This window comes from Planobispora rosea, from assembly GCF_014648175.1.
GTDB lineage: Bacteria > Actinomycetota > Actinomycetes > Streptosporangiales > Streptosporangiaceae > Planobispora > Planobispora rosea.
The window spans coordinates 1-54,813 of sequence record NZ_BMQP01000026.1; the positions used below are offsets into that span (position 1 = coordinate 1).

The window sequence follows — 54,813 nt, forward strand, 5'->3', positions numbered from 1 at the left end:
ACCAACACCTGGCTGCGGAGGGCGTAGGCACACGACCCTTCCCGGCCCTACACGCGTTCCCCCAGGTCAACCTTCAATTCCGGGCTCACGTGTGACTACCAACTGCGGAACCCGGGTGAGAGCGTGGTGGGAGTGCTGGAGAGGCGGGACGCCCGGGGTGAGCGTGCCGTTGCCGCACCTGCCTGAAGGAGGCCATCAGGGTCGTCACGCCTAGCCGGGGCGACGCTGACGACGCATCCGGCGCGGCAGGTATCTGCCTGGGCGCCCGACCGAGGTCTACCACGGCAGGGGGCGCTTGTGGAGGCAGGCCGCTGCGCGGTCGCCTCCGGCGAGCCTCCACAAGCGCCCCCTGCCGTGGTCTGAGGCCCTCGGGACGCCCCGGCATCGGCTCTGCGCCACGGCGTCCCGATCGCAGCCGTGGGCCGAGATCCGCCTGAAGCTGACGCACGGATGCTCCCCGAGGTGGATCGATCCGGGAGGCATCCTGGTCCCGATGTAAGCCGACAGGAAGCTCTTGCGGTGTTTTGGCTGCTCAGTGCAGTCTCTTTTGGAGCCGGTCCCTGGCGCACCTTAATTTAGCCCTGGGGGTAATAAAGTCTCGACATTCATTACCCCCAGGGCTAATATTGGGTCATCGGAACAACCACACTCCGGAGGCCGCAGTGCTCGACGCGCTCACCCATACCGACTACGACGTCATCGCCGCCTACCTGGCAAAGACCGCTCCCCGGGCCCGCCTCCTGGAGGAGATCACCGCCTACCTGGATGCGGACTATCACACCGTCTGGCTGTCGGGAGAGAGCCTCTGGCATGCCTGGCGCGAGCCCGGCGAAGAACTGTGGCACCTCGATCAGGAAAGCGCTGCCGCCGCGCTGGCGTGGCTGCGCCAGCAGTTGGACGGTCAGGGGGTCTTCGACCGGCTGGCCGACCCGGCCCGCTACGCCGAATCGATCGAGGCCCGCCTGCTGGACCCCGACGAGGCGGCCATGGCCGAGTTCTACGACGTGGAACTGGCCGCGCTGGGCGCCGGAACCACGGAGAGTGCCTCGCCGCGCGAGGTCGACCAGATGATCCAATCCAAGATTGCGCGAGCCCGGGCGGAGGTGGCCCGGCTGGCCAGCCTGCGCGCCCACCACGTGCGAGCCGCCTTTCAGGGCGACGGCGCCCGCGGATGGAAGGCAAACGCTGCTCGGGGCCTGGCGATCACGCCGGTGTCGCTCGGCGACATCCTGGCCGATGACGAGGCCCGCGCCGCACGCCGGCGCAAGGTCGCCGCGACCGCTGATGCGACGGCGAACCCGGCGGATCTCACCTGAGCCAGGGGTGCCGCTGGCCGTTGTCCATCAGTAGTCAGTAGAAGGACCTCATCACCCCTTCGAGGGGATGCCCGCCCCGCTTCGGGATGGGCTCGCCAACCGATACCCCCAAGGAGGGGACCATGTACAGCTTCGCCGTTCTCGACCCCCGCCCCCACGCCCAGCACGCCAATACCGCCACCCTCGCCGGGCCGGTGCTCGGCGTGGAGGTCACCGTTCCCGCACTTGCCCAGGCGTGCAGCCTGGGCAACATCGACCCGCAGCACTTGGGCGCCGACGCCGCCACGGCGGCGATCGAGGCCGCCCTCGCCTGGCCGCTCCCGCCCGCCGGCGCCACGCTGGCCACCGTGCGGGCCGACGCCGACGCCCTGGGCGCGATGGCCGTCCTGCTGCTGCGCGCAAACGGCTCCCCGCTGCTGGCCGGGGCCATCGAGCGGATCCAGATCATCGCGGAGGCGGACAAGGAGGCGGCCGGGCCTTGGCCTGGCCCGCGCCCGGCCCCGACCCCCGAAGACCTCCTCGGCCCGGCCACACCGGTCATGCACTTGGCCGCGGACCACACCCGCCCCCTGAAGGAGCGGGTGGAGCTGATCGCCGAGTGGATCGGGCACGGAAAAGACGCTGCGGCCGAGGCGATCCTGGCCGGCTACCAGGAGCGGGCGCTGGCCGAGGCCCGCGAGGCGTTGGAGTCGCTGACCGTGCAGGCCGGTCCTGTCGCGGTTGTCACCGGCTCGCACCGGCTGGCCATGGGGCTGGGTTACCGGTACGCGCCGGTCGTGGTGGCCTGCAACCCCGCATTCCGGTTCGCCGGAGGCGAGCCGCACCGCAAGCACACCGTGGCCCGCTGGAACAGCGTCACCATCGTGGAGCTGGAATGGGCCGCCATGGTGGAGGAGCTGAACGCCGCGGACCCGGCCGCTACCGATACCGCCCGCTGGGGCGGCTCCACCAGCATCGTCGGCTCCCCCATGGGCATCGCCTCGGGCCTGTCGGCAGAGCAGGTGGCCGCCATCGTGCGGGAGCACGTGCGCAGCGGCCTGCTGGACATGTGCCGCGAACTGGTGCGCTACATGGATCACTACGACGTACTGCAGCAGCGCGGCGAGTCCTACGACGCTGCGGATGCCGCGACCGTCCGGGCGCAGCACCAGTGGGCCCGCGCCGCCCTCGCCGAACTGGACGGGGAGCACTCCTGATCCATACCGGCCCGCCCACCCTGAGGCGGGCCACACCCCACAGCTTCACTCCACCGTCAAGGAGTTGAAATGAACAGCATCGCCGCTATCTACGGCTCGGCCGCCAACCCCGCCACGGCGGAGAAGGCTCGGGACATCGACGTGGCCTACACCGGGCCGCGGGAGCCGGTTGAGGCCCTGGTCACCGCCTGGGCCGCCGAGCACGGGCTAGCTCACCTGCCCATCGACTGGCATCCCGCCCGGCTGCAGCAGGGCGTCATCATCCTGCCCGCCCCGTGCGGGATCCGGGGCCACGCCATCCCGCTCACGCCGCACACGGACGTGGCGTGGAATGCGGTCTACGGGCTGGCCTCGACGGTCCGCGCCTACGGCAACGGCGACCTGGCCGCCCACCTGGAGCAGACGGTCCGCCTCACCGTCATCCCCAGACCCGACAGCCGGGACGAGGATGAGTACGTGGAGGGCCTGACCGCGCTGCGCAGCGCAGTGGCCAAGACCCTCGCCCCGGAGCGCACCGCCGCGCTCCTGGCCCAGGAGTACGGGCTGCTGCTGGCCCGGCTGCTGGCCCAGGACCCCCGCCCCACCCCGCAGGGCCTGGAGTACCTTCAGTACCGCTCCCCGTGGGCGGCCGACGGAGCCGTGCTCGTGCTGCTCCGCAGGAGGGAGCAGGGCACGCTGCTCCGCCGGGGCACGCAAGGGACGGCGACGCTGGAGTACGAGCGCCTGGCCGAGCAGGAGGTGGAGGCCCTGCTGTACCCCGCATGATGCTGAAGGGACGCGACGCCCCTGCCCGAGAGGGCGGGGGCGTTATCGCGCTCGGTCTGTCTCCCCGGCACGCATCTCGACGCGCCCCACGGTCCGGCCGTACCGCCTGAGGGTGTCACCGGCGGACGATCGCCGATCCGAGCTCGAACCGGCTCGCGTCCCGCCGGGTGACGTTGACCTCAACGACTCTTCCCGCTACCGGGCCCGTGGTCGCCGTCGTCGTCCGGGTGACGCACAAGACGGGCACGCCAGGCGCCAGGCTGAGCAGGCGCACCTCATCCGGGGAGGCGGCATGGGAGGAGACACCGAGGCGCCACTGCAGCGGTCCCCACCCCAGATCGCGTTCCATCCGGTCGTAGATGCCCCCCGGCCCGGTATCGGCCGCGGCCAGCACGGTGCCGGCCGCGAGGTCGGCAGGCAGGTAGGAGGTGGCCACCTGCATGACCTCACGCGTTTCGGGATCGCCCATGACGCGGTCGCGGATCACGACTGGGGCCCCGGGCTGCACGTCCAGGACCTGGGCGAGGTCCGGCGGGCACGGCTCCTCGGTGACCGCCGGCGTCTCCAGCGCTCGCCACGGCTGGGTGGCGGTGCCGAAGTAGTAGCCCCGCTCGTCGCGGCCCACGGTGAAGTCGAGCGTGATCGGTTGCCGGGCCAGGCGCCGCTGAACCTTGGTTCCTCCGCGGCGGACCGGCTGCAGGAGGCCTTCGGCGGTGAGCGCGGCCACGGCCTGGCGGACGGGGGTCCGGGAGCAGGTGAACTCCACCTGCAGGTCCTTTTCCTTGGGGATCGTGTCGCCGGGCCGGTAGTGCCCGGTCCGGATGCGCTCACGCAGGACGGCGGCGATCTCCTCCCAGCGGGCCATGGCGTCCACCCCCTTTCGGTCCTCCATTACATCACTACCTATTGACGAACGCTCGTCTCCCCTTTGACACTCTGAATAGGTCATTACCTATTCGGATCGATATCGGTGAGGACAACCGATCGTGACGACAGCCGACGCACTACTACCGTGTCGCGCACGCGGCCCGCCAGCGCGCCGCAGTCCCACCGACCACTTCGCATCTGGGAGAAACCGCTGTGACACCGACGACCTGGACCATGCTGGAGCACCCCGGCTGGGAGCTGGGCCCCGCACCGGCCCGCGCCCTGCGCACCCCCACCGGCACCTGGCTCATCCACACCCGCCCGGCCTACACCGCCACGCTGATCACCGGCACCGGCCCCGCCCCCCACCGGGACGTCCACGATCCGGCCGCCCTGGACGCTCTCGCCCTGCCCGCCGGGCTGCACGCCGCGCTGCGGCGGCTCGGCCGCATCCAGCGGCTGCGCACCGCCGACCTGTGGGAGGCCCTGGCCACCGCGATCATCCGGCAGGTCATCCGCGCTGGTCAGGCCCGCACCATGCACCACGCTTTGCGCACCGCAGCCGGCCAGCGCGCGGGAACCTGCGCGCTGATGCCCACCCCCGAGCAGGTCCTGGCCCTGAGCGATGCCGCCTTCGCCGCGCTCGGGATGGCGTTCAAGCGGCGGCCGCTGCGCGCCGCGGCCGAGGCCTACCTGCTCCACCGTGACGAGTGGGCGGAACTGCCCGCCGACGTGCTGGTCAAGGCCCTGCAGGCGGTACCGCGCATCGGCCCGTGGACCGCCGGCGCCGCCGTCGCCGACCACACCGGCGATTTTTCCCTCTACCCCCACGCCGACCTGGCGGTGCGCACCTGGGCGGCCAAGGCCGACCCCGCCACCGCCTGGCCCGCCGACGAGGGCGCCTTCGCCGCGCTCTGGCGCGCCCTGGCCGGCCCCCACCTATCCACCCTGACCGTGCTCACACTCGCCTGGGGAGACCACCATGCCCATCACCGGCCCGACCCCGCTGATCAAGGGAGTACCGCCCACCACTGAGCACCACCGCACCCCGCAGCTCGACCTGCTGCTCGTCAACGCCCCTTTGCGTGACTACGCCCTGCGGCCCCGCGTCAACGACTACACCCTGCCGGTGCTCGGGATGGGCTACATCGCCACCTACGCCGCCGCCCAGGGCTTCACCGTCGGGGTCCTGGACGCCGAGGCCGCGGGCCTGCCGGTCGCCGACACCCTCGCCGCCGTCAACGCCGCCGCCCCGCGCTGGGCCGGATTCAACCTCCTGGCCCCCACCTATGAGATCAGCGCCGCCATCGCCGCCGGCCTCGATGACGGCATCCGCCTCATGGTCGGCGGCCACCACGCCAAGGCCATGCCCACGCGGATCCTCACCGACCCGCGCCTGGCCCGCGCCACCCTGATCCTCGGCGAGGCCGAGACCCGCGTGGCCGCCCTGCTGGCCGACCACCGCACCCGCGCGGATCTGCCCGGCGTCATGTGGATCGACCCTATCCTGAACACCCCGGTCACCGGCGGCCGCCCCGGCACCGGCCACCACCTGGCCCCCGACATCGACGCACTGCCGTTCGTCGACCGCACCTACCTCGCCCAGGACCCCTACCTCGCCGACGACGGCCGCATCGAGGCCAACATGGTCGGCGCCCGTGGGTGCCCGTACGACTGCAGCTTCTGCGGGGCGGCGGTCTCGGCGAACCCCGATGTGAGCATCCGGGTCCGAACACCGGCCAACATCCTGGCCGAGATGCACCAGCTGCGCGACGAGCGCGGGGTGACGGCCTTCCGCTTCGTCGACGACCTGTTCCTCGGCGCCCGCCGCGTCATCACCTCGATGATGGACGCCTTCGCCGCCGAACGCGTCGGCGACTGGGCGGTGTGGGACGCCACCGGCCGCATCAACGTCTTGCACCGGGTCCCGGACGCGACGCTGGACCTGCTGGCCGCCTGCGGGCTGCGCGAGGTCGCCCTGGGCATCGAATCGGGTTCTGAGCGGATGCTCGAATACATCGACAAGCGCATCACCCGCGACATGATCACCTCGGTGGTGGAGCGGCTCACCGCCCGCGGCATCCGCGTCAAGGGCTACTTCATCCTCGGCTTCCCCGGAGAGACCCGCGCCGAGCTGGCCCAGACCGTCGACCTCATTCACCGGCTGTGGGAGTCGACCGACGCCTGTCCTGGAGCGTTCCGCGCCTCGGTGTTCCAGTTCCGGCCCTACCCCGGCACCCCGGAATGGGACCGGCTCATGGCCAGTGGCCGCTACACCGCCGAGCAGCTGCTCGCCTACGCGCCCGTCGACCTCGGCAGCACCGAAGAGGCGCTGCGCGGCCGCGATGAGTTCAACTTCTCCTCCGGCCTGCAGTTCGGCGAGGCCAGCGAGACCGAGATCCACCGGCACCTGGCGGAGCTGGCCCGCGCCCAGCACGCCCGAAGGAGCATGTGATGCCCGGTTTGTTCGTGACCCTCGACGGCCCCGGCGGCGCCGGCAAGTCCACCCTCACCCGGCTGCTCGGCGAGCGGCTGGCGGCCGCCGGCCACCCCGTACACATCACCCGCCAGCCGTCCGACGGCCCGCTCGGCACCCTCGCCCGCCACCAGACGGCCACCTACTCCGGCACCGCGCTGGCCTGCCTGGTCGCCGCCGACCGCTACCACCACCTGGACACCGAGATCGGCCCCGCGCTGACCACGGGCGCGGTGGTGGTGTGCGACCGGTACGTAGCCGCCTCCTACGTGCTGCAGACCCGTGACGGCGTCCCGCTGGACTACCTGCGCCACCTCAACGCCCGCGCCACCCGGCCCGACCTGGCCGTGCTGGTCACCGCCGACCCAAGGCTGCTGGAGGAGCGGCTCACCACGCGGGGCGCGCACTCGCGCTTCGAGCACACCGGATCCAGCGCCATCGAGGCCCGGCTGTACGAGGAGACGGCCGCCGTCCTCATCGAGGACGGCTTCCCGCCGTACCACCGGATCGACACCGGCACGGTCGCCCCCGAGGTTGCAGCAGCGGCCATCATCGACCGCATCAGTCGGCTATCGTCACGCGGGTAACACCGGCACCACCCGGAGGCCCCGTCATGGCAGCAGAGCGGTACCAGGTCACCGTCGACGTCCACGTCATCCTGGAACGCGACGAGCAGATCCTGCTGTGCCTGCGCCAGAACACCGGCTACCGAGACGGCTGGTACTGCCTGCCGTCGGGCCACCTGGAGGCCGACGAGACGATCGTGGACTGCGCCATCCGCGAGGCCCGCGAAGAGGTCGGCATCACCCTCGACCCGACGATGCTGCGGCCGGCCACGGTCGTGCACCACCTGTCGCCCGAAGGGCGGCCGCGGCTCGGGGTGTTTTTTGCCGCCTCAGTCTGGGAGGGCGAGCCGGTCAACGCTGAGCCGCACAAGTGCGGCCGGATCGACTGGGTGCCGGTCGACCGGCTGCCGGACACCACCGTGCCCTACACGGTTGCGGGCATCGCCCTGTACCGCGACGGGGTGGGCATCGGCCTGCACGGCTGGCCTGAGTTCGCTGCGGCGCGGTAACCACCACATTCCATCGCAGCGCCCCTGTCTTGAGCGAGGCTACGGCGTCGCGTGGTGAGTGTCAGACCGGATGCGACGAAACAGTCTGCGCGTCGCTGGAGCCCACCGAGCACGTGATAGACCGCACGCGATGAGAGCTCCATGCCACAACGGCAGCCGGTCAGCGATCTCCTGAATCTCGGCCTCCATCATGATGCGTTGTCGCCCTCCGATCACACCTCACCGGCCTACCTCCGTGTCGCGGCCGCCAGTCTGGCTGACACCCGCACGGGGGCCGTGGCCCAGTGCGGCTCGAGCCTCGGTGGTGCGCACACCGCACGCCTGCGTGATGTCGGCCCAGCAGACGCCGGCGGCGCGCAAGGTCTGCACCGCCTGGCGCAAGGCCGTTTCGTAGCCCAGGCGTGCCGCGGCGAGCGCGTCGAGTTCAGCCGACTGCGGACATACCTGCACGGGCGGTGCCGCGGGGGCGCCGAGACGCAGCGCCAGCGCCTGTTGCGCGCTGGCCTGAAGCTCCCGCAGCGTCCGGCCGTGCACGACAATGCCGCGGGCGTCGGCGCGGGTGATCCAGCGCCGTTCCAGGCGCACGGCCGTCACGACGACGGCACCCTCGTCTGGCGCGAGCTTGGCGGCCCGCTCGGTGCCGGTCATGTGATTGTCTTCAGCAGAGTGATCACCTCGTCGGCCACCGCGGCGGGCAGAGCTCCGCGGGGCAGCACGATCTGCCAGCCGGCGGCCTCGTACAGGACGTGGGTCTCACTCTCCCGTACCGTCGTGAGCTCGATCCCGCGCTGGGCGGCAGCTGCGGTCACGCGTTCCCATCCCGGCACCTGCCGCTCGCATAGGTACGCGGTCACCAGCTGCGTCTCACGCCACTCCTCCAGTGGCACGATCACCGGGTGGGCCTGCTGACGCGACCACACCCACTGGTCGATTGGATTGCTGCGGCCGTGGTTGGTGCGCGCCGCCCGCCGGTTGAACACCTGATACCCGCTGTATTTGGGCTGGCAGAGCATCCGGCGGATGCGTTGCCCGGCCCACCGCACCTGCCCGTCGGCCAGCGGATGCCGCTCCAGGTCGGCGGCCAGAATCCGGGCGATCTCGCCGTCGCTCAGCCGGTCGACGCGGCGCAGCTGGAACGCCAGCTGCACGGTGGCGGCGCGGCGCGCATCCGGATGCAGCGCCAGACGCATTTTGGGGCGGCCGCCCCCGAAGCGGTTGGCGGCCATCGGGGCATCCGGATCGACCACGGCGATGTAGCCGTAGCAGGGCGGACCGTGCCGGTAGCCGGCGGCGGCGTGCTGGTGCTGACCGCGCCGGGACATCTCCCCCAGCTCGTAACGGTAGATCTCGGCACGCACCTGTTCGGAGCGGCGCAGCCCCAACCGCCCGGTGGTCATGCCGCCGCGCGGTTCATTGGCACACTCCAGTGCCACACCGCGGGAGGCCAGGTGGTTCTCAACTTGCAGGCTGGGCAGCATGTCACGGGCGACGCGACTGATGCGCTCACACACCACCCGGTCAATCTGGCCGAGCTCGGCCCACTCCAGTAGCTCGCGCAGCCCGCCGTCGCGCGGCACGGGCACGCCCAGGCGCGCATAGTCGGCCGCCGAGCCCTGGCTGCGCTCCTCCAGGCCGAGCATGCCCGACTCCACATCCCAAAAATGTGCGGTGAAGGCCTCTCCCGGTGCCAGCAGCGCAGAGGCCTCGGCGAGCTGTCCGGTGATCGATGAGCGCGGATCTTGATTGTCTTTGGTGGAGCAGCGGCCGAGAAACGCGGTCCTAGCCGGGCGCGTGCGGGCGGCGGCGTGGTAGCCGGGCAGGTCGCTGAGGTCAATCGGGGGCTCGAACATGACCCGTCCTTGGTCACAGGGGACACCGAACGCGAGCCACCGTTTCGATGATGGCTCTACCCCACGGATGTGGGGAGCATCCCCGCAGATGCGGGGCCGACCGGCGGCCCAGGCAACGACCGCGGTACTTGCGGACATCCCTCCCCGCAGGCGGGAAGGGGCCGCGCGAAACGAGCCCTACGGTGCCATGCGCGCTGTCGCGCGGCAAGCGCCGCCGACACCTGGTACCCCCGATGCCACAGGACGGCCCCCATCGCCTTAAAGGTACCCTTTAAAAAATCTTAAAGTTGTACTTGTAATAAGTTGAAAGGAGTGGTTTCCTGTGGATATGCGCGTCATCGAATCCTCATGGCAGTACACCGCCACCGACCTCGGGCAGTTGACCCCCGAGCATCAGGAGAAAATCCTCGAAGCTCTCGAAGCGAGCGCCACCCTGCGCTCCTCGACCGCCCGCGATGAGCATGGCCAGGCCATGCGCACCATCACGCTGGTGGAATACACCAGCCCGCTCGGCATCCCCCGCCGCGCCGTCGTCCACCACGCGATGGAAGGCTCCGAGATCGTCGACTTCGACGACGACGCCGAAGCCGAGGCGCACTACGAGACCGAGGTGCGCGCCATCGCCACCGCCGCCGGGGAACCGGCCTGGGATGAGTGCGACGTTGCGGGCCTGGCCCTGATCCCCTACACCTGGACCCGCTTCACCCGCAGCCCAGAGGGCGAATGGCAGCTCGCCGAGCGCGGGTGCGGACGGCTGGGCGAGGAAATCGACGACCGCTGGGCCCGCGTGAACACCGTGGCCGAGGCCGCCGATGTCCTGCTGGATGTGGCCGCCGACCGGCAGGGCCGCGACAACGTCGACGCCGCCTTGTGCGCGGCGATCGGCAGCCCCGCGCCGGAGGCGGCCGACGCGGTCCGCATCGAGGTCACCGGCGATGACGGGCACGGCGAGCACACCACCGTCGTGCAGCGAAAGGTGCCGCTGCACACCCCCACCGACCAGGAGATCGCCGACTTCCGCCAGATGATGCAGCGCATCGACGACGCCCAGCGGCGCGAGGCCGAGGAGGAGTTCTATGCCTACTCCGACTGACTCGGCCGACGCGATCTCGGCGATCGGCGATCCGGCCCGCCGCGCCCGCGCCGCCAAGGCCGCCGCCGAGGACGCCGCCCGCCTGTACGGCGAGCTGTATCGGGACGCGGTGCGGGCATTGGTCGCCGCGCACGGCGGCAACCGCTCCCGCGCGGCTCGGGAGCTGGGCCTCTCCCCGCAGCGGGTCTCGCAGATCCTGGGCGAGGATGAAGCACCGCCCCCCGCAGCCGGCGTCGTCTACGGTGAGCCCGCCCTGTACTTCGGGGACGGCGCAGACGCCGAAGAGGCCGCCGAGGACGCCCTGCGCGACTGGGCCCTGGCCCACACCGAGCTGATCGACCGGCGCGATGTGCTGGTACGCGGTGCCTGGATGGCCGGGCTGCCGGCGCGGCAGATCCGCGAGCTGACCGACCTGCCGCTGGAGACCATCGAGCGTTTGTGCGCCGGCGACATCGTCGTGGCGGTGGAGGTGGGCTGGCAGACGTGGGAGGCCGCCGTCGAGCACTTCGCCGACCTGGCCGCCGCCGCCACCGACCCGATGGCCACCCACGCCTACCGCAGCACCGGCCGCGCGCTGGCCGGCGCGATCGGCATGGTCATCGACGACTCCGGTCGCGCCCCCGCGGCCGATCCGGACTGGGCGGACCTCAGCCCGGAGGACAAGATCGAACGGATGATGACCACCCCGGTCGCCGGGGACATCCCGGAGATCTCTGCCGAGCACAGGCTGTTGTCCTGGGATGCCTGGGTCGCGCTGTATTGCGTGCAGCTTGAGCGCGGCGCCGCCGAGGCCACCGATTCGCTGGCCGAGGCGATGCGCCACTGCGCCGCGATTTTGCGCCACATCCGCACCCACGGGGCCCTGCCGGAGCCCGGCACCGTGTGATCCCCGATGTCCATCTGATCAAGGGAGGCATGATGGGTGAACTCACCGTCGATGACCTGTACGCGCTGGCGATCAAGTGGGGTGAGAACGAAGAGCAGGCCCGCGCGCACCTGGGGTGCATAAACGCCCCGGGCTGGACAGTGCCCTACCGGCTGCATCCGGCCTACAACAGCTTCGGCTTCGGCTTCGCCCTGCTGGGCCGCGCCAGCCGCACCTGCCCGACCCTGGAACCAGAGCGGGCGCAGATCGCCGCGCTGCGGCTGGCCATGGCGATCGGCCGCAACGCACTGGGCCGCGCCAGCTGGGCGGACGGATATGTGGGCACGCCGCTGCTGGCCGCCCGCCTGACCGCCCAGGCGATGCACGCCGTTTTGCGCACCAACTTCGGCGAGCACGCGCCCTTCCTGGGAGACCTGGAGGACTACATCGCCTCATTGTGGCCGGCCCCGGATCGGGCATGCCGCCCGCGGAATGTGCATCTAGCGCTGGCGCTGGACCGGCAGCTGCGGTCCCTCGACACCTACGAGCAGATGCCGGGCCTGGCTGAGCTGGTCAAGGCGGGGATGAATTCCGACAGCAAGCCGTACTCGATTGCGGTGGGGCATCTGCTGCGCCGGGTGCTGGGGGATTTTTCGTCCGCGCGCTGCCAGCTGGACGGGCCGGTGCTGGAAGACCTGCTGAAGGCAGCCGAACAGGCAGCTTCATCGGCGGGCGCTTGATTCCGCCGGTGAGGAGTCCGGTGCCGGGGTGCACAATCCGCTCGGTCTGGATCTGCACGACTCCGCGCACCTTGCGAAGCTCACCGCCAGTATGAGCGCCTAGGGCTGGAACGGCGCTCCCGTCGTCGCCCGCACCGACTGGGCGCAGGCCATCACCGGCTCCCACCGCATCGCCGCCGCCCGCGGTGGACATCTTTGACCTGACGCAGGGCGCCGGGGCCGATTTGGAAGAGCTGATCAACGCGTACGGCACGCTTGAAGACGCCCTTCCCGCATACTGCGCCCAGGTGCCCCCACCTGAGCCAGGCATACGGTCTCGACATCGAGTAGCCCTTTGCGCACCCGCCGAGCTCGCCCGATCAGGATGAGGAGCACCACGACGGCATCGGTCCCCGACCAGAGCCCGCTTGCGAAGCGGCTGGCCGTGGGCACCAGCGAAGTGCAGATCGGTGCCGAATGCTACGGTCTCCGCGCTGACAGGCTTCTGTAATTGGAATCCGAGTAGCGTTGATCAGTCACACCCCCTCGCATTCCATCCCAACTGCATTCCATCCCACCCGAAGGAGAACCTGATGCCCCTCGCCTACACCACCCACCAGCCGTTGGAGATCCCCGCTGACGCATACAACGACGACGACATCGCCACGATTGTTGTCCAAGGCGCTCGCTACGGCGGCCAATGGATGCTGACTGCCGTCTGGTTTCGCAGTAACGGGTCCAGCGACCTGATCGGAAAAATCCAGACTGTCCCCTCTACCGACCCTGACCTGGTAGTCAATACCGCTTTCGTCTGGGTGAACGACGCGTGCATGACCTCGGGCGTGAAGTTGGCGCACTACGAGAACAGGAACAACGCCTACGGCCCTGAGGAGGCTCCGTACCGCGCCGCTGCGGTATTCCTCATCGACCGGCGAACTGAGAGCTGACGGTAGTGCGTCCCGCAGATGCCGGTAACACCTGCGGGACCTTCCGACAGCATAACCACGAGCGTGATCTGGGCTCGCGCACCTGCGAGTGCCGCTGACCGCCGGAAGGACCAAGTTCACGATCTACGCCAGTGACCGTCAGGTCGATAGTGAATCACGTACGCGCCTACCAGGAGGCCGACGGGTCGGTTCAGCCGGGCGGCCACGTCGCGGACTGGACCTTCGCGACCAAGAGGATAGTCGCCGGTCGGCTGCTCGACGTCGTCCTTCTCGTCGGTCCTGAATACCATCCCCGCTGGCAGGAGATCCGCGATGCATGGGAGGCGACCGATGCGTGGGAGCGGGCACGTTCCAACCCCGACCGGCCCGGCCACCTGACACCGGAGACGCACCGGTAGCGACCCGACTGCCACAAAGGGCTGCTGCGGGAGATCGCGACTGAGGAGGCCCCGGCCGACAACCGCACCTGGGATGCCGCCAGCACGCTGACCGCTCCTGCACGGACACAGCGCCCTGATCGGGTCAGGCGCCGTTGACCTTCAGCGCGCTGTACCAGTCGCCCACAATCCGTGCGCGTTGATCACCGGCGGGTGGCAGCACCGCGCAAAACCATCCCGCGCTGATCAGGTGCGCCTGCTGTGAAAAGGCGCGGCCGCCAGCCAGCGTGGCTGCCTGGGCGCGGCCGAACTCCAGCGGCGGCGCCCCGGAATCGACAGCGGTGAAAATCTGCTGCTCGCGCAGCGCGTACCACACCAGCGCACCACCATCGGCGGTGCGCAGCGCGTAGATGGGCCCCCAGGGCCGGGAGGTGATGCGCAGCCTCCAGCGGCCGGCCAGCGCGCGGCGCTCGGCGCGTACGGCGGCGGCCGCCTGGCTGGTGTAGGGGCCCGGGGCGATCAGGCGGCGGGCGCGAGCGTCGCTGTCGGCGCTGGACAGGGAGGCGGCATGGGCGCGCGCCAGCGCCGACGGGCTGACCGGCAGGCCGGTGGCGTGCGCGGGCACCGCTTGCGCCTCCCCCTGCCCGGTGGTGGCCAGACGGGGCAGCACCTGATCAGCAGGGGTGGCTGAGCCGGCCACCACACGCCAGCCCCCGACCTGTTCGCCCTCGGCGCTCTCGGCGAATATCAGATGGACGACGTCGTCGCGGTCGGCGTAGCGCACCTCGGCGGCGAACCAGCGCGGCTGGCCGCTCGGCAGCCGCGGGATGATCATGCGTGTGGAGACGACGCGGGCCGGCGGCGCAGGCGGCTGCCCCCGCAGCCGGCGCAGGCGTTCCTGGGCGCGGCTGAGCTCCAGCGCCAGACCGGCCTCGGCGTGCTGCAGCCCGGCGCCGTCGGCGGCGCGGGCGCGCGCCAGCTGCCGCCGGTACTGCTCGTGGATGCGGCGGGCCTGGGCCACGGTGAGTGCCGGTGCCGGTGCCGGTGCCGGTGTCGGTTCCAGCGTCCGGGTGCTGGGCACCGGAGCGGGTGAGGACACGGCGGCGGGAGGAGCCGCCGCCGGTGGCGTGCTCATGCCGCAGCCGCCGGCCAGCAGCAGGAGCGCCGTACCGGCGAGGAGGCGGCTGCGGCCCCGGGTGCGTGGCATGGCTGCCGGGCAGCCGGCCGATGCTGAGAGCGCCGGGGACGGAGACGGGGCGGAAGGCTCGGCGGTGGACATGGTCATGAGGTGCTCCCTGGTGAGCGAGCGGCGCAGCCGGCCGGCGGCGCATCGAGCGCGGCCGTCAGGTAACGGGTCTGGCCGATGGCCAGCGTCCACAGGTCCTCAGGCGCCTGGCCGCTGCGGGCCCAGGCGGCGCGGGTCTCGGTCAGCGGCGCCAGCAGCGGCTCGCTGCCAAGGACGAAGGTGCCCCAGTGGATGGGCACCAGGGCCCGGGCGCCGACATCAAGCACGGCCTGCACGGCCTCGGCCGGATCGACGTGGCCGCTGCGCTGAAACCAGCGCGGGGCGTAGGAGCCGGTGGGCATCAGCGCCACGTCGATGCCGGGAAAGCGCTGCCCGATCTCGGTGAAGCATGGCCCGTAGGCGGTGTCACCGGCGAAGTAGATCCGCGTTCCGGTGGCCGGATCGGTGATGACCCAGCCGCACCACAGGCTGCGCCACAGCCCCCAGGGGGTGCGGCCGCTCCAGTGGTGGGCGGGCACGCAGGTGATCTGCAGGCCGCCGAGCTGAAGGTGCTGCCACCAGTCCAGCTCGGCCGCCGCGGCCAGGCCGCGGCGGCGCAGCCAGGTACCCATGCCGGCCGGGGCGAGGATCGGTGTGCCGGGCGGCAGGCGGCGCAACGTTTCCGGGTCGGTGTGGTCGCTGTGGTCGTGGCTGAGCAGCACCGCGTCGATCGGCGGCAGATGGTGCCAGGCGATGCCGGGCGGGGTCAGCCGGGGCCGTACCCCGAAGATCTTGTGTGTCCAGACCGGGTCGCACAAGATCGTGCGCTCGCCGAGCTGGATGATGACGCTGGAGTGCCCGGCCCAGGTGATGGCCGCCTGGTGCGGCGGCGGCACCGGCAGCGGCCCGGATCGGGCGGCGATGGGGATGCGGTCGGCGTCGCTGAGGTCGCGCAGGGTGTAGCCGCCCTGCAGCTGCACCCGGACCAGGTCGGCCAGGCTGGGCAGGTCATGGGTGCGGCGGGAGTGAAACGAGCGCGGCCAGCGCCGCGGCGCCGTCGAGGCGAGCGGCGCGGCCGGGGCGCGCGGCTCAGATGCTCGCATGGCGGTTGGGGCGGCGCGCGGTGAGCACCCGGGCGGGCGGCAGGTTGCGCCAGATCGTTGGGGAGACGGTGATCTCATCGAACTGCTCGGTCAGCAGGCGCCGGAAGACCCGCGCCGAGGGCGCCAGCCCGGCCGGGTGCGCGGCGATGGTCGACAGCGCCGCATCCGGCCGCAAGAGCGCGGTGACCTCGGCGAGGATCTGCGCCTGGGTGCCGCGCGGCAACAGGCTCCAGGGCAGCGCGCTGACCACCGCATCCACACGTTGGAGACCGCGCTCGGCCAGCAGGGCGCGCAGCTGAGCGGCATCGCCGCAGATGACCTCCAGATGCGGGCGGCTGGTGCGCAGGTGCTCAGCCAGAGGGGGATCGATCTCGACGGCCACCTGGCGGCTGCCAGAGACGAGCCGCTGGCTGATGGCGTCGCTGACCACTCCGGTGCCCGCGCCCAGCTCGACGACGACCGCGGGCCGGGTGCGGGGCACGATCTGGGCCAGCAGCCGGGCCAGCGGGGCGCGGGTGGGGGCGATGGCGCCGATCGTGGCCGGGCGGCGCAGCGCGGCGGAGATGAATGCGCCCAGGTCCCCGGGACGAGACACCGGGGATACCGGAGCCGGCGGGGCCGGATGGGAGGCGGTGGGACTCAGGGCCATGGTGGTGCTCCTTCAAAAAGAGGTGGTGCAGCCGCGCGGGCGGAAACGGGGGGCCGTGCTCTCCCCCCGCAGCATGGGAGAGCACGGCCGTCGAAGGAGCCGCCGAGCGGGCTCCTTCGAGTCATGGGCGTCCGCTGGCGCCGGCGAGCTCGGCGGCGGACACGGGCGGGGGATAGCGGTGCAGGAAGGCCTGGCACAGATCGTTCAGGTGCACCAGGGCGGGGCGCAGGCCGCCGTCGTGCGGGTGCGGCGGCACAGCGGCGGCGAAGACCGGTGCGGCCAGCGGCACCGGGGCCGGGGCCGGGGCGGGTCCTGCCGCCCGGCCGGACGGGCGCGCGTGCGAGCGCCGGTGGCGTCCGGCGTGCAGGGAGCCGATGGCCACGGCGAAGACGCCGGCGCCGGCCAGCGTGCCGGCGGCCAGCGCGGCAAAGGCGCCGCTGCCCAGCGCGCTGTGGGCGGCGATGCCCACGGCCGGCCCGAGCAGGTAGCCGCCGTCGCCCAGGGCGCCGAAGAGGCCGAAGGCCCGCCCGGAGGAGTCGCTGTAGCGGGCCAGGCCGTCGCGCGCCACCAGGTAGGCCAGCGCCTGGATCACCGTGAAGGTGATCATGGAGGGGATCGAGACGAGCAGATGGGCGGGTTCGGCCAGGCCCAGCAGCGGCAGCGCCATCGCCGCCAGCGCGGCCACGCCCCAGCTGGGAGTGCGGTAGCGCGCGGGCAGGCGGCCCAGCACCGGGGTGGCGATCACGAACGCGACCAGACCGGCGGTCAGCACCCCGGAGGCCAGGGCCGGGGAGTGAGCGGTGGTGCTCAGCGGCACTAGCGGCTCGATGGCCGCCCAGGAGGCGTTGACCAGCAGGTCGAACCCCCCGAAGACCAGCACCGGGGTCCAGTACGGCCAGCGGCCTTTGCGATCGGCGCTTGCTGCTGCGGCGGCGGCTGCGGCTGGTGGCGTGGCGGCGGCCGCCGGGGCCGGGGCCGGCAGGCGCAGCCAGATCAGTGCGGCTGTCACCCCGACCACTCCCAGGACGATCGCGCCGGCCAGCACGTGCCGATAGCCGGCGAAGGCACTGATGGCACCGGCGATCGGCGGCCCGGCGGCCATCGCGGCGGTCGCCCCGGCGGCGAACCAGGAAAACAACTGCGCCTCGGGCACGCCCGAGCGCCCGGCCAGCAGGCTGGCGATGCGGTAGGCCGCCGGGGTGGCGGCCCCGGTCCCGGCGCCCCAGAGCGCGCGGGCGGCGATCGCCGCATACGGATCATGGGTGAACAGCAGCGCCGCCACTCCGGCGGTGGAGATCGCCATCGAGACCGGCAGCACGGCATAGGGGCCCCAGCGGTCGACGGCGCGGCCGCCGACCGGCTGCAGGGCGATCTTCGCCAGCGGGTCGATCATCAGGAAGGTCGCCAGCAGCGCCGGAGACAGATGCCAGTCGGCGGCCAGCTCCGGCAGGAAAACGATCAGTGCGGTGTGGGTGGCGTTCGGGCAGGCGATGGCGAGGATCAGCACGCTCAGGCGCCCGCCGTAGCCGGGCCGTAGCGGTGCGGCGGGGCGGTTCATGCCGCCTGCTCGGCCGCGATGAAGGCGCGCAGGCCCTGATCCATCGCCGCCAGCAGCTGGCGGCGGCGTGCGTCCGGGCGCGGCAGGTACACCAGCGTGTGCAGCGGGCGGCTGCTCAGGCCGAGCCGGCGCTTGTAGCTGTAGTTGCCGCGGCCGGCATCCAGGACGCGCATGCCCGAGCGGGCGGCGTGCACGATCGATTCGGCCATCAAAAACGCATACGTGTGCAAGGCCGGCAGGCGGGCGTAGTGCAGTCCCGCGGTCCACAGATACAAGGTGCCGCCGTAGGCGAAGCAGAAGAAGCCGCCCGCCAGGCCGTGCTCATGCTGGGCCAGCAGCAGCCGGGCGCCGGGCACCTCGGCCAGCGCCCGAAACAGATCGTCGCCGTAGGTGTTGCAGCCGTGCGCCAGCGCGGCCTCGATGGCCAGGTGCGTGAAGTCCTCCAGGGCGAAATCCATGTCGCGGCCGTGCAGCAGGTGGGCGCGCACGCCGGCCTCGCGCGCGCGTTTCCACTGACGCACCAGGTCACGGGCGATGCGGCGGGCGGGAATCAGCCGATACAGCACCTGACGCAGGTAGGCCTCCTCCGCCGCCTCGCCAGTGGCTCCCGCAGCGGCGCCCGCGCCGGCGGCCGGGGCGGAGGAGAGGATCGGCAGCGGCGCGTGGTGGGTCAGATCACACAAGATCGCCGCATCGGCCGGGCGCACCTGCTGCCAGCGCGCGGCCTCGGCCGCGCCCAGATTAGGGATGACCAAGGCCTGGGCGTCCCAGGCGCGCATCAGCTCCCGCCCGCCGTCGACGGCGGCCGCCAGCTGCGCGGCCGTGGCCCCCACGCCCAGGCCGCCGTATTCGGCATACATGCTCGGCCCGTAGATCACCGGGCCGTCCCAGACGGGGGCCATGCCCAGGGGCTGTTCGTAGGAGGTCCAAAACGGTGAGCCGTCGATCAGATAGAACGACAGCAGCCGCTCCGGGGCGCCGGAGGGGGCGCTCAGCAGCAGGTGGCGGTGGGCCAGCACCGGCTCGGTGCGCAGGCGCTCCCAGGCCGACGCCCAGGCCGGGGTCTGGTGGATGTGCTCGGGCAGCGGCAGCGCGGCCGGGGCGTCGGCGGCGTGCTCCAGCCAGCGGCCGAAGGCCGCCGCGGTGGTGCGCAGACGGACGTCAGCGGGAACGGAGAGCATGAGCATGATCTTTCTGGCTGCGGAAAAAGGCCCGGATTCCTCCGGGGGAGGGGCGCGGGGGTCTTACTGATCGGTGCTGGGAAACTGGCCGGTGGCGGCGAGGGCGCTCAGCCGGGCGTGCTCATACGGCAACAGGTGCGAGCCCATCTGGGCCAGCAGCAGCTGGGCGTGGCGCTGGTTGTGGGATCGGGTATGGGCGGGGCTCCAGCCGCTCGGCGGGCGCAGCAGCAGGCTCCACAGCCACACCGGGCGGCCGCCGCGCCGCAGTTTCTGCTCCGTGCCGCCCAGCCCCAGATCGATCTCGTCGATGCCGTGGGCGTAGGCGTGCCGCAGCGGGGCGCGGATCATGAGGTTGAAGTACTCCCCGCTGGTGCAGCGTGCGTAGTCCAGGCCGACGGCGCGCACCGCCAGGGTGGAGCGGTGCCGCAGCGCCAGGTGGTAGCCGATCGCCGCATTGTCGTGCCAGCAGGTGAACACCCGCGCGGCCGCAGCCAGGTCGGCGCGGTAGCGCTCGAGCTCTTCGGTCAGCTCCGCCAGCGGCGCGTGGCTGCCGTGGTGGGCCTCGGTCAGTTGCTGCAGGCGCGCCCAGGTGGGGATCATCGGCGCGCTCAGTCCGGTGAGCGTGATGCGCCGCCCGGCCGCAGCCAGGCCGCTTTCCTCGATGCGGGCCAAGCGGCGCTTGCGGCTGGGCAGGTGCGCGTAGTAGTCCTCGGCGCTGGTGCCGGCCAGCAGCAGCCGGGTGCGCGCCCCGGTCAGCACCAGCGGCGCCTCCGGCATCAGCGTCTGCAGCCGGCCGGCGACGTCCTCATCCAGGTGCACGGTCGCCACCGTGCCCTCGGCGTGTGCGGCGGCGTGCGCGGCGGCGCGCAGCCAGTCGGCCTCGTGCCCGGGCCGGCAGATCGGGGCCGTCTCATAGCCGGCCGTGCTGCCCAGCAGCGTGATCGGCCCCCACGCCGAGGCGGGCAGGCCGGCATCGGCCAGCAGACGGCGGGGGTCCAGCAGGGCGCGGGCCGGGCCGGTGGGGTAGTGGTAGACCGGCACCACCGCGGCCAGCTGCCCGGCCGCCGCCCGGGTCCGGTGGGCCAGCACCGCGCCGGTGCGGGCGGCGCCCATCAGGGGGGCGTTGGCCAGATGCCAGGCGCGCGTGGCATACAGGGCCGGGCCGCTGTCGCCCAGCAGGTGATCCCAGGCCGGGGCCTGCTCCAACGGCGCCGTGGCCACGGCCAGGACCTCGGCGTCGGTTCCGCGCGCGCGGGCCGGCATGGCGCGCTCGACGGCAGCGGCGCTCATGCGGGCACCTGCGCGGCGGTCATCTCGACCCTCAGCCCGGCGCGCAGGCGCGCCAGCAGCTGCGCGCACTGGTCGGGAGCGCGCCCGGTGACGATCATTCGGGCCAGCCGCGGCGGCAGCTGACCGGCCGCATAACCGATCTCCTGGCCTTCGGTGACGTCCCAGCCCAGATGCTGCACCCCGGTCATGCCGGCCAGCCGGTCGGCCACGGCCAGGCGGGTGATGCGGCCCGGGGCCAGGGCGTGGACGTAGCCTGCGGCCGCGCACCGGGCCTGCACCTCAGGCAGGTGAGCGCCCTGCCCGCGAGCGATGGCGGCGGCCTCGGCCACCAGATCCAGTCCCGTCGCCAGGCGCACCAGCTGCCGTTCGTCTCCGGGGCCCAGCCCGGCGGCCAGCCCGGCCAGCACCGGCCGGCCATGGGCATCCAGACGCACCTGCAAACGCGTGATGCCATCGCCCACGCCCACGGCGGTCAAGGCCTGCTCGGCCAGGTGTACCAGGGCCGGTGCGGTGCGCAGCTCATCGCCGGCATCGACCATCTGGCTGCACACCAGCGCGCGCGGGGCATAAGCCAGCTCGGCGCGCACCAGGGCCAGTATCTGGTGCTGGCCGTGCTGGCTGGCGCAGATGGCGGTCAGCACCTGCTCGGCGGCACCGGCCTCGACCACGACCGCTTCGGCGGCGGCCTGCACAGCCAGCACCACATCCACCGGCTCGTCGGCGCGCCAGGCTCCGCCGCCGTGACCGGGGCGGATGGTGACCGGATAGCCCAGGCGCGCGGCCGCCGCCAGCGCCTGCTCCAGGTCCTCGGCGACCTGGGCGCGCACCAGCGCACAGCCGCGCCCGGCCAGCAGCGCCCGGATGCGCCCAAGGTCGCTGGCGGCCGCCGCGGCCGCCATCCGGCCATAACTGGGCCGGTGCAGCTGCTCGGCGACCTCGGCGGTCAGGCCCACCAGGCGCTCGTCCCAGGTGAGCGCCCCGGCCACCGGCCGAGACTGGGCGCGCAGGACGCGCAGCACCTGAAAGGCGCTCAGGTGCGGGACCTGGCCGCCGCCGCTCAGGTACAGCCGCTGCCAGGTCAACGGCTCAGCCGGTGTGCCGTCGCGCTCGGCCAGGTGGTCGACGGCCAGCACCGGGCCGGTCGCGGCCAAGGCGGCCAGCAGCGGCTCGATGCGGGCGCGCGGGCCGCGCAGGCCGCCCAGCAGCAGCACCGGCGCAGCCTCCCTAGCCACGACGGCCTCCGGGCGGCGGGAAGCAGAAACCGGGCCGAGCTGGTTGGGGCCGAGCCGGTCCAGGAATCGAAAGTTCATCAATGCCTCGCTGCGGGGCCCAGTCCGCCCTGCAATGGGATTACTGGGCATGTGACTGGATGAAGTGAATGAAGTCAGAAAGTAAGCAAAAGGCGGGTGTCGCGCTATGGGGTCGTTGTGACGTCTGTGTAGTTGTAATGCATTTGTAATCTACTGGCGGCAATGAGGGCGCCCCTGCAGTGCTGGCCGCCGGTGTGGGGCGGCGCTCGGCGCATCAGTTCTCTCATGCGACAGGGGAGGCCTTTGAGCCTTAGTGCGACCTTTGTCGTTGTTGATGGCTGCTTCTCTGCCCTCTCTTGGTTACAAAACGGACACGATCACCGTTGTGCACACCAGCCCCATGGAGGAGATCGCGTCTGCCTGGCTACATTTTTCAGCCGCATTTACCTGCAGTTCTGGCGTTAGTCAGGTGATGAAGGAGCATGGATGCCCCCTCGCCCCCGGGGACGACCCCCCTACGCGGCCGACACTCCCCCGCCCGCCCCGCCGACCGCCTCCGGGCCGCCGGGCACCGCCCGCACCCCCCCTACGGTCCCGGCTGATCGCCCCGCCCGACGGCGAGCCGCGCACAGCGCCCCCGCCCGCGGACATCGCCTGGCCCGCACCATGGCGATGACCGCAGCCTGCACGCTGGCCTGCACCCTGATCATGCTCGTGGTACGGGAGAGCCTGGCCCAGCGGCCACAGCCGCCCACCCGGGCCAGCGTCCATAGCGCCGCGACCTACGTCGTGACCGAGGACGCGCCCAGCGAGGACCCCGTGCTGTTCGCCAGCCCTCCGCCGCTGCCCAGCCCTCCCCCCAGCGTCTTACCGCCGCCGGTCTCACCGGCGGTCCCGCCGCTGTCGGCAGCGCCGCCCCGCCGGCCCCGGGCGCCCACGACCGACACGCCCGCTCCCCGGCCGACGGCCGCCCACCCCACCCCGAAAACGATCCTTGATGGGAATCCGGCACCCCCACGCGGCCAGCGCCCGACCCGCCCGGCCGACCCGCCCTCACCCGACCCGCGCAGCACGATCTTGCCCACCGCGGCTCCGCGCTCCGTCCTGTCGTCCGTTCCCTCCGCCGATCCCCCGCCGGCAGCCCAGCTGAACGTCGCAGCCTCCCGCCTGACGCTGAACCCGGCCCGGCCCGCAACGCTGACGCTGACCGCCACCGGCGGCGAGCTGCGCTGGCAGACCGCCACCGACGCCGCACCACACCTGCGCCTCAGCCCGCCCAGCGGCACACTGCAGCCCGGCCAGCAGACGAGCATCACCGTGCAGCACGACGGCCCGGCCCCGCCGCGCACGACCGGCTCCTGCGTGCCGCGCCGCCTCGGCACGCTGACCCTCACCTGGTCAGCCGCGGCATCGAGCACCGGCAGCGGCAGCGCCCGCGTCGAGCTGTCCCTCAACCCGTGCGACCTCTGAACATGGAGCACACATGATCCAATGGATTCACCGACGCCGGGGATGGCTCATCCCCGCCGTCTTCGCCGCTGCCCTGGCCATCGGCTTGGTCTCGGGCAACGCGATCGCGGCCCCCGCCGCCCCGGTCGACCACTGCGCCCAGAGCTATCTGCCGGGATCCTCCGACTACAAAGCCTGCCGCTTCTTGGACGGCTCCAGCCTGGAAAACATCAACTCCATCCCAGGTCATCCCGCCGGCGCCGAAAACGGCTATCTCATTCCGCAGCCGGTCAAGTTCTGCCTGAGCGGCAAGAACTCGGGCAAGCGTGCTGGCAAGAAACCCTCCACCGCGACCGCCACCAGCCTCGCCGCCGGCTGCCAGCGAGAGATCACCTGCCGCTGGAACACCTCCACCGGCAAATACCACTGCACTGACGCCGCCGGCCGCCCAGCCAACCCACCCGGTCGCATCTGCGCGGAAAACGCCAACTACGCCTGCGGCCCCACAACCCCTCCGGCACCAGATGACCCAACAGTCATCGTCCCGACCGGCAAACCGGTGCCCACGGCTCAGGCCGACCCCAGCCCGGACCCGCAGGTGCAGCAGCCGACCACGCCCGACGCCAGCGCCGGCCCGATCAGCATCGACCCGCCGACCCCAGCCCCCACCGCGAGCACGAGCCCAGCTCCGACGCCCTCCCCGTCGGCGAGCGCAGTGAGTGATCCGGCCGACCCGACCGCTCAGGCCATCCGGCACGCCCAGGGCCTGGGCCTGCGCATCTGGCTGGAGACCGACCTGGTCGCCGCCTGGCAGGCCGGTCCCGACCAGCTCAAGGCGACCGCGGCCCGCCTGGCCCAGCAGGCCAACCAGCCCAACGTGCTCGGCGTGAAATTCGCCGCCGAACTCGGCCTGCGCGGCACCTTCACCAGCCCGGAGGAAGTGCACCGGTTCGTCAGCGAGGCCTCGGCCGCGCTGCGCGCCACCATGCCCCCGGGACGGCGCCTCGCCGTCGACGTCGTAATCCCCGAACTCGGCTGCGGCCGCACCACCCAGTGCCTGACCACCATGGGCACCAGATATCCGCTGCTGACGCGGGCCAACGTGCAGCAGTACGTGCTGACCGGCGCCGTGGACGCGATCAACGTCGCCAGCCCGCTGTTTCAGCCGTTCCTCGACATCTACAAGCAGGCCGGAATCAGCCCCGAGCGGGTCTTGCAGCAGCAGTGGATGGCGTTGCGGATCCTCGGCTGGAACCGCGAAGTTCCCGGCCTGGACATCGGTGCCCGGGATCTGGGCCTGGCCCATCCCGACAACAAGCCGGCCCTGGCCGGCGCTGATGCGGAAACCGCGGTCAAGGCCCGCGTCGACGGCCCTTTGCGCCTGGGTGCCGAGCACGTGGTGCTGTGGACGTGGAAGCAGACCTGGAACAACGTCGCCTGGCGGCTCAACGACGCCGGTCTGCGCACCAACGGCATCTGGGAGGCCCTGGCCAAGCGCAAGGACCTGGACTTCACCGGAATCGTGTTCAACCCCCGCGAGACCGAAGACAGCATCGCCCGGGACCTGGAGGAGATCGCCAAGGTCGCCTCCACGGTCTACCTGATCACCCAGTAACACCGGAGCACAGCGCGGGGGAGTGACACCGTCCCGGCAATCTCCCCCTCCTGACATGAGCAAGGGCGCGGATCCGAAGGAGGATCCGCGCCCCTTTGGCGTCTCGGCATTTCTGACAGAAACGCGCGGTGCTATGCCGCGTTCTTGTCGGGGTAGCCAAACCGGTCCAGCACACCGTTGATCGTGGCGACGAACGGCACGCTGGGATCCCAGATCGCCACCGGTTCCTGTGCGCCGTAGGCCTCGGGGATGCGGACGCTGAGGCGCATGAGCGGCAGGAGCCGGTCGCCGAACATCTCCTCGGCCTCGCGCTGGATCTCCAGATAGACGGCGCCTTGGCCCTGGTGCACCTTGGCCTCGTTCATCAAGTAGTACGAGGCGCGGGCGGTGGCCCCGAACTCGGCTGCGGCCGCAACGCCCAGTGCGTCACCACCATGCGCACCAACCACCCCCTGCTGACCCTGGCCGAGGTCGAGCAGTACGTGCTGACCGGCGCGGTCGACGCGGTCACCGTGGTCACCCCGCGGTTCAACCCATTCCTGGCCGTTTACAAGCAGACCGGCATCAGCCCCGACAAGGTGCTGCAGCAGCGGTGGATGGCCCTGCGCATCCGCAGCTGGGACAGCCGGGTGCCGGGCCTGTACATCGGCGCCCGCGAGCTCGGCCTGGCTCACCCCGATAACCGGCCGGCCCTGACCGGAGCCGACGCCGAGAACGCGGTCAAGGCCCGCCTGGACGGGCCGCTGCGCCTGGGCGTCGGCCACGTGGTGCTGTGGACCTGGAAGCAGAACTGGTCCGGGACGGCCTGGCGGCTCAACGACGCCGGGCTGCGCTCCAACAGCGTCTGGGACGCCCTGAAGGCCCGTAAGGCGCTGCGCCGCACCGGCATTACCTTCAACCCGCGTGAGGTGGAGGTCGGCATCGCCGAGGACCTGCGGGAAATAGCCCAGGTCGCCTCCACGGTCTACCTCACCACCCAGTAAATAACCGGCTCCCGCGTACCTGGGCGGTGCACGGGAGCCGGTTCAACGACGGGCGTGGTCTTGGGCCACGCCCGTTTCGGGTTTCTGGCAGAAACGCGCCAGCTACGCGACTCTCTTGTCGGGGTAGCCGAGTCGGTCCAGCGTCTCGTTGATAGCGCCAACGAACGGGATCTGCGGGTCCCAGATGGCCACGGGCTCTTGGGCGTCGTATGCCTCAGGGATGCGCACGTTGGGGCGGATGAACGGCAGTAGCCTGTCACCGAACAGCTCGTTCGCTTCGCGCTGTATCTCCAGATAGAACGCCCCCTGATTCTTCTGGGTCTTGGCTTCGTTCATCAGGTAGTACGACGCGCGGGCCGTGGCCCCGAAGTCGTCTGCGTATTCGGCACGGATCTCCTCGATCATCGCTGCTAGGGCGGCGGCACCGCGGAGTTCCTTGCGGGTCGGTTTCATGCAGATCACGACATCGGTGGCGGCCAGGAGCAGCGACACCGACAGGCGGCCGAGCGATGCTGGGGCGTCGATGTAGATCAAATCGATTTCGCTTGCGGCGATCTGGTTCTTCAGGGCGAGTTGCAGCCAGAAGACGCCCTTGGGATCAGAGGTGAGCTCGCCGTCGGCCTGGCTCATCTTGTTGTCGCCGCGAACCAGGGAGAAGCGTGGGATGGCCTCGAAAGCCTCATCGCCGTCGCCTGGTCCAATGCGGGTGCGGCCGGGGACGATGGCGTCGGCCAGCTTGGCCTGGCCCAGCATGACATCGTGAACGGTGGCTGTGCCCGCAGGCACGAAGTCGCCGTCGTAGCCGTTCCAATACGAAAAGTCGGACTGCAGGTCAGCGTCGATGCCCAGGACGTTGTAGCCGCGCATCGCGGCTTGGGCGCACACGGCGTGCCCGAAGGTGGTCTTCCCGACCGAGCCGGCGCGGTTCATGCCGACGAGGACTGGGGGCAGATGAGGGGCATAGCGCGGCCGCTGCAGTGCGGCGCTGAGTGAAGCCATGGGATCTCCTCGGGGGAAGTCGAGTCGAGGGAGTTGTCAGGACAGGGGAGCCATCCCGAGTTGTTGGCGTTCCCAATCGGAAGCCGGCGTGTAACCGGCGGCGGTGATGAGGTGCCGGACGTGGGCGATGGTGCTCGCATCCCACTTGCGGCGTCGGTCCGCAGCACGGGCCTCTGCCTCGGCCAGTGCGATCGCATACGCCAGACGCAACTGCTTGGCGGCATCGCCAGAGGTGAGGGTAAGCGCAGCGTAGTTCTTCGCATCCAGCGGTGCAGCCTCCTGATCCCTGAGGTCCACCAGCCATCGGTGAGCCAGGGTCAATGCGGGCTTGGATGCGTTACTCACTACGGTGACGGCGATCCGTGCGGTGGCGAGGTCATCGCTCGCTGGCTGGTACTGCTCGATGAGCGCCTTGCAGCGGCTGTCGCGTTCGGCGGCGGCCACCGCGCGTTCCCGATCTCCGTCGTCGGTCCGGACCGGCTCCGCGTGCTGAGCAGAGGCTGGAGTCGGCTTCTCGTGGTCGGGGGTCGGTGTGGCATCGTCGGCCGAGGTCCGGGGCGCATCGCTCTGGGCCAGCTCGGCGTGCTGAGCAGAGGCCGGGGGAGTGGCAGGAGAGCCGGGCGGCGTTTCTGACAGAAACGAGGGCGATGGTTCTGCGGTAGCCATCGGCAGTGATTCCTCGCTGCCGTCATGCGGAGCGATGAGAACGCGCTGCGCGGCCTCCTTGGCCGAGATCTCTTGGCCGCGCATTAGCTCCCACGCAGGAAGCACCAGATCACTACGGTCTCCCAGCGCAGACAAGAGGTTGTAGGCCGTATCGATGCTCATCTCCCCCGACAGCACCACCTCGCGGGCTTCAGGGCTCAGTGCCAGGAGGCGTAGCCGCTTGGAGACATGGCTTTTGCTCTTACTGTTGCGCTCGGCGATGTCAGCGAGTGTCAAGCCATCGTCGACCTGCAAGCGGCGATAGCCCTCCGCTTCCTGGAAGGGGTTGAGGTCGACGCGGCGCCCGTTCTCGTGGAGGAAGACCTCATTCATCGTGCGAAGAAGATCGTTTCGGATCTCGGCCTTGATGGTCGACCAGCCAGCATCCTGGGCGCCTAGGAGCCGTCGCTCGCCGGCGAGCATGACGTATTTGATCTCCGGGGCGAGCGTCTGCTCGAGATCAGGATGGACCTTGGCGTATTCGGTCCGCTCACACACCACCACCGGGTGGATCAGTCCGACGGTCTGCAGGGAGGTGACCATCTCCTGCCGCCGCTCCGCCGAGTTCAACGCGTCATCACGCAGGTTCTTCGGATTCGGCGCGATCTCGGTGAGGGGAAGAGGCTGAGCGGTCTCACGTGTACGGCCTGCGCCAAAGAGGGGTTTCTCCTGCAAGATGACCTCGGCTGGGACCGTCTTCGGGGCAAAAGTCGATCCGCCAGCCTTGGACCCTCGGGGCATAGGGCTCCTCCAACTTGCTCTTCGCTGGGGTAGATGTCTCGGCTGAGACTAGCGTTTCTGGCAGAAACGATGGGCGCGGGGCACGAGATCGACACGTGTTTCTGGCAGAAACGACAGAGATCATTAGGGTCTCCCAGGTGATTCTGTACGCCTGACAGCGCGAACCCAGGGCGGCCATCATCTTCCCCAGACTCAGCCTGACCTCGACCCCCAGGGACAGCAGCCGGTGTTCGATCCGATCCAGGCGGCCGGGCAGGGCGAGAACCGCGCGGCGCCCGTACTCCAGCAAGATCAGCACGTTCAGCACGTCTCGGCGGACGCGCGCCAGTGCGCGGCGACGTCGGCGGTCACCTTCAGCGGCCCGTCAGGCAGCGCCTTCAGGCCAGGGTCGCCACGAGCTCGCGGCGAGCGGTCCCTCGCGGGTCCACGAGCGGACAGTCAGCGCTCGTCGTACTGGGCGGCTCTCTGCTCGGCGGCCAATTGCGCCAACCGGGGGAGGAGGTCATCCAGCTCTTGGCGGAAGACGACGTAGCGGTCCTCGGCGAGGTCCTCCAGGAGTAGCCGAACCCGAGCGGCGATGATCCGCATCACGGGGAATCCCTCGGGTGACAACGGCCAGCGCATCACATTCACCTTCTGCTGCAGCTCTAGCAGGCTCTCAGCCAGCTCATCATCGATGAGCACGTCGTACTCCCGCCGGGAGTCGGCCAGTTTAGCTGCGGCCTCCCACAGCTTCAGGGCGTTGCGGTCATACCAGCGGGCCTCCCGGCTGCCCGTCCGGGTAGGAGGCCTACGGCGGTCGGCACGCTCGGCGCGCTCGCTGCGGGGCAGGCCGCGCTGAGCGGCGCGGGCGCGCAGGATGCGCTGCTCCACCGCCTGGGCAGAGGCCACGCCGAGCGGGCCAGCCAGGTCCTTCAGCGCGATTCCGTGAGCTCGTCCGCGTTCCAGCAGCTGGTGCTCGAGGGTCTCCAGGCGGTCGCGGAGGTAGACCGCCAGGTGCAATGCGTCGAAGATGTCGTCGCACTGCACCCCGTCCGGAACCTCGCGGCATGTCAGGACATGCTCTATGACGGCCAGGGGGTTACCGTTGTCCAGCCGCTCCAGGTCAGGATCCTCACAAGCGACTCGCCGGTCGGTGATCCGGTTGATCGCGTTCTCTGCCTCACGTGGAGTGATCTGCGGTCGTTTCCTTCCTGGCACGTTTCAATACTATATTGAAACGCTTTGGAGTGGGACCGATATATCCGCTGTGACCTGCGGCGATGAGTCGTGTTTGATGTCCTGTCTCAAGCCTCCTCGGTGGCCAGCGACCGGGCCATGCCGAGGACGTTGTGGCCCGAGTCAACGACCTCATTGACCACTCGAGCATGATGAACGGTATGGCTGCCACCGTCGTTGAGATCCATGTCCCGCTGCAGGAGACTCCTGGTCTCGCCCCGACCGACTACCCCTTCCCGTGGATCGAACAGGTAGAGGACTTCATCTTCCAACTGCAGGAACAGGGCGTGGCCGGGGAGTTCAACGACGGCGAGGAGTTCGGAGACGTCTACATCTTCTTCATCACCGGTGCCGGCGAAGACACCCTGCTGGCCGTCGCCTCCCGGGTGGCGGCTTTGGACGGGGTGCCCGACGGCGTCTTCGCCATGGTCACCGATGATAGGGCCGAGGAGTTCGGTTTGGGGCGTCGGGTGGATCTGCCGCTGCATGAAGTGAAGCAGGGGTAAGCAGTCCTCAACTGCGGACCGCCGGTCCTACTCAAGTCGAATGAGACGGACAACCGCCTCGCGCTCCGACGCGCTTCCCCAACCGACCCCTATCAGCTCATCTCAGAGCAGACTCATTGAGACAATCTCCCGATTCCATCCTCCGCGGAGCAGATTGAGTGAGACGAGCTGGACCGGTCGTCTCACTCAATCTGCTAAACGCCCAAGCCGTGATTCCCCTGACGTTGCAGGTTCGCTGAGACGGGACACCCGGGTGCGGGGCGGTTCTGGGATCAGCTACTGGCTCCGCCGGGCCGCAGCCAGATCCTGCTCGGCCAGTTCGCTCGCGGTCACCGTCACGTATTCGTCCGGCTCTACCGCCCATGGCAGAAAATCCCATGCCTCCAACTCGCCCGTCTCGGCACCATCCCATACGCCGGGCTCGATGATGCTGCCGGTCAGGTGGTGATTGCGCCAGTCCTCCAGATCCTCTTCATCGGCGTCGTCGCCGGGGTAGGTCACCACCGCAGCGGCCAGGTCCTTGCGCAGACTGGTGTACAGGTTTCCCAAGATCTTCGAGCGGTCGGCGTCGACGGCCTCGGCCATCTCGGAGACCAGACGCTCGGCGTCGCCGATCGTAGTGTCGTCGTCGACCTCGATGGAGAACCAGGTGACCTCGGCCCACTCGCCGCAGTCGTGCATGCGGTCGAACTCCTCCAGCTCGCCGGTGCTGCTCGTGGTGACGATGGTGCCCGCGGTCCAGACGGGCTCGTCGTTGTCGCGGTTCCACGGCTCCCCGCACCTCAAGCAGGCGCCCGACAGTTGGCAGGCCACGACCAGGTGAACGCGATCCTCGTTGGTGGTGAGGTCGCGGCCGCTGATGAGGGCGGCCGTCATGTGCGGGCGGACCGGCGTGAAGTCGGTGACCCATTGCTCAGCGGCGAACACAAGGACATCCGTTCTCGCCAGAGGCCGGTGACGTGGTGCGCGCTACGCCAGGCCCCTGGCGATCAGTCGAAGCTCCTGGCAGGGGCAGTGCTTCACCGTTCCTGTCAGGTCATTGGTGGGATGTCGATACCCGCTCACTGTCAATCAACCACTGGCCGAGCGCTCCCAGGACTATTCGCCAGGAGAATCGTCGATCTCCCGAATGTGCAGGGGTTCCTCAAGCGCGACCGAGACGGCTTCCCACTTGGCCCGGTCAAGCGTGAGGACCGGTAGGATCGCCACGCTGGCGATGGCGGCCACGTGCGCGTCATGCGCATCGAGCCCGGTGCGGGCCATCACGGCGGCCAGGGCGAGCGCCTGCGCGGTATCACCCAGAGGCGCGACCTCAACTTCGTCGAACAGCTCCAGGCCGCTGAGCAGGTCGTCGGCTTCTTCGCTGCGGGCGTCCAGGGACGCCCCGGCCAGCGCGAGCGCCGGCAGCACCATAGGCTGTTTGCCGGAGTCCCAGAGCTGGACGAGGCGGATCAGGTCCCCGTCGCCGCGGGCGATCTCGGTGAGGACTCCGGTGTCGAACAGCAGGGGGATGCGGTTGGTCACTGGGCGGCCTGGGCCTGCCGCTCGATGTTGTTCATGATGCGGCGGACGCGGTCCTCGTCGGCTTCGGCGGCCAGGGCGAGCAGCTTCGCCCGGCGGCGCCGGTCCTGCTGCACTTTGGCCGCGAGGGCGTCGTTGACGTAAGCGGACAGTGAACGGGCGTCGCCTCCGCCGATTTGGCTGCGGGCGTACTTGACCAGCTCAGGGTCCAGAGTGACGGTGATCGTTTCCTTTGCGGCCATACCCGAATCCTAATACCGCAATAAGATCACTTGGAGTCCACGCGGCTGGACTCGAACTGTTTCCTGAGGTTCACACTCCGCCGTGCTGGCCAGATGTTGCTCAGCGTTAACAAGCTCGTATGCGGGTTCGTCGCCTGGCTGAGCCTGGCATCTGTTTGCGTAGCGCGCCAGGTCGTTCGTCCTCGCTGCGCTCGGGCGCTCCACCTGGCGCGCTACGCAAACAGATGCTTCATCGGCTCAGACGACGAACCCTCTCACCCGGCCTTGCGCAAGCCCGCATACCTCGACTGATCACCGCCACATGCTGAGGAGCGCTACCGTCGCATCATCGCTGCGTTTGAAACGGGGCCAGCGCCGTCCTTCAGGATCACACTCTTCCAACTCCCGCACGTAGGCGATCAGCCGTCGCGGACCGTGCTCACTCAGGAAGTCCAGGCACCCTTGCCAATCCATCTCACCGAACATGTCGACCACACGCGAGGCACCATCGGTAAAGACCGCCGCCCGCTGGACCTTGGTCAGCGGGATCTCTCCGCGGATAGCGTTGTCGGCCGCAGCTCGATCAGTTGAGGCTACCCAGTAACCACCGGTGACGTTACGTCGGGCAAGTTGCTCGACCGACATGAGCGCCACAGCTTCAGCATGTTCAGGTGTGCCGATCTCTTCGCGCCGGGTGCGGGCGGTTGCCTCCGGCGCGGCGCGCTCTACCCGGTCGTCGGAAATGACCTGGATGCCCGTCACTGCGTCGATGACAATCGCGGTGTCGGCAAGTACTAGGTACTCCAGGAGTTCGTTACGGCGACGCAGGATCGCTACAGCAGCTGCCGGGGTACCAGAGCTGGCCAGGTCGCATTTGCGATGTAGGTCGTTGACCTGATCGATCGCTTTCGCCAGTGCGGTTCCGATGTCGTGTTCACACTGCAGAAGGAGCAGGAGTCGAACGCCCAGGTTCTGGGTGTACCACGTGACCGAGTGCGAGCAGCCTCGGATGGTGACCCGTGGTGGGGTGACTCCGTCGAGCACGACCAGTGAATCCGGAGTCGCCGCGACCCAGTCCTCGTTCGGTCGCCCCGCCACGCCGCCCTGGGTCTCGAAGGCGATGCTCAATCCTTATCCTTCGTGCTTGTAGGTCGGGGTGATCTGTTCCGACGAAATGATCTGGTGAGTGTCCGGATCGTATCGGCAGGAGATCAGCATGGAGAAGCGGCGGGTCCGCACTTGCTGATACAGCGGGACCAGTGCGGTTTCGAGGTAGTGGATGACGCCGGCGGCGCCAGCCGCATGGATGCCGGCGAGATAGAGAAAGGTCCCCTTGCCGTCCGGGCGGGGCAGTCGGCCGAAGTAGGCGATATCCCCAGGCTCGCCCTGATCTTCGGGTGAGCGGTAGACCTGTCCGGTGATGCGGTCTACTAGATGCCAGCCGCCTGGGTCCTGGGCGAAGGCAAGGTGGTCGTCGGCCTCCAGTACCTGGGCGATCAGTGGAGAATGACGAGGTCCGCAGATGAGTACCAAGCCATCACGATTGAGTCGGACTTCGCCGGGCGGCTGCACGATCTCATAGGTACTCTTGAGTTTGAGATCTTCGAGCAGACGTCGAAGCCGGTCGTAGGCCTGCAGGTCGTCTATGGATACCACCGGCCCAGGCCGGGCCTTGCCTGCTTCCTGCTTCTCGGCGACCGCGGTGATCACCATACCGTCCCGGGCACCGAAGAAGGCGCGTTCCCGTGGCGGACCTCCCTTACGGAGCTGACTGATACGGGCGCTACTCAGGTTGGTCTGGCGACCGATCTCATTTTGGGACATGCCGCGGCTGGTCAGGGTCTCGATGTCCTCCAGGCGGATTCGGCCCAGCTCCGCGGTCAAAACATCGATCTCACTCAGCACATCGCCAACGCGTCGAATCCGCTGGATGAGGTCAGTTTCCCGGTGGATCTCAGCCAAGACGGCTGACACGTCAATGTGCATACTTCAGATCATCCTCCACTCACCGCGCTTAATCCGAACGCTAAGGTCCCTAAACAAACCCCGCTAATAGCTATTGACGAAGCCACTTAGGGGTCTTAGCGTCAGGAGTAGACATTAACAGGCCTGAGCGGGTATAGCCGGACGCCTTGAGGCTCCACATGGGAGAACTCAAGGGGGTCCCAATTCCGGGCAAGGAGAGCTGCACCCTTCGATCCGGATCATGCTCAGTAGCCCGAATTAAGCTCTCCAAGAAAGAAGGTTCACCCTCTAAAAAGATCAAATAGCTCTCTACCAGGGAAAACTCATGTCGCCTCGATGACTCCACCATCGAGGCGACATCCCCGCAAAGTCATGGGGGCCTCGGTCCGGACTCCACCCGGCCGAGGCCCCGCCACCGGGTCCTCACGAAAGGAAACCCCCGGATGCGCACCATGCTCTCATTGCCGTGCCAGAAACCGAATGGCCCGGCCATCACTGACCTGTCATCGCTGGTCAGCAAGTTCGGAACCTGCGTCGGTGCTCTCAATCCCGACGCCTGGTTCCCGCCCGAGCCGAACCCAAGCGGTGGCGAGTCGCCCGAGGCCCTGGCGATCCGCCGGGCCGACTACGAGAACACCGCCCGCCAGCTGTGCGGGCCCTGCCCCGTGCGCACCCAGTGCCTGGAGCTCGCGCTGCGCGAGGAGCACGACCTGCCACAGACCTGGTTCCACGGCATCCGCGGTGGCAAGGCCCCCTGGCAGCGGCGGAGCATGGTCCGCCGCCGTCGCCAGGCCGCTGCCCGCCAGATCACTGAGACCTCAGAGGCGGTGGCCTGATGACCATCACCGCCACCCGCCCCGCTTACCCGGCGCTGACCGAGCTCGCCAGCGGGAGCCCGCTGGGCCACCTCGCGCTCACCATCGACCTGGGGCGACCGACCTACCACGGCCACACCAAGGTCACCGTCCGGCCGGGCGTCGTCGACAGCGAGGCGATCGAGCTGTTCGGCTACGCCCACTGCCACCGCCTGGCCTGGGCCATGCACCAGCGCACCGGCTGGCCGTTCGGCGTCGTCGAACAGGACGACCTGCCGGGCCGCTGGGTCCACGTCGGCCTGCTCACCCCCACCGGGACCTTCCTCGACATCCACGGCCTGCGCCCCGTCGCACAGGTCGTGGCTGACATCCGAAGCGAGCACGGCCTGGACGTGCGCGTGCGCGCCGTGGACACACCTGCGGAGCTGTTTTCGATCATCGCCTCATCCGGCGAGCGGACGGCTGAGGAGTGGCTCGCCGAGTTGTGCCCGCTCAGCGCCGAGGTCATCGCCGTGTTCGCCGACGTCCTGATCACTCGCGCCAAGGAGGCTGGCCGATGAACAGCTCCGAGACCTTCCCCCAGGACCAGGCCGTCACCGGCCTGCCCTACGTCGAGCAGGCCCGGCAGCGTCTGGAGGCCGCCGGCAAGGCCGACTGCACCCCCCGCTCCTTCGCCGGCAACGCCACTTTCAACTACGCCGAGGGCCTGGGCGCGCTGCGCGATGCCCAGGTCGGCACCGGCCAGGCCCTGATGGCCATGGGCGCCGAGCTCGCGCGGATCCGCCACGAGCTGTTCCTGCGCCGCGGCGACATCGCCGCCGTGCACAAGGAGATCGGCGGTCTGGCTGATGCCGTACGCGACCTGGTCCGCGCGGTGGAGGACGGCACCGGCCAGCTCGCCGACGGCACCCGCACCTGGCCGACATCGCTGATGGGATCGGTGACATCGCCGCCGTGGGCGGGCGCATGTCCGAGGTCGCCGAGGCGATCGACGCTCTGGCCGATGACCTGGTCACCTCCCGCCGTCCCTGGTGGAGGCGCTGGCGCGGCCGCCGCTCGGAGACCGGGGCCTTCCCGGCCGACAGCGGCGCGAGCGTCGCCCTTCCCGCCCCGGCCCCGCAGGAGAGCGCCTGCCGGTGCGTCTGGCAGGGCGGCACCTGCGTGGAGTCCTGCCCGGCGCACACCCCGGAGGCGTTCCTCGCCGGGGTGGATGCCCGCCTGGAGACCTACAACCAGCAGATGCGGCGCTGGTGGCGGTGGGGCCGATGAGCGTCCTTCCCCACTTCATCATCCCGGTGTGCGTCTTCCTGGCGATCATCTTCCTGGCCGCCCTGTGGGGTGAGCGATGAGCACCTCCCGCATCCGCACCACGCTGCAGGTCTGCCTCGCCGACCAGCCGAACCGGGTGTTCACGGCCCGCGCGTTCTACGAGCTGACCGACCCCTACGCCGTCCACATCGATTTTCCGCCCCCGCCCGGGGCCCCAGACAACGTGTGGACCTTCGACCGGGAGCTGCTGGCCACGGCCCTGGACCCGACCCGCAAGGGCGTGGTCGGTGCGGGCAACATCCGCTTCACCGAGGCCGAGGCCACCGACTACCTGGCGATCATCCTGCACCCGGGACCGCAGGCCTGCCGCCTGTATGCCCGCCGAGACGAGCTGACCTCCTTCCTGGCCCAGACCACCCGGCGCATCCCCTTGGGGTCCGAGGCCGACTGGGCCGAGGCCGACTGGGACCGGGCGCTGATCCGGCTCACCACGCAGATGCGGAGGGACGCATCATGATCCTCAACCCGCTGATGGGTCGCGAGACCTTCATCGACGGCCTGCTGCTGTGGCCGGTGGGCGCCCCGGACCGGCACCTGGGCGCCGTCGTCGCCTACCGCGCCGACCAGCCTGACCGGCTGCAGCTGACGTTCATGTCCACCGATATGCGCCGCACCTTCGACTACACCCTCTCCCTGCGCCTGCTGGAGCAGGCGCTGGCCCCCGGCGCGCCCGGTCCGGACGGTGCCGAGGAAGAGCTCGACACCGAGGGCCTGCAGCAGGTCGACTTCGCCCCGGCCCCCGGCCCCGAGCATCTGGTGATCCGGCTGTGGATGGGCGAGGACGACGGTGCCGACGGCGAGACCGGCGAGTGGTTCCCGCTGTATGCGGCCCGGGCCCGGCTGAACGCCATCACCGAGCGGATCCGCCTGCTGCACGCCGACGTCGACGCCGCCATCACCGCGATCTTCTCGGAGGCGACCCCGTGAACATCCCCGACATAGCGCAGTCCCTGCTCACCACCGACACGCTGCTGGGCACGCTGGCGTTCCTGCTGGCCGTCGCCGTGGTCGTCATCTGGCGCCTGCTGCGGGCGCGGCATCGCCTGAACAAGGTACCTGTGCCGGATCACTCGGGGAAGGAGGAGCCGAAGGAACCGCTGTCGTGGGCCGATCGGCTCACCTACGCGTCAGCGTTCGCTGCCTCGGGCATCGCCGCGCAGGGCATGTTCATGTGGCTGAAGGACGTCTTGGGCTTCCACCCGGTTTTCGCGTTCATCACCTGCACGTTCGTCGAGGTGGCGATGCTGGCCTCGGCGCTGCGCGCCCGCGACAACCTGAGGAAGGTTCCGTTCACTACGGGGCCGGACGGCAAGGCCGTGTGGGTGTTCGCGGCCCTGTCCGGCATGCTGTCGGCCTCCCACGCCTCGACCGTGTCGGAGGCAAGCGGCCGGCTCGCGGTCACCCTGATGGCCGGCTGGCTGTGGGAGCGCAGCCTGCAGATTGAGCGCCAGAGGCTAACCGGCAAGATCTCCGGCATCCGCTGGACGATAACCCTGAGCCGGCTGCTGATCCGCCTCGGCTGGGCTGATCCGACCAGCCGTGACGACGACGAGATCGCCCGCGAGCGGCGTATCGACGAGTACGTCCGTGCGATCTACAGACTCCACTTGGCCAACGTCAGCGGCGACGACAAGGAGATCCGCAAGGCGACCAAGGTGTGGGAGAAGGCATACCGGCGTGCGGTCGAATACGCCCGCATCGACGTCGACCCCGAGACCGCGCAGATCGTGGCGGTCAAGGTCGACGCGATCCGTGAGCGGCGCGCCCTGGTGGACCGGGTCACCGTCGCGCCGCCCCGCATAGACGAGAAGGCGATCGAGGGCGAAGTGGATGAGATTCTCGCCTCCGTGCGGCAGGCCCGCGCGGAGACGGTCCGCATTGTCCAGGACGAGGCGCACGAGATCCTCGCCGCTGCGCGGCAGGCCCGCACGGAGCTGACCCGCACGGCCGCCGATGAGATGGACGGCGTTCTCGCCAGCGTGCGGACGACCTACATGGAGCTGACCCGCACGGCCGCGCAGGAGGCGAGCGGCATTCTCGCCACGGTGCGGCGGGCCCGTGCGGAGCTGGCCCGCACGCTCCAGGCCCGCACGATCGCGGACCGTGCAGTGGCCGAGGCCCGCACAGTCACGCCGAACGGGAGCGCGCCGCCGTCCCCGGCGCGCTCCCGCACGAAGAGCATGCGGGAGGATCCTGCAGGAGGTGGCGACGGCCTGGCACAACGGTGGAAGCAGAGGCCGGGCGAGGAGCAGGCCGCCTACCGGGCCCGCGTCGTCGAGGACCATCGCGAGGAGATCCGCAGCTACATCACCGCCGGTGAGAAGTGCCCTCTCACCTGGCGCGATGTGCACCAGCGGACCGGCTACAAGCAGCGCTGGTGCGAGGGTGTCCTGGCCGATGCTCGGCGCGGCCTGTTGCCTCCAGCGGCCGCCAGCGACACCGCAGACGGCCCGCCTGAGCAGACCCGCGAAGCCGGGGAGCACATGGACCGCACGCACGACCGTACGGACGCCAGCGGTGCGGGGCTGATCGTGCGGGCGCAGGAGCGCATCAGCGGCCAGCATGCGGGTCACGTGGACGGAGACCGCACGAACCACTCCAACAAACGTGCGGACGCCGACACCCGCACGCAGGTCCGCACGGCCACCGGCCATGCGGACCGCATCAAGAACGGCGAGGAGTTCCGCACGGAAGACCCCCGCACGGACACCACCGAGACGGAACCCGAGTTGGTCCGCACGCAGGTCGAGGAGCCCCGCACGGAAGACCCCCGCACGGACACCGCAGAGACGGAGGTCGCAGCATGAGCATCACCGCCCCCGACCGCCGTGCCTCGGCTCGGCCGGTCACCCGCCAGGATCTGGTCCTGATCGCCACCGAGTATGGCGAGCTGCTGGCGGCTGCCCGCGCCACCATCGCCGCCGCCGAGCTCGGCGAGCCCAACCCGCTGGAGCACCTGCGCCACGCACTGAAGGCACATGGTCAGCTTCCGCCCGCCGGTGCCCGCCCGGTGCTGCTGCTGGCCCAGTGCGCAGTCCCGATCACTGGCTGGGCGGAGGTGACCCGGTGACGACCCCCACCATGGCGGCCGTGAGCGCACAGCGCCGCTTCCCCGGCGAGTCGGAGCAGGTCAGCCAGGTGCGGACCTGGGTGGACGGGTTGCTGCCCGGCGACTGCCCGCGCCGCGCCGACGTCGCCGTGGTCGTCTCCGAGCTGGTCACCAACGCGCTTGTGCACTCGGTCTCGGGGATGGGCGGCAGCTTCGCTGTGCGCGCCGCGATCGACGCCACCTCGGTGGAGCTCAGCGTGGCCGACCAGGGCCCGCGCCCAATCCCGGCCGCCCGCGAGCCGGACGCCTCCGGCTGGGGCTTGGCCGTCATCGTGGCTGAGCTGGTCGACGAGATCCGCACCACCATCACGCCGGCCGGGCGCACCACCTGGTGCCGCCTGACCTGGCCGAATGGCCGGTCGTGACCTGCTGAAAGAGAAAGGAGCCCTCTGATGAGTGCACCTGAGTGGTCCGGGGACATGCTGGACCGCCCGGAGATGATGGCCGCGTTCGCCGCTCAGCTGCGGCGGAGCCTGGCGGAGTCCGCCGAGTTCGTGGCGTACATCCGGCGGGACGCCGAGGCCATGTGGAAGGAGAACCCGCCAGAGGGTTACGGCAGTTTCGAGGCGTGGTGGCGGCACCGGTGGGTGACCAGCCCGTTTGCCGAGATCCAGGAGCACCTGGAGGCCGCGGCGGCGCTGACGTTTCGTCTGGAGGCCCGCTACCGGCGCGGCCGCCACGAGATCCCCCAGACGCGTCAGGCCCGCCGGGAGGCTGCCCAGGGCCGCCAGGCCCCGGCGCTGCCGCATGCCCGGGACTACGTCGGCCGCCCGCCTGCGCCGAAGCAGGCGCGGCCGTCGGCGGCCGCGCCGGACGGGGACTTCCTGGACCTGGTCCACGATCACGGAAAGAAGCCGGCATGAGCGCCACCCCAGCTGAAATGTCACCTGAGGCGACCAAGCGGCTGAACAACATCGCGAAGTTCTGGAGCGACAAGCTCCGAGCCGCCACCACCGACGCCGACCTGGCGCGGGTCTGCTTCGATCGGGCCCGCTCCGCCGCGGTCAAAGCCGAGCGCGGCGGCGGCAACAAGCGGGCGATGCACGAGCTGGCGCAGCTGCTGGCCGCCTGGGCCGAACAGCAAGAACAAGCCGAGATCGTCCGCCGGACCCGTCACAGCGCGTGATGTTCATCTTCATGTTCATCCGCCGGATCCGGGCTTTGCGGATCGGCAACGGCGCGGCGCGCGTACGCGCGACGCGCAAGTGTCCCCGATCCGGTCACTGACTGTCAACACTGCGAGAGGAGCCGATCATGAGCAACGACGACCGGGAGGACCGCGGCTCGGTGCTGCCGTTCATCCCGCGCGTGGTCCTGCCGGGCTCCCTGGACCACCCCGACGACGAGGACGAGCCGGACGTCGACGGCGAGGCCGCCAGCACCGAGACCGATGACGAGGCACCCGCCCCGGGTTGGCCCTCGCTGCCGAAGGTCGCCGCGATGGGCCCGCCGTTGCACCTGACCGTGCCGGGCGTGCCAGCGCCCGAGCCTGCCAGGAAGGACGACAGCGGCGCGTTCACCCCGCCGGCTCCGAAGGACCCCGAGGCCCCGACCGCGCGGGACACGCTGGCCACCTGCCTGGCGCTGCTGACGGCGCTGGGGGTGGCTGCGGCCCAGGGCCTGTGGCAGCGGGCCCGGCACCGCCAGGCGCTGGCCGACCAGGCCCGCGCAGGCGCCGACAAGGCGGCGGTGAAGGCAGCGGCCGCCAGCCCCCGAAGCAGGCAGACAGGAGACAGCGGCAAAGGCCCCAAGGGGTCGTCGCTGCTGCGCTCGCCCGCAGGCCCGAAGGGCGGGCGTGCCTTCGGCCGCCGGACGGGTGGCGGCGACGGCAAGCGCAGGCCGGCCAAGGCCGACAAGGATTCCCGCGGCCCGCGCAGCAGACCGCCCAAGGACCGGAACAAATCGCGGCGCTCCCGACGCGACCGCCCAGACGAGGACGGCCGACGGCGCAAGCGCCGCTGGAAGCGCAAGGGCCAAGACGAGCTCGGCGGTCCCAAGAACCGCAGAAAGCGGCGCCGAACCGGCGGCGAGAGCCAAGACGAGGCCAAGGCGAAGCCGAAGAACCGCTGGAAGCGCCGACGGGATAAGAACGGCGGGGACCGGGACACACCGAAGGCCAAGCCCAAAAGTCGCTGGAAGCGCCGGTGGAAGGGCCGGCGGGACAAAAGCGACGACAAGGCCAAGCAAGCCAAGAAGTCAGCTCGGTGGCGCTGGCGCAGCCGCCGCGCCAAGGGCGGTGAAAGCGACGACAGCAAGCCCAAGCGCCGCCGGTGGGACCGAGACCGCCGGCACAACAGCAAGGGCAAGACCAAGCCCAAGCACCACTGGAAGCGCCGCATCCGCGACAAGAGCGGCAAGGAGGAGGCCACATCAGCGCGATGGCGCTGGCGCGGCCACCGGGACAAAAGCAGCAAGAGCAGACGGCCGAAGTGGCGCTGGCGCAGTTCCCGCACCGAGGAGAAGGCCAAGGAGGCGCGCTGGCACGGGAAGAAGGGCCGCTGGCGGTGGTGGAGCGGCGAGACCGAAGAGACCGAGCCTAAGTCGCGCTGGCGCTGGAAGAAGAGACGCCGACGCCGTCAGCACACCGGTGGCCAGAGCGAGAGCGAATACAACTCCGGCCACAACACCGACGGCCGATCCGGTCCGGATACGGGCCGGGCTGAAGAGCCGCACTTCTTCGACAACTGGGATGACTTCAAGACCTGGGCGCAGGCACAGGCGCGGGCCTGGGAGGGGCGGGACAGGCCAGATGCGCCTTCACCGCCGCCGGGACCCGGGGGGATGCGGCCGCCGCCGGGCGCCGACCGGCGGACCCGGGTGCGCGTCGAGCGTGTCGACGAACCGTCCCGTCAGGCCCGGCCCGAACCGTCGACACCTGCGGCGCCGGTCCTCACCGGGACGCCGGGGCGGCCCGCGCTGCCCGCCGGCCCCGCCCGCACGACCGAGCCTCGCCGCCCTGCGCCGCCGGCGGGTGAGGAAAGTCCGACTGCCCCGGCCAGCGCAGGCCAGACCACGGGAGGCCCGATGAACCGGCCCATGACCCCGGCCGTGCCCGCGCCGCGTCCGTCCGCCATGGGGGCCATGGCGGTGCACGGCACGCAATACGACGACGATGCCGAGCTGACCATCCGGGACGTGATCGAAGCCGCCGAGGACGCGGCCCAGGAGATCACCGAGGGCGTGGAGGCGGCCCGCGCCACCGCGGCCGGCGCGGAACGCATGGCAGGCCGGCTGCAGGCCCTGCACGGCGAGATCGTCGATCTGAAGGTGCCTGGATGGCTGGAGGCCCTCTGGGGGCGGCTGGTCGCCAAGGCCCTGCATGTGAAGGCGTGCGCGGACGGCCTGGCCGAAGGGCTGCCCGCCGCCGCCGAGGCGATCGCCACGGCGGCCGCCAACGCCGCCGCCCGTGATCTGGGCGTGGCCGACACCACCCGCGACCACGGGCACATCCGCCCGGCCGAGCGCGAGTACCACGACGAATAGGAGACCCCTGGTGAACGAATTGGCCACCACCACGACCGGTGAGGCGCTGGAGGAGGGCGGCGGCGTCCTATCCCGGCTCATCCGCTATGGCGTCCTGCTGGTCCAGCTCGGCTATGCCGCGGTGCGGCTGAGCGGGCTGGGTGAGCAGATCCGCGCCACCTACGCCTACGTCGAAGGATGCGCCGCGAGCGTCGTTCAGACCGCTGAGCAGATGGCGCGCCTGGAGGTCGATGACGACACCGTGGGTGAGTTTCGCGACGCGGCCGCGGTCGCGACGGGCGTGCTGGATGACGCCGCCGCGATGGCGCAGGCGACCGAGGAGATGTCGATCTTGTTTGAAGAGGTCCGCGACGCCCACCAAAGCGACTACGGCGGCGTGGTGGAGGCCATCCACACCAAGGACGGCCGTATGGCCAAGTCCGAGTTCTACAGCAACCGCTGACCAGGCAAAAAGGAGGCCGCTCTTATGGCTATGACCCGCCGGGCCGCCAAGGCACCCGCCGTGCCCGCCTTGGCGCCCCTGGCTGTTGAGGTGCCGCCCTGGCCCGTGCTGGATCGGTGGCGGCGCCGCCTGGTGGCCGTGCGCAGCGCCACCGGACGCTTGGCCACCCTGGCCGGGGCGTGCGCCGCCGCGACCGGCCTGTTCACCGGCGAGCTGACCGGGCTGTGCCTGCTGGCCGATGCCGCGCTCAGCCTCGGCGGTCTGGCCACGCTGCGGCTGTGGAAACCGAACGGCCACCAGAAGGCAACCGCCAGCGTGCTGTATGTGCTGCCCGGCACCAGCCTGGCCGCCCTGCTGATCGCCCAGCAGCTGACCCCCGGCATCCACCCGGTGGCCACCCCGATCGAAGCCGCCGCGCTGACGGCCTGGACGGTCGGCACCTGGGTGCTGCGCCCGGCCGAGATCGGCCGACGCATGCTCACCCCGCCGCCTCCGGCCGCCGTCGAGCTGGCCCCGGCCGGGCCGGTGGTGAGCGAGCATCCGGCCGCGGCGTGGTGGGCGGCCAAGGCCGCCGTCGTCGGCGGGGTCGCCCCGGCTACGGTGCTGGAGGCCATCGAGTCGACCGGCCCCCGCGCCATGCGGGCCATCATCCGCTCCGCCCTGCCGGGCGAGCCGGTCCCGGACATCTCCATCCGCCGCCTGTCGGCGCTGATGGACATCGCCGAAGACGAGATCACGATCACTGCGGTGTCCGGCCGGGGCGCGGGCGTGCGCCGGCTGACGGTCGGCCGCCCGGAGCAGGCCGACGACCTGGCCACCCGATGGGCCACGCAGGTCGCCCCGAGCGCGATGCCCGGCACCGTGCTGAAGGAGGTCCAGATCGGCACTCCGGGCGGGCAGGTGCGCACCATCCCCATCGGCAGGGATGACGCATGAGCACCGCCATGACCCGCCCCGCTGATGGCCTGCTGACGGTGTTCAAGGTCGAGCACCCCGAGGGCAAAGCGATCACCTACGACCGGGACGCGCTGTGCAAGAAGCTCGGCGTCGACGACCCGGGCCGCCTGATCGTGGAGACCCAGGGCTACCACGGGCTGGTCATGGTCTACCCGCACAACCCGCTGGCCCAGGTGCGCGCCGTCACCCGTGAAGACCTGATCATGGACCGGCACGGCCGCTACACCGCCGGGTTCTACCACAACGGCCAGCCCGTGCGGAAACGGCTGTTCGACCCCTCCACCGGCTCGGCGCAGCGGTTCGTGCTGATCGGCACCACCGGCGCCGGCAAGTCCAAGACGCTGCAGCTGCAGCTGATCGCCGAGAAGATCAACGGCATCTGCACGTGGCTGGCCGACCTCAAAGAGGGCCAGTCGGTGCCCGAAGCCGCCGGCAACGTGGATTGGCGGGTCACCAGCCTCGAAGGCGCCGTCCTGATGCTGATGGCGGGCGTGGAGGTCGCCAAGGCGCGGATGCGCCGCTACAGCGCTCTGGGCCGCAACGCCTTCGTGCTCGGCGATGACCCGCTGTTGCATATCCACATTGACGAGGTCAACCGGCTGCTGGAGCGCGGCAGCCCGTATCGCGCGCTGGCCACGCGATTGATCAAAGAGCTGTCGCGGACCGGCCGGTCGGTGGGCGTGGGCATCGGCCTGGCCGCCCAGGCATTCCACCTGGAAGAACTCGGCGGATCCGACACCTTGCGGGCGATGATGAAGACCGGCGAAGTCACGCTGCTGCGCTGGACCAGCAGCATGATGCGCCAGCTGGTGGCCGACGGCATCTTGCAGATCGGATCGCAGCTGTTGCCGATCCCCGAGACGCTGGCTCCGACCGTGCTGCGCTCGCCCTTCGATGTGGCCGGCGACGACAGCGACGTCCCGGGCACCCAGGGCATGGCCTACTACGTGTCCGGGCCGCGCCCGACCTCCCTCATGCGCCACCTGCGGGTGGGCTCCATCGCCCCGCTGCCCGGTCTCGATCCCGAGATCCTCGCCCTGTACGGGCCGGAGGAGCCCCGCCGCCTGGAGGAGGCCTCGCTGCAGGCGCTCGACGGCGACGGCATCGAGTACATGGCCTATGCGCTGCGCAACGACGACGGCGCCATGGCTGCCTTGTGCGCCCAGTTCGCCGACGCCGTGCGCACGAGCAAGACCAAGGCCGGGCGAGGCCCAACGGCCCCGGCTGATGCCGACGCCGACGATCACGCCAACGACGACCACAACAGCGAAGATGGCGAGGACGACGGCGGCGGCGACGCCACTTTGCCGCCCGCCTCCCTGCCCGAGCGCATCCTGGCCGTCCTGAAGGCCGCCACGGCCCCGATGAGCGCCGCCGCCATCTGCGAGGCCGTCAACGCCGATGGCGGCCGGCAGGTAGGGCTCGGCGCCGTGCGCAACGTCCTGACGCGACTGTCCGCGCCCGAGAACGGCCCGGTCACCCGCCCCGGGCACGGCCTGTACGCCCTCGCCTGACCCCCACCATTCCCTGATCGACAAGGACCCGCCCATCATGACCATCCCGGCCCCGGCCCTCAGGACCGCCCCGAGCGTGGAGATCACCTCCTTCGGGTACGGCCACGCCCCGGCACCGACCGCGGACATCGTCATCGACGCCCGCCGCCGCTTCCGCAACCCCCACCACGACCCCCGGATGCGGGAGCTGACCGGCCTGAACGACCGGGTCCACGGCCACGTCATGACCACCCCGGGCGTGGCCGCCGCCGTCGCGCACACCGCCCAGCTCGCCGCCGAGCTGACCACCACCACCGGCGCCCCGGTCACCGTCGCGATCGGCTGCGCCGGCGGCCGCCACCGCTCGGTGGCCATGGCCGAAGATCTCGCCGACGAGCTGGACGGCGCGGGCGTGCACGTCACCGTGACCCACCGGGACGTGGCCAAGCCCGTGCTGCCCGCCGCCGCGGCGGCACACGCCCCCGAGGATCCGCAGGCCCCTGCGGACCGGCGACCGGAAGCCCGCACCAAGGGCCCGCTGAGCGGCCGCCGCCTGCTGATGGCCCGGCTGGCGATCATCGATGCCGTCGCCGTCACCGTGGCGCTGCCGCTGCTGGCCGAGCGGCTGATGGCCATGTTCGCGCTGCCGCTCCTGGTCGCGCTGGCCGCCTACACCGTGGTGCTGGCCGCCGCCGGCACCGTCGCCTGGCGCGGCTGGCGAGGCCGGTCGACCCCGCTGCCTGTCCGCCTAGTGGTGGACGCCGCCGCGGCGCTCGCCCTGGCCGCCATCGTCACCGCGTTCCTGACCACCTGACCCGTCCGAGCTCCACACCGTTCCCACCGAAGGAGAACCCGATGGTCAACACCGACCTGTCCCCGACCGGCCACCGCGTCCTGATCCCGGCCTACACCGGCCACAGCTACGCCGTCGACGACGACCAAGCCGCCGCCGTCCTGAACCACGCGCTGGGCTACATCGCCGACGGCCGGCCGTTCACGCCCGCCGCGCTGGCCGACGTCCTGGACGTCACCGGCCAGAGCCGTTCCTGGCTGCTGCAGCAACTGGCCAGCAAGGTCCGCGACGACCTGCTGGAGCGCGACCCCAGCCAGGGCACCTACACCGTCATCGACCCCACCCGGGTGCTGGCCGACGCCCACCGCGCCGAACTCGAGCTCGCCGGCGAACTCGACGACCCGCCCGCCACCGCCAGCCGGCGCCACTCGCTGCGGCTGCTGACCTTCGATGCGCGCACCGAGGCCGCGGCCGCCATGAGCGAGCTGACCGCCTTGGCCGCGGTCCTGGCCCGGGCCGCTGAGATACCCGCGATCACGCTGAGCATCGGCCGCCAGAACGAGGCGGTGACCGGCGAGCGCGATGCGGCGACCGGCACCCTGGTCCTCGGCGTGGACGAGATGCTGCTGTACGGCGACGCCACCACCGCCGACGGCCAGGCGGCCGCCGGAGCGATGGCCTACCAGATCACCGCCGCCACCTGGCGGCCGCCGCGCATCCTGAGCCTGATCGGCCACGTCTTCGGCCTGGCCGTGCTCGCGCTGATGGTCGCCGCCATCACCTCTGCCCCCGCAGAGCTCATGTCCGCCCTCATCGGGGCAACCCTGGGCGTGGGCCTGGCCCACCAGCACCGCGCCCACCACCAGATCCACGCCCTCGACGCCGCCGCCGCCCGCGCCCTGGATGAGGCCGGGCTGGACGGGCGGGCCTGCCTGGAGGCGATGTTCACCGACCTGGAGCGCACCGAGGGCCGCATCTACCGGTGGATCACCTGGCACCTGGAGGGCTTCCCGCCCGCCCGCAAGCGCCGCCAGCAGCTCACCCGCCACTACGCCGCGGCCGCCTGAGCGCCCCACCTCGGCACCGATCCCACCACCGGAAGGACGACCAACGATGATCCCCACCACTGAGCAGATCGGCACCTTCGACCTGGACACCTGGCACCTCGTGCCCACCGAGGCCAACCCCGAGGACCACGAGCACGGCGGCTGGGCCATCGCCGGCGGCGACGATGACGAATACGACCTGTTCATCGAGATCGCCGACGCCGAATACCCCCGCACAGTCGCCGAGTTCGTCCTGGCGGCCGTCCAACAGCACGCCACCCGGCTGCGCCTGGGCGCGGCCGCAGACGACGCCCTGGCCGCCCGGGAGCGGCTGCTGGCTGATGAATGCGACGCGGTGCTGATCAACGAGTCATCGCCCCGGCGGGTGATGGACCTCATCGGCCGCATCGGCCAGCTGGCCACCGAACTCGCCGGCGCCCGCCCGCCGGTGCACAACACCGAGCGCATGGTGCGGATGTACGACCAGGTCGCCGAGATCACCGCCATCGCCCTGGCCTGGATGGAGGCCATCTGCGCCCACCACGACGTGCCCCGCCGCCAGGCCCTCTGACCCGTCGGGACGGGCGCGCACCACCGTGGCCAATCCGCCAAGACAACCCACGTCGGGCGCGCCCGCTCACCCCAGTTCCTCTGATCGAGACCAGGAGTAGCTCCATGATGCCAACCCCCTCCACCCGCTCCGTCCCGGCCGGTACCGGCCTACAACCCCAGGACCGGCAGGCGATCTTGCAGGCTGAGGCTGAGGCCGCCTGCACCGAGCTCGGACGCATCGACATCAAGGCCACCGCACTGCTGAGCATGGCGGGCACGATGTTCGCGATCGCATCGGCCGCCATCACGGTGAAGGTTCCGCCGCCCGCGGAGCTGAGCGCCGTCGGCCTCGGCACCGTCTTCCTGGCGGCCGCGATCGTGATGCTGCTGATCGTCATCCGCCCCGCCCTGCCCCGCCGCGGCCAGAACGGGTACGGCTTCGCTGCCCACGCTGAGGCCACCGGTCCCGATGAGTTGGTCACCGCGCTGACCGCCGACCCCGAACACCGCCTAGCCACCGAGGTACTGCGCCTGTCACTGCTGGCCCGCGCCAAGTACACCCGGCTGCGCCGGGGCGTGCACCTGCTGCTGGCTGCCCTGGCCGTTCTGGTCGCGGCGCTGCCGCTGGGGGTACTGGCATGACCGGCATCAGCAAGATCGAGTGGACTGACGTCACCTGGAACCCGGTTCGCGGCTGCAGCAAGGTCAGCCGCGGCTGTGACCACTGCTACGCCGAGGCGATCTCCACCCACTGGAACGGCCCCGGCTCCTTCGACGTGGTCCGGCTCGTGCCCGAGGTGCTGGAGGCGCCGCTGCGCTGGCACCGGCCTCGCCGCGTCTTCATCAACTCCATGAGCGACGCGCTGCACGAGGCCGTGCCTGACGACTTCGTCATCCAGATGTTCGCCACCATGGCCGCCGCATCGCAGCACACCTTCCAGTTGCTGACCAAACGGCACGCCCGGCTGCGCACGCTGCTGGCCAGTCCCGACTTCGCCGACGCGGTGCTGCAGGAGGCCACCGGCCGCTACGGCGCCGCCGTCCGCACCCCCTGGCCGCTGCCCAACCTGTGGGCCGGCGTGTCGGTCGAAGACCAGCGCTGGGCCGACATCCGCATCCCTGCCCTGCTCAAGACCCCCGCCATGGTGCGATTTCTCAGCGTCGAGCCCATGTTGGGGCCGGTCGACCTGTCGCGCTGGCTTGGCATCGAGTACATGGAGTCCTTTGAGGGCTGGGGCGAAGAGCTGTTTGCGTCCCTGGCCGGATGGGTCGGCCCGGCCGCAGGCCTGCACTGGGTCATCGCCGGCGGCGAGTCCGGGCCCCGGGCCCGTCCGCCGCACCCTGACTGGTTCCGGACCCTGCGTGACCAGTGCGCCGCATCAGGCACCGCTTTTTTCTTCAAGCAATTCGGTCAATGGAGTCCGGACCTGGACGGGCCCGGCCGCCTGGTCGGCGTGCTGCCTGATGGCACCGTCGTCGAGCCCTCGCCCGACGATTTCGCCGAAGGCTCCGCCACGATGCGCCGCTGCCGCAGCAAGCACGCCGCCGGCCGCGAGCTCGACGGCCGTACCCACGACGCCTTCCCCGCCACTTCCGGCCAGGAGCCCCCCCATGCTGCCTGAGACCTCCACCCCGCCCCCGGACCACCATGACCCCCGCCCGGCCGCTACCGGCCTGGACGTGACCGCCTGGCGGGCGATCCCGCTCGGTGACCCCACCCGCAACCCGCGCTGCCCGTGGGGCATCGTCGCCGGCGACGTCACCGACCCGGGCGGCCCCGCCCTGTGGATCAAGATCTCTGCCGCCGACCGGCCCGCCGATGTCGCCGCCGTGCTGCTGGCCGCGACCCGTGCCTACCTCGGAGCCGGCCCGCAGGACGCCGGCGACGGGCCGGTCCCGGCGCCGGAGCGCTCCGAGTCCGAGGCGATCGCCATCGTGCAGACCCACGTCGCCTATGCCGAGGCGGGCGAGCTGCTGGAGTTGGCCCGCACCTGCCCGGCCCCCGCCGTCCGGGCCGCGGGGGTGCGGATCACCGCCTCGGTGGAGCGGCTGCGCGAGCGCCTGGCCGCCGTGCTCGCCGACGCCCGCCGCCAGGTCGACGCCGAGACGGCTCCCGTAGCGGAGCCCGCGCCGGTCGACGAGCACTTCCAGGAGATCCCCGCGGCCGCCGAGGAAAGCGCCGTCGACCAGACCGCTCCGCTCCCGGCTCCGGTACGGCCCGCCGCCCGCCGCCGCGGCGGCGGTGCAGGCCGCCCGGCCCCGGCCACCCCACGCCGCGCCGCGGCCAAGACCCGCCCGGCCGCACGTCGCAGCGACGCCGACAACGGCCTGGCCCACGGGGTCAGCGACCGCGGCATGTTCGCCGTGGTCTACCCGCCCACCGAGGCCGAAGCAGCCGTCGTGCGGTCCCTGTGTGCGCGCTACGGCACCACCGCAGCCGAGACCGCCGAGCTGATCGACATGCTCGGCCTCGACGCCCAAGAGTCCCAGGAGGCGATCGCCGGATGACCACCATGACCATGACCACCGGCCCGGCGGCGGCCGTCTTGCCCGAGACGCCGTTCATCGTCGGCACCGCCCACCGCGGCACCTTCCACGCCATCCCCCGCGACTACGCGCTGCGCGCCCTGGCCCCGGGCGGCGGCGACAGCTGCGGGGCTCTATGCGGCACCTGGGCCCAGGTGGCCACCCGCATCGGCACCGGCGCTTTCGACCGGGCCCACCTCCCGGCCTGGATGCGGCTGTGCCCCGCCTGTACCTGGACCATCGCCCTGCAGGCCGGGAGCGCGGCCATCGCCGCCGAGCTGGAGGCCTTGACGCCTGCGGTTGAGGACCTGGCCGCGCTGGAGCAGCTGGTGCCCGACCCGCTGATCACCCGGCGGGTATGCGAAGCGATCCTCGCCACGGCAGGCGACCTCACCGACGGCTCCGGACGCCAGGACGTCGTCGAGCTGCTGGCCCACGCGGCCGCTCACGCCCCGGTGCTGCTGCGGGACGAGGACTGCGTCGACACCAGCATCGACTGCGGCCACCCCGGCCCGAACTGCCCCGCCGCCCCGGCCTGCCCGGCCTGCAGCGTGCGGGCCGGCGACTGGGCACAGGACCGGGAGGGCTTCTACCGCGACGCCTGCACCATCGCCGCGCCCTGCCAGGTGATCGGCGCGATGGCCGCCTTCTACGGGGTGGAGGTGACCGCCTGATGACCCCCTCCACCGGCACCGTCTACCTGCTGCACTTCACCACGCGCCTTGCGGCTGAGCAGGCCCTGGCTGCAGCCGGTGCCCCGCACTCACCGACGACAGCCGCCCAGTGACCATCCACGCGGCCGACACCCGCCCCATCCGGATCCTCAACATCCCCCTGGAGGACTCATGACCACCCCGACCCTTGCCGCCCTGACCGCGCTCATCGGCCCGGCCGCCTCCGACGAGCTCATCGAGCAGCTCGCCCAGAGCGTGCGCGACCGCGCCGCCCACGCCCATCCCCCCTCCGGCGCCGACCTGCACTGCCTCAACCTCGCCGCCTCCATGGGCGAGCGCATGGGTCCCGTCCTGGTACGGCTGCGTGATGCCGAGGCAGGCCACGAGGAGGACGAGCCGGTCTGCCGGATCTGCGGTTGCAGCGAAAACCGTGCCTGTGAAGGTGGTTGCGCATGGGTGCCCAACCCGCTCGGCGTCGATGTGTGCAGCGCCTGCACCTACGCCATCACCGCGACCGTGATGGCCGAAGAAGACCTGATCATCCTGGAGCGGCCGACCGAACTCGGCATCACCGCAGACGACGGCGAGGACTTGCTCGCCCTCACCCTCGGCAAGATCCGCTTCAGCCTGCCGGAAACGGTCGACCTGACCCCGGATGAGGCCCGGATATGGGCCGCGCAGCTGGCGGCGATGGCCGAAGCCAGCGAGGCCGCCCAGAGCGGGACGTACCGCTGATGGCCACCGCGACCGGCGAAAAGACCATGCCCCGGCGCGGTACGGTGGTGGGCCTTCGTCCTGTCCTTGGCCGGGCTCGCCTGGTCCGCCCCCGCAGGGATCACCGCACGACGGCTCCCAGCCGCGGGGCCATCGTGCGGGTCCTGCGGACCGATGCCGCAGATCTCAGATGGTCACCTCACGCCGCAGCGCCGCGCGCAGGAGGCACAGGAGCGGAAAGCACCGCTTGGCCGGGCTGCACGGCGGGCTGTGGACCAGCCGGCCGCGGGTGATGGTCGTGGCTGATAGGAACGCCCAGCCGCCGCCCGGCGCACGCGCACCCCAGCCCGGACGGGAGGTGGTCGCCAGCGCGGTCATCGATGGCCCCTACCGCTACGACCTGCGGCGCATCTGGGATGCGGGCCGCACGCCGACGATCTGCGCCTGGGTCATGTTGAACCCCTCCCGCGCCGACGAGAACACCGATGATCCGACCGTTCGCCGCTACATCGCCTATGCCCAGCGCTGGGGCTTCGGCGGCATCGTCGTGCGCAACCTGTTCGCGCTGCGCGCCACCGACCCGGCCGCGCTGCTGAGCGCCGACGATCCCATCGGCCCGGACAACGATGCCTGGCTGAGTGAGCGGCTGGCCGGTGTGGCGTGCGTCGTGGTGGCCTGGGGATGCGGCCGCTACCCGCGCCTGGCCGAAGAGCGCTGGCGCCGGGTGGCGCAGCTGCTGGCCGGCCACCGCCTGCTGTGCCTGCGCACCGGCCGCGACGGCCAGCCGGTGCATCCGCTCTACCAGCCCGCCGGCCTGGTCCCGAGGCCCTGGACGGCGCCATGGCGGTGACCGCGCAGGCTCCTGCAGTCCGGATCGGGCGCGCCGCCTGGGCCAGGCGCCAGCTGTGCCTGCCGGACCGCCGGCGGTGCCGCTCGCCCTGAGGCGCCGCCGGCACATGATCGGGCGCCCTCCCCGCCGAACCGCCAAGCCCGCGCCGGAGGGCGCCCACCCCCAGCAACCACGCGATGGGAGATCTCCATCATGCCGCACGCCCCCGACAAAACCGCCTCCCGCGACCCGGGCCCGCGGCCGGTACGCCGGTGAGCCGCACCGGCCCGCTCGCCCCGCCGCCCCGGGCCGGCGCGCCCGGCAGGCCGCCGCCCGCTGCGTCTGCGCGCCCGCGCCTTGCTGCCCGGCCTGGGCGGCCGGGCGCGCGCCGCCCCCGCACGTCGGCTCCCTCCGTCCCCGGCCAGGCCACCTGGTGGTCGCCGCGGCGCCTGCAGGTGTTCACCGCCGTCCCGGCGGCCTCGGCGCGAGCCCGCTCCCAGGCCGCCTGGCTCACCGCCGTCGACGCCCACCCCGCCACCGCAGCGTTGCGCGCCGACGCCCACGACAACCTCACCGCGATCGCTACCGTGCTGGCCCGGCACGCCACCTGGAGCCTGCTGACCACCCGCCCCACCTGGGCGCTGCTGATGCGCCGCACCGGCCTGAGCCGCTCCAGCGTCGCCAAGTGGGTCGCCTGGCTGCATGCCCACGGCCTTTTGGGCACCGTGATGCCCGGCTCGCTGCCGCGCTATCGGGTCGGCGGCGCCGGGGACGCGCGGGGCGCGGTGGCCGCCGAGTACGTGCTGACCGTCCCGGCCGTCACAGACGTCACACAACCCGTTTCTGAATCACAGCAGTCCCCTGATCCGCTTGTGCATCAATGTCGGACCCCTACAAGGTTTCTCTCCGTAGGAGAGAAACCCGCCCTTCCCGCGCGCGCGAGCGGCCCCGGCATCGCGGGCGCGCACCGCGGATCCGCCCGGCGCCTGGTCGCTGGCCGTCACGCCGGGCAGCAAAACCGACGCCCTGGCCGCGGCCGCGGCGCTGCGGGCGGTGAGCGTGGACCTGCGCCGCATCTCGGCCCGGCACCTGCGTCACCTGCTGGCGCCGTGGTTTGCCGCCGGGTGGACGCCCGCCGATGTGCTGCACGCCCTGGATCACCTGCCTGATGGCCGCCCCTGGACCTTTGCCGGCCGGGTACGGCACGTGCCCGGCTGGATCGGCCACCGGCTGGCCGCCTGGCGCGATGCCGACGGCCGGCCGGTGATCTCCAAATCCCAGCGTCTGGCCGCGGCCGCGGCCGCCGAGCGCGCCCGCCAGGCCGCCCGCCGGCGCGAGAGCGAAGAGCGCTACGCGCGCAGTCTCGGCGGCCCGCGGCGCTGGGCTCCGCAGATGCCGCGGGCCGAGGCCCTGGCCCCCGCCCCGGCGGTGCCGGCCGAGCCCAGCCCGCCGACCGCGGCCTGGCGCGCGGCGCGCGCCGCGCTGGCGGCCCGTCTGGCGGCCCGGCCCTGACCGTGTGAAAGCGAGTGCTTTTCGATGACCTCCTCCCCCGAGCGTCCGCGATTTGGCAGCGTCGCCGAGGCCGCTGCGCATGCCCGGCAGATCCTGGCCGAGGCCTCGCCCCGCGCCGCCGCCGTCATCCGCCAGCGCTCCGCCGAGCAGCGGCAGGGCAGGAACGAGCAGGACGCCAGGCGCTGGGCCGACATCGAGACCCGGGCCGCCGCGGCAATCGAGCACGCCCCACGCCTGCAGGAAAGCTGGATGCCGCCGATCGACGATGAGCAGGCCGATGCACGTCAGCGCAACTTGGCGCGGGCGCGGGCCCGGGCCCGCCAGGAGCGCGCCCAGCGCCTCATCCAATGATCATCTTGGGGTGCCGGGCGCGGCCCGAGACCGCAGGGCACGCCCGTAGCGGGGCGGCTGCCGCGTTTTCGGGTGTCCTGAGCCCCGGGCTGCCGGCGACGCCCGCGCCGTGGCCCCGGAGCGGGAGTGGGTCACTGCGGTTGAGACGACGGCGGGTCGTCGGGCGGCGTGATGCCCTGGGCCTTCAGGTGCTGCAGGGCGACCTCTTTGAGCAATTGCAGCACCTGGCGCTCCCGTTCGTGCTGGCGCATGAACTCCTTCATGCGCCCGACGAACACCCATCCCTCATAGTCGCGGCCGCCCCAAAATGAGACCAGCTTGCGCCGGTGGCCCTCCAGGTCGTCATCGGCATAGCGCGTCAGGTCCCAGCCGGTGCGTGCCAGCAACTCCTCCAGCGTGATCTCTCCGTGGTGCCAGGCCTGCACCGTCTGCAGCTGGGTGGCCACTACGAAGCCGGGGATAT

The 54,813-nt window shown here is 71.0% G+C and carries 61 protein-coding genes (1 of these 61 only partly in view); 41 read left to right on the forward strand and 20 right to left on the reverse strand.

The genetic code is table 11. The features are described from left to right. Nucleotides 1-662 precede the first annotated feature (662 nt). The 3 genes from IEZ08_RS23985 to IEZ08_RS23995 all read left to right on the forward strand — a co-directional run bounded on the left by IEZ08_RS23985 (nt 663) and on the right by IEZ08_RS23995 (nt 3,277). Nucleotides 663-1,316, forward strand: coding sequence for a hypothetical protein (locus IEZ08_RS23985; RefSeq protein ID WP_189242939.1), 654 nt, complete (start codon nt 663-665; stop codon nt 1,314-1,316). A 122-nt stretch (nt 1,317-1,438) separates the two neighbouring features. Continuing rightward, complete coding sequence (locus IEZ08_RS23990) at nt 1,439-2,512, forward strand: hypothetical protein (protein WP_189242940.1); 1,074 nt, start codon at nt 1,439-1,441, stop codon at nt 2,510-2,512. 69 nt (nt 2,513-2,581) lie between these two features. Then, a complete protein-coding gene (locus IEZ08_RS23995; RefSeq protein WP_189242941.1) occupies nt 2,582-3,277 on the forward strand; it encodes a hypothetical protein in 696 nt (231 codons plus the stop codon). 115 nt (nt 3,278-3,392) lie between these two features. On the opposite strand, the gene IEZ08_RS24000 is transcribed toward IEZ08_RS23995, so the two are convergent. Continuing rightward, nucleotides 3,393-4,169, reverse strand: coding sequence for a GntR family transcriptional regulator (locus IEZ08_RS24000; RefSeq protein WP_203863470.1), 777 nt, complete (start codon nt 4,167-4,169; stop codon nt 3,393-3,395). Between the two features lie 188 nt (nt 4,170-4,357). Between IEZ08_RS24000 and IEZ08_RS24005 the strand changes: the two genes are divergently transcribed. Genes IEZ08_RS24005 through IEZ08_RS24020 form a run of 4 tightly spaced genes read left to right on the forward strand, consistent with a single transcriptional unit; the run spans nt 4,358 to nt 7,695 of the window. After that, the gene (locus IEZ08_RS24005) at nt 4,358-5,179 is read left to right on the forward strand and encodes a DNA glycosylase family protein (protein WP_203863471.1); all 822 of its coding nucleotides are present in this window, start codon (nt 4,358-4,360) and stop codon (nt 5,177-5,179) included. After that, a complete protein-coding gene (locus IEZ08_RS24010; protein WP_189242942.1) occupies nt 5,127-6,599 on the forward strand; it encodes a B12-binding domain-containing radical SAM protein in 1,473 nt (490 codons plus the stop codon). The genes IEZ08_RS24005 and IEZ08_RS24010 overlap by 53 nt, the downstream gene beginning before the upstream one ends. After that, nucleotides 6,599-7,207, forward strand: coding sequence for a dTMP kinase (gene tmk, locus IEZ08_RS24015; protein WP_189242943.1), 609 nt, complete (start codon nt 6,599-6,601; stop codon nt 7,205-7,207). Before IEZ08_RS24010 ends, tmk begins: the two co-directional genes overlap by 1 nt. Nucleotides 7,208-7,233: 26 nt before the next feature. Further along, nucleotides 7,234-7,695, forward strand: a complete 462-nt coding sequence (locus IEZ08_RS24020) for an NUDIX hydrolase (RefSeq protein WP_189242944.1) — start codon at nt 7,234-7,236, stop codon at nt 7,693-7,695. A gap of 219 nt (nt 7,696-7,914) precedes the next feature. Here IEZ08_RS24020 and IEZ08_RS24025 read toward each other — a convergent pair whose 3' ends face one another. Together IEZ08_RS24025 and IEZ08_RS24030 are read right to left on the reverse strand one after the other, a co-directional pair. Beyond that, the gene (locus IEZ08_RS24025; protein WP_189242945.1) at nt 7,915-8,343 is read right to left on the reverse strand and encodes a hypothetical protein; all 429 of its coding nucleotides are present in this window, start codon (nt 8,341-8,343) and stop codon (nt 7,915-7,917) included. Beyond that, a complete protein-coding gene (locus IEZ08_RS24030) occupies nt 8,340-9,545 on the reverse strand; it encodes a recombinase family protein (protein ID WP_189242946.1) in 1,206 nt (401 codons plus the stop codon). Before IEZ08_RS24030 ends, IEZ08_RS24025 begins: the two co-directional genes overlap by 4 nt. A 328-nt stretch (nt 9,546-9,873) precedes the next feature. On the opposite strand from IEZ08_RS24030, the gene IEZ08_RS24035 reads away from it, so the two are divergent. The 5 genes from IEZ08_RS24035 (at nt 9,874) to IEZ08_RS24055 (ending at nt 13,567) form a co-directional block, all read left to right on the forward strand. After that, the gene (locus IEZ08_RS24035; protein ID WP_189242947.1) at nt 9,874-10,638 is read left to right on the forward strand and encodes a hypothetical protein; all 765 of its coding nucleotides are present in this window, start codon (nt 9,874-9,876) and stop codon (nt 10,636-10,638) included. After that, a complete protein-coding gene (locus tag IEZ08_RS24040) occupies nt 10,622-11,524 on the forward strand; it encodes a helix-turn-helix domain-containing protein (protein ID WP_189242948.1) in 903 nt (300 codons plus the stop codon). The genes IEZ08_RS24035 and IEZ08_RS24040 overlap by 17 nt, the downstream gene beginning before the upstream one ends. Further along, entirely contained in the window at nt 11,521-12,243 is a 723-nt protein-coding gene (locus tag IEZ08_RS24045; protein ID WP_189242949.1) for a hypothetical protein, read from the forward strand. The genes IEZ08_RS24040 and IEZ08_RS24045 overlap by 4 nt, the downstream gene beginning before the upstream one ends. A 572-nt stretch (nt 12,244-12,815) precedes the next feature. After that, nucleotides 12,816-13,169, forward strand: coding sequence for a hypothetical protein (locus IEZ08_RS24050; RefSeq protein WP_189242950.1), 354 nt, complete (start codon nt 12,816-12,818; stop codon nt 13,167-13,169). 149 nt (nt 13,170-13,318) lie between these two features. After that, nucleotides 13,319-13,567, forward strand: coding sequence for a hypothetical protein (locus tag IEZ08_RS24055; protein ID WP_189242951.1), 249 nt, complete (start codon nt 13,319-13,321; stop codon nt 13,565-13,567). A gap of 124 nt (nt 13,568-13,691) precedes the next feature. Here IEZ08_RS24055 and IEZ08_RS24060 read toward each other — a convergent pair whose 3' ends face one another. The 7 genes from IEZ08_RS24060 to IEZ08_RS24090 form a co-directional block, all read right to left on the reverse strand. Next, nucleotides 13,692-14,753, reverse strand: coding sequence for a DUF8094 domain-containing protein (locus IEZ08_RS24060; RefSeq protein ID WP_189242952.1), 1,062 nt, complete (start codon nt 14,751-14,753; stop codon nt 13,692-13,694). A gap of 74 nt (nt 14,754-14,827) precedes the next feature. Continuing rightward, the gene (locus IEZ08_RS24065; RefSeq protein WP_203863473.1) at nt 14,828-15,874 is read right to left on the reverse strand and encodes an MBL fold metallo-hydrolase; all 1,047 of its coding nucleotides are present in this window, start codon (nt 15,872-15,874) and stop codon (nt 14,828-14,830) included. Next, on the reverse strand, nt 15,861-16,523 hold the full coding sequence (locus tag IEZ08_RS24070; protein ID WP_189242954.1) for a class I SAM-dependent methyltransferase: 663 nt from the start codon (nt 16,521-16,523) through the stop codon (nt 15,861-15,863). The genes IEZ08_RS24065 and IEZ08_RS24070 overlap by 14 nt, the downstream gene beginning before the upstream one ends. A gap of 121 nt (nt 16,524-16,644) precedes the next feature. Next, on the reverse strand, nt 16,645-18,081 hold the full coding sequence (locus tag IEZ08_RS24075) for an MFS transporter (protein WP_189242955.1): 1,437 nt from the start codon (nt 18,079-18,081) through the stop codon (nt 16,645-16,647). Next, entirely contained in the window at nt 18,078-19,268 is a 1,191-nt protein-coding gene (locus IEZ08_RS24080; protein ID WP_189242956.1) for a GNAT family N-acetyltransferase, read from the reverse strand. Before IEZ08_RS24080 ends, IEZ08_RS24075 begins: the two co-directional genes overlap by 4 nt. Before the next feature lie 57 nt (nt 19,269-19,325). Further along, a complete protein-coding gene (locus tag IEZ08_RS24085; RefSeq protein ID WP_189242957.1) occupies nt 19,326-20,552 on the reverse strand; it encodes a GNAT family N-acetyltransferase in 1,227 nt (408 codons plus the stop codon). Continuing rightward, nucleotides 20,549-21,862, reverse strand: coding sequence for an ATP-grasp domain-containing protein (locus tag IEZ08_RS24090; RefSeq protein ID WP_189242958.1), 1,314 nt, complete (start codon nt 21,860-21,862; stop codon nt 20,549-20,551). Before IEZ08_RS24090 ends, IEZ08_RS24085 begins: the two co-directional genes overlap by 4 nt. 606 nt (nt 21,863-22,468) lie before the next feature. Between IEZ08_RS24090 and IEZ08_RS24095 the strand changes: the two genes are divergently transcribed. Together IEZ08_RS24095 and IEZ08_RS24100 are read left to right on the forward strand one after the other, a co-directional pair. Beyond that, entirely contained in the window at nt 22,469-23,272 is an 804-nt protein-coding gene (locus IEZ08_RS24095; protein ID WP_189242959.1) for a hypothetical protein, read from the forward strand. Nucleotides 23,273-23,285: 13 nt separating this feature from the next. Further along, on the forward strand, nt 23,286-24,866 hold the full coding sequence (locus IEZ08_RS24100) for a hypothetical protein (RefSeq protein ID WP_189242960.1): 1,581 nt from the start codon (nt 23,286-23,288) through the stop codon (nt 24,864-24,866). Nucleotides 24,867-24,997: 131 nt separating this feature from the next. Here IEZ08_RS24100 and IEZ08_RS24105 read toward each other — a convergent pair whose 3' ends face one another. Next, nucleotides 24,998-25,315: a hypothetical protein gene (locus tag IEZ08_RS24105; protein WP_189242961.1), complete on the reverse strand. Its 318-nt coding sequence runs from the start codon at nt 25,313-25,315 to the stop codon at nt 24,998-25,000. Here IEZ08_RS24105 and IEZ08_RS24110 point away from each other — a divergent pair. After that, the gene (locus tag IEZ08_RS24110; RefSeq protein ID WP_189242962.1) at nt 25,301-25,849 is read left to right on the forward strand and encodes a hypothetical protein; all 549 of its coding nucleotides are present in this window, start codon (nt 25,301-25,303) and stop codon (nt 25,847-25,849) included. The two genes, IEZ08_RS24105 and IEZ08_RS24110, sit on opposite strands and share 15 nt — an antisense overlap. Nucleotides 25,850-25,951: 102 nt before the next feature. On the opposite strand, the gene IEZ08_RS24115 is transcribed toward IEZ08_RS24110, so the two are convergent. The 3 genes from IEZ08_RS24115 to IEZ08_RS24125 all read right to left on the reverse strand — a co-directional run bounded on the left by IEZ08_RS24115 (nt 25,952) and on the right by IEZ08_RS24125 (nt 29,323). Continuing rightward, nucleotides 25,952-26,848, reverse strand: a complete 897-nt coding sequence (locus IEZ08_RS24115) for a ParA family protein (protein ID WP_189242963.1) — start codon at nt 26,846-26,848, stop codon at nt 25,952-25,954. Nucleotides 26,849-26,884: 36 nt separating this feature from the next. Further along, nucleotides 26,885-28,228: a ParB/RepB/Spo0J family partition protein gene (locus IEZ08_RS24120; RefSeq protein WP_189242964.1), complete on the reverse strand. Its 1,344-nt coding sequence runs from the start codon at nt 28,226-28,228 to the stop codon at nt 26,885-26,887. Nucleotides 28,229-28,732: 504 nt separating this feature from the next. Then, nucleotides 28,733-29,323 (reverse strand): hypothetical protein, encoded by a 591-nt coding sequence (locus IEZ08_RS24125; RefSeq protein ID WP_189242965.1) that lies wholly within the window; start codon nt 29,321-29,323, stop codon nt 28,733-28,735. 350 nt (nt 29,324-29,673) lie between these two features. On the opposite strand from IEZ08_RS24125, the gene IEZ08_RS24130 reads away from it, so the two are divergent. Then, a complete protein-coding gene (locus IEZ08_RS24130; RefSeq protein WP_189242966.1) occupies nt 29,674-30,018 on the forward strand; it encodes a hypothetical protein in 345 nt (114 codons plus the stop codon). A 276-nt stretch (nt 30,019-30,294) separates the two neighbouring features. Here IEZ08_RS24130 and IEZ08_RS24135 read toward each other — a convergent pair whose 3' ends face one another. The 5 genes from IEZ08_RS24135 to IEZ08_RS24155 all read right to left on the reverse strand — a co-directional run bounded on the left by IEZ08_RS24135 (nt 30,295) and on the right by IEZ08_RS24155 (nt 33,746). After that, nucleotides 30,295-30,945: a hypothetical protein gene (locus IEZ08_RS24135; RefSeq protein ID WP_189242967.1), complete on the reverse strand. Its 651-nt coding sequence runs from the start codon at nt 30,943-30,945 to the stop codon at nt 30,295-30,297. Nucleotides 30,946-31,116: 171 nt separating this feature from the next. Continuing rightward, nucleotides 31,117-31,542 (reverse strand): type II toxin-antitoxin system VapC family toxin, encoded by a 426-nt coding sequence (locus tag IEZ08_RS24140; RefSeq protein ID WP_189242968.1) that lies wholly within the window; start codon nt 31,540-31,542, stop codon nt 31,117-31,119. Further along, the gene (locus IEZ08_RS24145; RefSeq protein WP_189242969.1) at nt 31,539-31,781 is read right to left on the reverse strand and encodes a hypothetical protein; all 243 of its coding nucleotides are present in this window, start codon (nt 31,779-31,781) and stop codon (nt 31,539-31,541) included. Before IEZ08_RS24145 ends, IEZ08_RS24140 begins: the two co-directional genes overlap by 4 nt. A 291-nt stretch (nt 31,782-32,072) precedes the next feature. Further along, nucleotides 32,073-32,888: a protein phosphatase 2C domain-containing protein gene (locus tag IEZ08_RS24150; protein ID WP_189242970.1), complete on the reverse strand. Its 816-nt coding sequence runs from the start codon at nt 32,886-32,888 to the stop codon at nt 32,073-32,075. Between the two features lie 3 nt (nt 32,889-32,891). Then, complete coding sequence (locus IEZ08_RS24155) at nt 32,892-33,746, reverse strand: sigma-70 family RNA polymerase sigma factor (protein ID WP_189242971.1); 855 nt, start codon at nt 33,744-33,746, stop codon at nt 32,892-32,894. Nucleotides 33,747-34,168: 422 nt separating this feature from the next. Here IEZ08_RS24155 and IEZ08_RS24160 point away from each other — a divergent pair, with 422 nt between their 5' ends. The 25 genes from IEZ08_RS24160 (at nt 34,169) to IEZ08_RS24280 (ending at nt 54,350) form a co-directional block, all read left to right on the forward strand. Continuing rightward, nucleotides 34,169-34,561 carry a WhiB family transcriptional regulator gene (locus IEZ08_RS24160; RefSeq protein WP_189242972.1) on the forward strand — a complete coding sequence of 131 codons (393 nt, stop codon included), beginning with the start codon at nt 34,169-34,171 and terminating at the stop codon, nt 34,559-34,561. Next, nucleotides 34,561-35,100, forward strand: coding sequence for a PHD finger domain-containing protein (locus IEZ08_RS24165; protein ID WP_189242973.1), 540 nt, complete (start codon nt 34,561-34,563; stop codon nt 35,098-35,100). The genes IEZ08_RS24160 and IEZ08_RS24165 overlap by 1 nt, the downstream gene beginning before the upstream one ends. A 394-nt stretch (nt 35,101-35,494) precedes the next feature. Beyond that, nucleotides 35,495-35,809, forward strand: coding sequence for a hypothetical protein (locus IEZ08_RS24170; protein WP_189242974.1), 315 nt, complete (start codon nt 35,495-35,497; stop codon nt 35,807-35,809). Between the two features lie 76 nt (nt 35,810-35,885). Continuing rightward, nucleotides 35,886-36,326 (forward strand): SsgA family sporulation/cell division regulator, encoded by a 441-nt coding sequence (locus tag IEZ08_RS24175; RefSeq protein WP_189242975.1) that lies wholly within the window; start codon nt 35,886-35,888, stop codon nt 36,324-36,326. Next, a complete protein-coding gene (locus IEZ08_RS24180) occupies nt 36,323-36,796 on the forward strand; it encodes a hypothetical protein (protein WP_189242976.1) in 474 nt (157 codons plus the stop codon). Before IEZ08_RS24175 ends, IEZ08_RS24180 begins: the two co-directional genes overlap by 4 nt. Continuing rightward, nucleotides 36,793-38,676, forward strand: coding sequence for a hypothetical protein (locus IEZ08_RS24185; RefSeq protein ID WP_189242977.1), 1,884 nt, complete (start codon nt 36,793-36,795; stop codon nt 38,674-38,676). The genes IEZ08_RS24180 and IEZ08_RS24185 overlap by 4 nt, the downstream gene beginning before the upstream one ends. Next, a complete protein-coding gene (locus IEZ08_RS24190; protein ID WP_189242978.1) occupies nt 38,673-38,939 on the forward strand; it encodes a hypothetical protein in 267 nt (88 codons plus the stop codon). Before IEZ08_RS24185 ends, IEZ08_RS24190 begins: the two co-directional genes overlap by 4 nt. Then, complete coding sequence (locus IEZ08_RS24195) at nt 38,936-39,343, forward strand: ATP-binding protein (protein ID WP_229803462.1); 408 nt, start codon at nt 38,936-38,938, stop codon at nt 39,341-39,343. Before IEZ08_RS24190 ends, IEZ08_RS24195 begins: the two co-directional genes overlap by 4 nt. A gap of 27 nt (nt 39,344-39,370) precedes the next feature. Beyond that, nucleotides 39,371-39,841: a hypothetical protein gene (locus IEZ08_RS24200; RefSeq protein ID WP_189242979.1), complete on the forward strand. Its 471-nt coding sequence runs from the start codon at nt 39,371-39,373 to the stop codon at nt 39,839-39,841. Next, on the forward strand, nt 39,838-40,104 hold the full coding sequence (locus tag IEZ08_RS24205) for a hypothetical protein (protein WP_189242980.1): 267 nt from the start codon (nt 39,838-39,840) through the stop codon (nt 40,102-40,104). Before IEZ08_RS24200 ends, IEZ08_RS24205 begins: the two co-directional genes overlap by 4 nt. A gap of 128 nt (nt 40,105-40,232) precedes the next feature. After that, on the forward strand, nt 40,233-42,461 hold the full coding sequence (locus tag IEZ08_RS24210; protein WP_189242981.1) for a hypothetical protein: 2,229 nt from the start codon (nt 40,233-40,235) through the stop codon (nt 42,459-42,461). 10 nt (nt 42,462-42,471) lie between these two features. Further along, the gene (locus IEZ08_RS24215) at nt 42,472-42,903 is read left to right on the forward strand and encodes a hypothetical protein (RefSeq protein WP_189242982.1); all 432 of its coding nucleotides are present in this window, start codon (nt 42,472-42,474) and stop codon (nt 42,901-42,903) included. A gap of 24 nt (nt 42,904-42,927) precedes the next feature. Then, on the forward strand, nt 42,928-43,839 hold the full coding sequence (locus IEZ08_RS24220; protein WP_189242983.1) for a hypothetical protein: 912 nt from the start codon (nt 42,928-42,930) through the stop codon (nt 43,837-43,839). Beyond that, nucleotides 43,836-45,374 carry a transfer protein gene (locus tag IEZ08_RS24225; protein WP_189242984.1) on the forward strand — a complete coding sequence of 513 codons (1,539 nt, stop codon included), beginning with the start codon at nt 43,836-43,838 and terminating at the stop codon, nt 45,372-45,374. The genes IEZ08_RS24220 and IEZ08_RS24225 overlap by 4 nt, the downstream gene beginning before the upstream one ends. A gap of 37 nt (nt 45,375-45,411) precedes the next feature. Continuing rightward, nucleotides 45,412-46,167: a RapZ C-terminal domain-containing protein gene (locus tag IEZ08_RS39755; RefSeq protein ID WP_203863477.1), complete on the forward strand. Its 756-nt coding sequence runs from the start codon at nt 45,412-45,414 to the stop codon at nt 46,165-46,167. A 41-nt stretch (nt 46,168-46,208) separates the two neighbouring features. Next, complete coding sequence (locus tag IEZ08_RS24235) at nt 46,209-47,213, forward strand: hypothetical protein (protein WP_189242985.1); 1,005 nt, start codon at nt 46,209-46,211, stop codon at nt 47,211-47,213. A 46-nt stretch (nt 47,214-47,259) separates the two neighbouring features. Further along, a complete protein-coding gene (locus tag IEZ08_RS24240) occupies nt 47,260-47,763 on the forward strand; it encodes a hypothetical protein (protein ID WP_189242986.1) in 504 nt (167 codons plus the stop codon). 104 nt (nt 47,764-47,867) lie between these two features. After that, nucleotides 47,868-48,386, forward strand: a complete 519-nt coding sequence (locus tag IEZ08_RS24245) for a Pycsar system effector family protein (protein ID WP_189242987.1) — start codon at nt 47,868-47,870, stop codon at nt 48,384-48,386. Further along, nucleotides 48,383-49,366 carry a DUF5131 family protein gene (locus IEZ08_RS24250; protein WP_189242988.1) on the forward strand — a complete coding sequence of 328 codons (984 nt, stop codon included), beginning with the start codon at nt 48,383-48,385 and terminating at the stop codon, nt 49,364-49,366. The genes IEZ08_RS24245 and IEZ08_RS24250 overlap by 4 nt, the downstream gene beginning before the upstream one ends. Next, a complete protein-coding gene (locus IEZ08_RS24255; protein WP_189242989.1) occupies nt 49,356-50,252 on the forward strand; it encodes a hypothetical protein in 897 nt (298 codons plus the stop codon). The genes IEZ08_RS24250 and IEZ08_RS24255 overlap by 11 nt, the downstream gene beginning before the upstream one ends. Further along, nucleotides 50,249-50,944, forward strand: a complete 696-nt coding sequence (locus IEZ08_RS24260) for a hypothetical protein (RefSeq protein ID WP_189242990.1) — start codon at nt 50,249-50,251, stop codon at nt 50,942-50,944. The genes IEZ08_RS24255 and IEZ08_RS24260 overlap by 4 nt, the downstream gene beginning before the upstream one ends. Before the next feature lie 171 nt (nt 50,945-51,115). Beyond that, nucleotides 51,116-51,679: a hypothetical protein gene (locus IEZ08_RS24265; RefSeq protein WP_189242991.1), complete on the forward strand. Its 564-nt coding sequence runs from the start codon at nt 51,116-51,118 to the stop codon at nt 51,677-51,679. A gap of 277 nt (nt 51,680-51,956) precedes the next feature. Next, on the forward strand, nt 51,957-52,508 hold the full coding sequence (locus IEZ08_RS24270; protein ID WP_229803464.1) for a DUF1643 domain-containing protein: 552 nt from the start codon (nt 51,957-51,959) through the stop codon (nt 52,506-52,508). Nucleotides 52,509-53,540: 1,032 nt separating this feature from the next. Then, complete coding sequence (locus tag IEZ08_RS24275; RefSeq protein ID WP_189242992.1) at nt 53,541-53,999, forward strand: hypothetical protein; 459 nt, start codon at nt 53,541-53,543, stop codon at nt 53,997-53,999. A 24-nt stretch (nt 54,000-54,023) separates the two neighbouring features. Beyond that, the gene (locus tag IEZ08_RS24280; RefSeq protein ID WP_189242993.1) at nt 54,024-54,350 is read left to right on the forward strand and encodes a hypothetical protein; all 327 of its coding nucleotides are present in this window, start codon (nt 54,024-54,026) and stop codon (nt 54,348-54,350) included. Nucleotides 54,351-54,481: 131 nt separating this feature from the next. Here the strand turns inward: IEZ08_RS24280 and IEZ08_RS24285 are convergent, their stop codons facing one another. Beyond that, nucleotides 54,482-54,813 carry the 3' portion of a hypothetical protein gene (locus tag IEZ08_RS24285; protein WP_189242994.1) on the reverse strand. 67 nt of this gene lie beyond the right edge of the window, so the window shows 332 of its 399 coding nt (coding positions 68-399); the start codon falls outside the window, past its right edge; its stop codon occupies nt 54,482-54,484.

Bases quoted from the DNA above. Each gene is read 5' to 3' on its own strand.
- IEZ08_RS23990 (WP_189242940.1), top strand. From the start codon at position 1,439: ATGTACAGCTTCGCCGTTCTCGACCCCCGCCCCCACGCCCAGCACGCC.
- IEZ08_RS23995 (WP_189242941.1), top strand. From the start codon at position 2,582: ATGAACAGCATCGCCGCTATCTACGGCTCGGCCGCCAACCCCGCCACG.
- IEZ08_RS24000 (WP_203863470.1), bottom strand. From the start codon at position 4,169: ATGGAGGACCGAAAGGGGGTGGACGCCATGGCCCGCTGGGAGGAGATC.
- IEZ08_RS24010 (WP_189242942.1), top strand. From the start codon at position 5,127: ATGCCCATCACCGGCCCGACCCCGCTGATCAAGGGAGTACCGCCCACC.
- tmk (WP_189242943.1), top strand. From the start codon at position 6,599: ATGCCCGGTTTGTTCGTGACCCTCGACGGCCCCGGCGGCGCCGGCAAG.
- IEZ08_RS24020 (WP_189242944.1), top strand. From the start codon at position 7,234: ATGGCAGCAGAGCGGTACCAGGTCACCGTCGACGTCCACGTCATCCTG.
- IEZ08_RS24025 (WP_189242945.1), bottom strand. From the start codon at position 8,343: ATGACCGGCACCGAGCGGGCCGCCAAGCTCGCGCCAGACGAGGGTGCC.
- IEZ08_RS24030 (WP_189242946.1), bottom strand. From the start codon at position 9,545: ATGTTCGAGCCCCCGATTGACCTCAGCGACCTGCCCGGCTACCACGCC.
- IEZ08_RS24035 (WP_189242947.1), top strand. From the start codon at position 9,874: ATGCGCGTCATCGAATCCTCATGGCAGTACACCGCCACCGACCTCGGG.
- IEZ08_RS24040 (WP_189242948.1), top strand. From the start codon at position 10,622: ATGCCTACTCCGACTGACTCGGCCGACGCGATCTCGGCGATCGGCGAT.
- IEZ08_RS24050 (WP_189242950.1), top strand. From the start codon at position 12,816: ATGCCCCTCGCCTACACCACCCACCAGCCGTTGGAGATCCCCGCTGAC.
- IEZ08_RS24060 (WP_189242952.1), bottom strand. From the start codon at position 14,753: ATGCCACGCACCCGGGGCCGCAGCCGCCTCCTCGCCGGTACGGCGCTC.
- IEZ08_RS24065 (WP_203863473.1), bottom strand. From the start codon at position 15,874: ATGCGAGCATCTGAGCCGCGCGCCCCGGCCGCGCCGCTCGCCTCGACG.
- IEZ08_RS24070 (WP_189242954.1), bottom strand. From the start codon at position 16,523: ATGGCCCTGAGTCCCACCGCCTCCCATCCGGCCCCGCCGGCTCCGGTA.
- IEZ08_RS24075 (WP_189242955.1), bottom strand. From the start codon at position 18,081: ATGAACCGCCCCGCCGCACCGCTACGGCCCGGCTACGGCGGGCGCCTG.
- IEZ08_RS24080 (WP_189242956.1), bottom strand. From the start codon at position 19,268: ATGCTCATGCTCTCCGTTCCCGCTGACGTCCGTCTGCGCACCACCGCG.
- IEZ08_RS24085 (WP_189242957.1), bottom strand. From the start codon at position 20,552: ATGAGCGCCGCTGCCGTCGAGCGCGCCATGCCGGCCCGCGCGCGCGGA.
- IEZ08_RS24090 (WP_189242958.1), bottom strand. From the start codon at position 21,862: ATGAACTTTCGATTCCTGGACCGGCTCGGCCCCAACCAGCTCGGCCCG.
- IEZ08_RS24095 (WP_189242959.1), top strand. From the start codon at position 22,469: ATGGCGATGACCGCAGCCTGCACGCTGGCCTGCACCCTGATCATGCTC.
- IEZ08_RS24100 (WP_189242960.1), top strand. From the start codon at position 23,286: ATGATCCAATGGATTCACCGACGCCGGGGATGGCTCATCCCCGCCGTC.
- IEZ08_RS24110 (WP_189242962.1), top strand. From the start codon at position 25,301: ATGCGCACCAACCACCCCCTGCTGACCCTGGCCGAGGTCGAGCAGTAC.
- IEZ08_RS24115 (WP_189242963.1), bottom strand. From the start codon at position 26,848: ATGGCTTCACTCAGCGCCGCACTGCAGCGGCCGCGCTATGCCCCTCAT.
- IEZ08_RS24130 (WP_189242966.1), top strand. From the start codon at position 29,674: ATGGCTGCCACCGTCGTTGAGATCCATGTCCCGCTGCAGGAGACTCCT.
- IEZ08_RS24145 (WP_189242969.1), bottom strand. From the start codon at position 31,781: ATGGCCGCAAAGGAAACGATCACCGTCACTCTGGACCCTGAGCTGGTC.
- IEZ08_RS24155 (WP_189242971.1), bottom strand. From the start codon at position 33,746: ATGCACATTGACGTGTCAGCCGTCTTGGCTGAGATCCACCGGGAAACT.
- IEZ08_RS24160 (WP_189242972.1), top strand. From the start codon at position 34,169: ATGCGCACCATGCTCTCATTGCCGTGCCAGAAACCGAATGGCCCGGCC.
- IEZ08_RS24165 (WP_189242973.1), top strand. From the start codon at position 34,561: ATGACCATCACCGCCACCCGCCCCGCTTACCCGGCGCTGACCGAGCTC.
- IEZ08_RS24175 (WP_189242975.1), top strand. From the start codon at position 35,886: ATGAGCACCTCCCGCATCCGCACCACGCTGCAGGTCTGCCTCGCCGAC.
- IEZ08_RS24180 (WP_189242976.1), top strand. From the start codon at position 36,323: ATGATCCTCAACCCGCTGATGGGTCGCGAGACCTTCATCGACGGCCTG.
- IEZ08_RS24190 (WP_189242978.1), top strand. From the start codon at position 38,673: ATGAGCATCACCGCCCCCGACCGCCGTGCCTCGGCTCGGCCGGTCACC.
- IEZ08_RS24200 (WP_189242979.1), top strand. From the start codon at position 39,371: ATGAGTGCACCTGAGTGGTCCGGGGACATGCTGGACCGCCCGGAGATG.
- IEZ08_RS24205 (WP_189242980.1), top strand. From the start codon at position 39,838: ATGAGCGCCACCCCAGCTGAAATGTCACCTGAGGCGACCAAGCGGCTG.
- IEZ08_RS24210 (WP_189242981.1), top strand. From the start codon at position 40,233: ATGAGCAACGACGACCGGGAGGACCGCGGCTCGGTGCTGCCGTTCATC.
- IEZ08_RS24220 (WP_189242983.1), top strand. From the start codon at position 42,928: ATGGCTATGACCCGCCGGGCCGCCAAGGCACCCGCCGTGCCCGCCTTG.
- IEZ08_RS24225 (WP_189242984.1), top strand. From the start codon at position 43,836: ATGAGCACCGCCATGACCCGCCCCGCTGATGGCCTGCTGACGGTGTTC.
- IEZ08_RS39755 (WP_203863477.1), top strand. From the start codon at position 45,412: ATGACCATCCCGGCCCCGGCCCTCAGGACCGCCCCGAGCGTGGAGATC.
- IEZ08_RS24235 (WP_189242985.1), top strand. From the start codon at position 46,209: ATGGTCAACACCGACCTGTCCCCGACCGGCCACCGCGTCCTGATCCCG.
- IEZ08_RS24240 (WP_189242986.1), top strand. From the start codon at position 47,260: ATGATCCCCACCACTGAGCAGATCGGCACCTTCGACCTGGACACCTGG.
- IEZ08_RS24245 (WP_189242987.1), top strand. From the start codon at position 47,868: ATGATGCCAACCCCCTCCACCCGCTCCGTCCCGGCCGGTACCGGCCTA.
- IEZ08_RS24250 (WP_189242988.1), top strand. From the start codon at position 48,383: ATGACCGGCATCAGCAAGATCGAGTGGACTGACGTCACCTGGAACCCG.
- IEZ08_RS24255 (WP_189242989.1), top strand. From the start codon at position 49,356: ATGCTGCCTGAGACCTCCACCCCGCCCCCGGACCACCATGACCCCCGC.
- IEZ08_RS24260 (WP_189242990.1), top strand. From the start codon at position 50,249: ATGACCACCATGACCATGACCACCGGCCCGGCGGCGGCCGTCTTGCCC.
- IEZ08_RS24265 (WP_189242991.1), top strand. From the start codon at position 51,116: ATGACCACCCCGACCCTTGCCGCCCTGACCGCGCTCATCGGCCCGGCC.
- IEZ08_RS24280 (WP_189242993.1), top strand. From the start codon at position 54,024: ATGACCTCCTCCCCCGAGCGTCCGCGATTTGGCAGCGTCGCCGAGGCC.